Here is a 43312-nt window from a genome sequence, read left to right as displayed (position 1 = left end):
TTAATTTAAACCTTTAAATTCTGTCAAACAAAATGGAAAAATGGAAATTAAAGCTTAGATCACTCCCCTACAAGTTGCAGTGCCAAATTTCAAGCTTCAATTGGCTTCAAACTTTTCTGAAAAGTACTGACAAAGTAATTCCTAAATCCAAATCGCATAAGAATAGAATTCAATCACCTTAAACCTTAATTTATTTTAAATGGACTATTTGTTTTGACTCCCGAATCGATTACTTTTGGCTTTCTTAATTCATTATACATCAGACTGACATAATATATCAATGAATACAATAATTCAACTTTTTGAAGAAAGCGTAAAAAAATATGGCTCCAATCCTTATTTGTGGGAACATACAGGAAAGAAATATGAATCGTTAAGCTACAAGGAACTGCATAAACAAGTTAAACTTTTAGCCTATGGTTTATACGCTTCTGGTATTGATAAAGGAGATAGAATTGGTCTTTTATCGGAAGGAAGAAATGCCTGGGTTCTTTCAGAACTGGGGATTTTGTTTTCTGGTGCAGTAAATGTGCCTTTATCCGTGAAACTGGATGCTCAAAATGAATTAAAATTCAGACTTGTTCACTCCGAAGCAAAATATGTGATTGTCTCGAAAAATCATCTCGAAAAAATTCGTTTGATTAAGGATGATATCAAAACGCTAAAACAAATCATTGTAATTGATGAAGATGTTGAAGTGGACGGCATTGAAGTTTACCTTTCGGATATTATGAGCTTGGGCGAAATGCTTGCCGAAGAGGAGAAAAAGGATTTAGATAAGATTCAACAAGAAATTCAAGCTGATGACAATGCAAACATTTCTTACACTTCGGGTACAACCGCTGATCCTAAAGGAATTATTTTAACACACAACAATTACACTAGCAATGTAATTCAATCGTCGAGCTTAATGCATATTCCTGAGCATTACAAAACACTATTGATTTTACCTTGGGATCATTCTTTTGCCCATACAGCCGGAATCTATAGCTTTATGCTTAAAGGAGCATCTATTGCTGCCGTGCAACAAGGTAAATCGCCAATGGAAGCTTTGAAAAACATTCCTAAAAACATCAAGGAAATTAAGCCTCACATTTTAATGAGTGTTCCTGCTTTGGCAAAAAACTTCAGAAAAAATATTGAGAAAGGAATAAAAGCCAAAGGTCCTAAAGTTGAGAAATTATTCAACAAAGCCTTAAACCTGGCCTACAAATACAATGATCATGGATGGAACAAAGGCAAAGGGAGCAGAATGTTCCTGAAACCAATGTACATGTTCTACGATAAAATATTGTTCTCGAAAATCAGAGAGAACTTTGGCGGCAACTTAAAATTCTTTGTTGGAGGTGGTGCATTGCTTGATATCGAATTGCAGAAGTTCTTTTATGCCATCGGCATTCCAATGTATCAAGGCTACGGATTATCAGAGGCCTCTCCTATTATTTCATCCAATGCTCATCACAAGCATAAATTGGGTTCATCGGGATTTTTGGTTAGAAATATGGACCTAAACATTTGCGATGATGATGGCAATGCCCTGCCGATTGGTGAGAAAGGTGAGATTGTAATAAAAGGCGGTAACGTAATGAAAGGTTACTGGAAAAATGAGAAGGCCTCAGCAGAAACACTTCGAGATGGATGGTTGCATACCGGTGATATGGGTTATATGGACAAAGATGGTTTCTTGCATGTGCTTGGACGATTCAAGTCTTTACTAATTGCAAATGACGGAGAAAAATTCAGTCCTGAAGGAATCGAAGAAGCATTTGTTGATCAATCACCATTGATGGAACAGTGTATCTTGTACAACAATCAGGATCCTTATACCATAGCTCTTGTAGTTCCTAATAAAGCAGCTCTTGTAGCCAAACTGAAAGAGCAAAATCTCACTCCTGATTCGGAAGAAGGTCAGAAAGCTGCCTTGGAGTTATTGCAATCCGAATTGAACGAATATCGTCCGAGTGGAAAATATGAGGAAATGTTCCCGCATCGCTGGTTGCCTACAGCAGTTGCCATTTTGCCTGAAGGATTTACCGAAGAGAATAAATTGCTGAACTCTACAATGAAAGTGGTTCGCGATAAGGTGATTGAATATTTCAAAGAATATGTAGACTATTTGTATTCTCCGGAAGGCAAAAACTTCTTTAACGAGAAGAACAAACAAAGCATTGAACGCATGAAATAAAATCTAATATAGATTTAACTTTCTTTTACTATTTAAAACCATTACAGATTAATGTTTTTTTATAGTTTTGAAAAAATTTTAAACCAAAAACATGACACGATTAAAACCAATCACAATTTACCTGATTCTTGCTTTTACATTCTGCATTAGCAATGTTTTTGCACAACCTAGCGAAAGAGACAATTATCAGGGGGAATCTCCAAAGTACATTTTCTACTTTATTGGAGATGGTATGGGCTTATCACAAACCAACACGGCCGAAGCTATTTGGGAGCCATTAACAATACCAATGGTATCAAAAAATTAAAATTAAATACCTTGCCTAAACAAGGTTTTTATACCACCTATGCTACCGACAGATTCATTACAGGATCTGCAGCAGCAGGAACTGCACTCGCTACAGGAGAAAAAACATCGATTAATACAATAGGGATGGATGCAAAAAGGCAAAAACCTTTGCAGACAATTGCTGAAATGGCCAGAGATAATGGATATAAAGTAGGAATTGTATCTTCTGTTTCGATTGATCATGCAACCCCTGCTTCCTTCTATGCTCACCAACCTTCCAGAAGCATGTACTATAACATCAGTCTTGATTTAAGTAAAAGTGGATTTAACTACTTTGCTGGAGGAGGAATTAACCATCCTGAAGGTGATGGCAAAGTTGATGAAAAGAACATCATGTCCAATTTTGGCATGGGAGGATCAGTTGAATTGGAAAAAAAAGAAACCAACTCTATAAAAATTGCAGAAGCCAGAGGTTACAGATTTACAAATACGGTGAACGAATTCAAGGCTTTGAAGAAAGGTGATGATAAAATCATTAGTATTGCTCCAAAATTAGTTGGCGGAAAATCTCTTCCTTATTTCATCGATCAAAATGGAAAATCAGATATCTCTCTTGCAGAATTCACTGCAAAAGGAATTGAGTTACTAAATAACAAAAATGGATTCTTCATGATGGTTGAAGGAGGCAAAATTGACTGGGCTTGTCATGCCAACGATGCTGCAACCGTAATTCAGGAAGTAATTCAGTTCGATAACGCTGTTGCTGTTGCTTTGGATTTTTACAAAAAACATCCAAACGAAACTTTAATTTTGGTTGCCGGCGATCATGAAACCGGGGGAATGGCTTTGGGCTTTTCCGGTAGTCATTACCATTCAGACTTTGCTATACTTCAGCATCAAAACTTATCATACGAAAGTTTTTCAAACTTAATTTCTGATTACAAAAAGAACAACAAAGGAAATTACAAAGTAGAAGATGGTTTAGCATTGGCGAAAAAACATTTTGGACTAGGCGATACCCAAAAAGGTCTTGACTTAAGTGAATTCGAGATGCAGCAGCTAAAAACTGCATTTGAAAAAAGCATGAACTACAACCAGGAAATGAAGAAAGATGATCAGTTTTATTTGCTGTATGGTAGTTACGACCCATTTACAACAACTACCTGTCATATTTTATCACAAAAAGCTGGTATTGGTTGGACCTCTTTTTCTCACACAGCTGCACCAATTCCAATTCGTTCCATTGGTGTTGGAGCCGATTTGTTTACCGGATTCTTCGACAATACCGACGTTCCAAAGAACTTAATGAAATTAATAGAGAACAGATAATTCATGAGCCTCGCAATTGCGGGGCTTTTTTTTGCTTTGACGTAGATTATCATGATTATTTATGATTTGAAATCCTAAATTTTCATCGCTCTTGAATGTATTCAACCCATCAGATCATAAACAATCATACAAAGTCGTAATGATCTGCGTCTCCTACATTTTTCTTTTCTAAATTTGCCATATGTTTAAATTCAGCATTCCTCAAAAATCCGATTTAATTCTGATTGTACTTTTAATCGTGTTAAGCTTGATAATTGTACTACTCCCGAATGGTTTTGAAACCCAAGCAGACAAAAACACGACTCGTGTGAGAGCATTGGTTTTAGAAACCGATAACAGTTTAATTGTTGAAACGGGTATTATTAAGACAGGCACACAAAGCTTAAAAATCAAGATTCTAAACGGTAAGTTTAAAGGAGAAGAGTTAACTGCATTTAATCAGCTGGTAGGAAGAATGGAGTTCGATAAATTCTTTTTACCGAAAGACAAAACGCTTACCGTGCTTAATTTAAACGAGGATAACTCGCAAATAATTAGTGCCACCGTAGTGGATCATTATCGCATTCGGTTGGAAGCATTTCTTTTGACTTTATTTGTAATCATCTTGGTGGCTTTTGCAGGATGGACAGGTGTTAAAGCTATGTTATCCTTTATGTTTGCGGGCATTGCCATATGGAAATTACTGTTGCCAGGATTGCTAAAAGGTTTTCCTCCTATCCCACTTTCATTGGCTATTGTAGCCTTACTAACATCGGTAATTATATTTTTGGTAGCAGGTACCAATAAAAAAGGTCTAAGCGCTTTTTTAGGTGCAATGAGTGGAGTTGCTGTCACTTGTATTATGGCCATATTGTTTGGTACGCTTTTTAATATTCATGGTGCCATTAAACCTTTTTCGGAAACCTTGCTTTACTCGGGATACAATTACCTGAACCTTACTGAAATTTTCCTAGCAGGAATTTTCATTTCCTCTTCGGGTGCGGTAATGGACATTGCCATGGATATTTCAGCTTCTCAGGCAGAAGTATACCAGGCAAACAAAGAGATCAGCAGAAAAGAATTGCGCCGTTCGGGATTCGAAGTTGGGAAAGCTGTTGTGGGAACCATGACAACTACTCTTCTTCTTGCCTATTCAGGAGGTTTCTCTGCTCTTTTGATGGTATTTATTGCACAGGGAACTCCAATGATTAACATCCTAAATCTGAACTATGTTTCCGGAGAAATCCTTCATACCTTGGTTGGCAGTTTCGGATTGGTATTGGTTGCACCATTTACTGCAATCATTGGCTCTTGGATCTTTACCAGAAGAACCAAAAATCATTAATGATTTATCATTCATCTGGCTAAAGGATATTACAAAAGGTTGTGAATAGAATATAAGGACTGAACTTAGACTAAAATATAAAAGAGACAAAAGGAAGAATTGACTTCTTTTTGTCTCTTGATTTTATTTCGCATTTAGTAGTTTACACTTAATATTTACTTTTGCCTGTGTTGGAGTTACATTAAAATTCCGCTCCTCCTCATCTTGCACATACTTAAAAAATTTACAAGTCAAGCAGGTAAGAAATTTCTCCGCAAAAGTTCCACCAGGCTTGCCATGACATAAAGTTCCTGTTATCGTCCAACAAAATCGCCCCCCGGCATGTCCATTGTGAACTCCATCAAATTCGTTGGGAAGCGCGGCTGGGCAAACACCCATCTCCTTCACATTCTCACCATTCTCTTCTCGTCCACACTGCATTATCTCCCAACAATTCTTCATACACATATTTTGGTAGCAGTAAGCTAGGGTGTGTTACGCAGACATTAAAACTTAGATTCACATCATTAGCCCACTCTTGACAAAAAGTGGCTTTATGGGGATGAAGGCATTTTTTTACTACTTCTTAGGATTTATCATTATAAGTAGCAGTGACAAAAAGAGTTATTTATTCTTTAAGATTTCATCGAGCAGAGCACGCACCTGAAAGTCGCCGAAACCATAGACTTCTTCTCTTTTGCAAAACTCCTGAAATACGGGAGCAAATTCGGTAGTTTCTAAATCGCTAATTATTTTTCGTAAACTTTCCTTTGGTCGGCCTTCATACTTTCCCTTTGACAAACGATCAATTTGTGCATTTACAGCTGGAAGTAAAAAAGGGAATTGTTCTTTCAATTGTTCAGCAATTTCATGCATCCCCATCCAATTCTCATGCTGATACATCCTCCACAATTTGGCCAACAGTTCCAATGATTTGCCATCGATTAACATTTTGTGTTCATAAGCCACTGATAGGTCCTGCTGATTCATTCTGCCAAAGTTGTATTCATTCCCTTGATTGGGTCGAACCAGAAAAATGTTCTGTTTCTTATCGTTCTCGAACAGAAGATTCAAGCAAAACCAAAAATTCACCTGGCAAAACAGATCATCTTCGAACCATAGATTCACCTCATCCTTCTCATTTATCTCCAGTATCTTTTTCAGTTCTGCTGAAGTTCCCTGATGATATTCCTCTTCGCTACCTACAGGATACTTGCTACAAATAAACTTTGCCCTAAGCTGCAATAACTCATCCAAACTGTCACCAGATACATCACCATCCACCAAACATTCGCGTGCTACAATTATTTCGCCCTCGATGTTTTTGGGAAACATCTCTTTTAAACAATCTCCGTTTACAATGTGGTAGGTTCTATGCATATGCTTCAAATATTACAAATCCTTGTTTTCCTGAATGCCCAATTCTTTTCTCAGTCTGCTTATGGTTACTGGTGAAACGCCCAAATAGGAAGCGATATCCTTTAAAGGAACCCTTTCCTTCACATCCTGATTGTTCTCAATAAGCTTCATGTATTTTTCTTTGGTGGCCAGCGATTTAAATTCATCCAACTCATGAATGGTATTTATAAAAACACTTTCCATAAAGCATCGTCCCCAATTTGCCCAATCACAATGATCTTTAAACAATGCTTTTACATGATTTATTTTCACCCTGTAAAACAAGCTGTCTTCCAGCAATTCAGTTGTTTCATGTATGTAATTAATATTGATGTATGAGTTCATTGAAAAACAGATATTGCCTTCAAATCCGAACCAAACCACCTTCTTGTTTCCCTTCTCATCGATATAATGATTCTTTACTGCTCCTTCTTCAATAAAATACAGGTAAGGCGAGCGAATGTTCTCATGAATTAACACCTCTCCTTTCTTCATGCGAACTTCTTCGAATTCATGAATGATTAAATTTTTGCTTTGTTTCGACAGTTTGTAATACCTATCGATAGCGGAAATCGCATTTCTCATAAAAACATTTTTTGATTCTGACTTAACAAATGTAAAGCAATTTGCCTTTTGACCGAAATATATTTGCAGCCGGAAAATCAGAAAACTGAATTTCAATACTGAGCAATCAGTATCGAAACACAAATCAATTATATACTTACTATGAAATTTTGGAAGCAACATTCCACCGAATATAAAAAAACACTATCTCTTAGCATTCCGGTTATTATCGCTCAGGCAGGACAAATTACAGTTGGTTTAATCGATAATGTAATGATTGGTCAATTGGGAACCACTCCCTTTGCTGCGGCATCATTTACCAACACCCTGTTTAGCCTGGTTTTGATATTTGGAATGGGTTATTCCTTTGCATTAACTCCATTAATCGGAAAAAACTATGGAGAGAAAGACTATGCTTCCATCGGATCATGGATTAAGAATGGTTTAATGGCCAATGCATTTATGGGCGTAGCTTTGGCTGCCGTGTTGCTAATTCTGTATTTTCTGATTCCACATATGGGACAACCAGAATCTATATTGCAAGCCTCGCAAGATTATTTGGCCATTCTTATGATATCGGTAGTACCCATGATGATATTTTATGGTTTTAAGCAGTTTGCCGAGGGGGTTGGCGACACCAAAACAGCAATGAAGATTATGCTTTGGGCCAACTTAATCAATGTAGTGGGAAACTACCTGTTTATGTATGGAAAAATGGGCTTACCCGAGTTGGGTCTTATTGGTGCCGGAGTAGGAACCTTAATGGCTAGAACATTTATGGCCATTGCTTTTATCGTGCTCTTCCATAAAAATGAGAAGTTCAAATTCTTTGTAAAACTTTACCAACAAAGCAGATTTTGTTGGGACAAATGCATACAAATTGTGAAGCTTGGTCTTCCTTTGGGAGGTCAATTGGTAATGGAAGCCAGTGCTTTCGGCTTATGTGCATCATGATGGGATGGGTTAGCGAAACAGGTTTGGCTGCCCACCAGGTTGCCATTACCCTTTCTACTCTTGGTTTCATGATCTATCAAGGATTGGGAGCTGGAACCACCATTCGTGTGAGTCATTACAAAGGAGAGAACAATAGTCTTGGCATTAAAAGAGCAACCAAAACCGCTATGCATCTGATGTACCTGTATTGTGCACTTTTAATGCTTGTATTTATAGGTGCTCGCAACATTTTGCCACTGATGTTTACCAACAACCACACGGTAATCAACCTGGCAGCACAAATGCTTGTTGTTTGTAGTATTTTTCAGTTGGTTGATGGCATTCAGATTGTACTGGCAGGAACACTCAGAGGATTTGCCGATGCTCGCATTCCCGTAATGATCACCTTTGTATCTTACTTTGTAATTTCCTTGCCCTTTAGCTATCTATCGGCATTTGTATGGGGTTTTGGCGCAGTAGGAATATGGTTTGGCTTTCCGGTTGGTTTATCCATTTGCTGTACACTATTCCAATTGCGATACAAATATTTACTGAAGAGATTTTAAAAGAAAAGCGAAGCATTTAGCTTCGCTTAATATTTTATTTTACCGTTAAGCGCTTTTTGCTTTCGCAATACACGAGCTACAAGCTAGTGCTAACCGTTGAGATTCTTCAAAAAATATGAACTCTCCCAATGCGCCCTACTATTTTTGTTGATTTAGATGTAAGAGAAATTGAATTTGAATTCACATTCAGGTCATAACTACCATCATAAATGTAGTTTAATGTGTCCGAATCAAATATTACGAGCTTATTATTTTCCAACTTCCATTTTGCCTCAATTGAAGGCGTATTAAAACCAGGCATCCGAACCGTTCCATCCTCATAGAATTTAATATTTTCAGAGTATCCATTTGACAATACCAATTTTAATTCATTTGTCTGTGGTTTATAGTATTTCCCATTGTATCTAATTATATTCAGATACCAAGTTTCACCAGTAATTAATTCTGTTTTGCTGGGCAAAGATAAAAGTACAATAGGAACTAATACAGCAATCACTAAAACTGCCAATATTACAAGTATTCTTATCTCAAAACCTAATCTTCCAATTAGTGGTATTCTAGATGTTAGCTTAGATAAATTAGATTCGTAAAGATCAGATTCAATATTCTTAGGTTTAAGAAATCCAGCTTCCACCAGAATCTCATTTGATTTTATAACATCTCTCTCAAAAACTTGTAATTTGACTCCACCAACGGCATTAGAAATAAAATTATCCACCTGCACGGTAAGTTCATCTTTTAAAAAGACTTTTATTCCTTCAGATTCTAATTTCGCTTTGGCAAAATGAGCTTCATACGGCAAATCAAAACTGGCTATTGTTTTAAGTTTCTCCATTTATTTTGTCCTTCTAGTGTTGCACATTAGTATGGGTTTTATTTCTTTTCTTTAGATTCATAAATAGTTCGAATTCCGCCTCCATGCCACGCTTCTTCTTGTTTCAAAGTAATGTCATTCTTTATTGAAAAACTTTTTATTTCTTCTTCAGAAATTTGATCACCTTCAATCTTTAATTTATGCCGATCGGTAATTATATAGTAAGCAATAAACTTACCTTGAATAGTTGATATAATTATTTCATCAATTGATTCTCTATCTAATGAAATTCTATTCAATTTCCATGTAAATTCAATTTCTTCATCTGTGATTCCGAGAAACACAGCTTTTCGGTATTGAAAAATGCAGCCTAGAATGGCAGCAAATCCTACTATTATTATGACGAAATCAATTACAGACATTTTCAATAATTTCTTTTGATATTCTGTCAGTTAATTCTATAATGTCTAATTCCCCTCACTACCGCACCAATTCTCTCATGTGCTCCTATCTTAACAATGAAACACGATAGAATCACACAGTAACATTTTTTACAACTCTTCCACCAATTGAATATGATTGCCACAGGTGTCATTAAAGACTGCAAGTTTTACATTTCCCATTTCAGTAGGTTTCATACTGAATTCAACGCCAAGTTTCGTCAATCGCTCATATTCGAAAGATACATCCTCAACGTCAAATTGCGTCCAGGGAATCCCTGCTTCCATTAATGCATCCTGATATACCTTGGAAGGTTCAAAATGATTAGGAGCTGGTTCCAATAAGAGTTCTGGTCCATCCTGCCAATCCTTAGAAACCAAGGTCAGCCATCGATTACCACCTCCTAATGGCTCATCTTTCTTTTTTAGGAAGCCTAATTTCTCTGTATAGAATTGTAAGGCTTTTTCTTGATCTTGCACCGGAATGCTTATTAGTGTTACTTTCATGATCTGTGATTTTTATATTGCTTCCAACTTGTATATAAAATGTATTCCCCAAGGCTACCGCACAAGTCCTCTCGTGTGGTTTTGTTCAAAAAAAGGAACGCGATTGAATCTCGAACCAGCAAGGGTGTTAGCTTTAGTTATTTCCTTCCTTCAATATTCTATAAGTTTCAAGTTCTCCATATGTTTTGAAGCCCAATTTTGTATAGATTGGCTCTCCCATTTTTGAAGCATGAAGAACACAAATTTTCGCATTATTTTCTTTCGCTTCCATTAATAAATGCTCTGTCATATTTTTCCCAACTCCTTTTCCTCTGCCTTTCGGAAGTGTTCCAATCATGTGTAATCCTGCATTATTACGAGAATCAAAAAATACAATTCCACAGCCCAAACTCTCATTATTTTCTTGATATGTAAATAATCTAATGTTCTTAGAGTTTTTAAGGATTTCATTGATTACTCGATCGTCCACTTTATATCCAAAAGATTTTGATGCTGTTTCCGCAAAGCTTATGGCATTCTCTTCTGTTACTACTTGTTTGATGTTAGGATTTGTAGTTGTAGTACTTGAGAATAATTTTAAATCAAGAGCCATGTTTTTTTGCGCCATCACAAATTCCAGATTGGGATTTCCACTTAAGTCATTTGGTTTTGGAATTGTTATCATCTCAGGGGCGTTTTCTTTCCTACTTAATTGTACAATTTTGCTTAAAGTTTCAGCATTATTTTCCAAATTAAAAATTCTGTTCGGCCAATCCGAATCACCCATCGAAACTACGGTATAACTGTTTGTTTTTGAAATCCTGTTGGTGATATTGCCAATTTGTTCCCAAAGTTCGTATAAGTTATTTATTACCTGATTATTCATTTGTTGTAGTCTGTTTATCTCAATTAAGCCAACTTGTATATAAAATGCATTCCCTAATGCTACCGCACGAGTCCTCTCGTGTGATTCTGTTCAAAAAATAGAACCCGATTGAATCTCGCACCTAATGTCATTAAGATAGCAGATTTAGCCCCCCTCACCCTTTTATTCCCTAAAGGGAACAGCGCGTTGGGCAAGCCCCTTTAGGGGTTTGGGGTAATTTTGGCAATGTTTATCGAAAGGATTCACCCTTAACCGAATGACATTAATCGCACACCTGCAAGATCATTTATAAAGCATCGGCTTTAAACGCTTAATTTTAGCTCTGTGATATTAACCACCACAAATTTACTTTGCTGCAAAGCTTTAAGTGTATTATTTAAGGATGGTGATTCTACAATGAGCAAATCACCTTCGCACAGTCCGGCCCCGTTAATTTCAATTAATCCTTTATAAAGAAAAATGAAATTCATTTTACCATCCATATCAATTTTTTGTTCGGTATTTTCCAGAACATTAAAACCTTTTACTTGGCCTTTGGTGTCCGATTTACACATCAGATTAAAGTCGGTACATTTTCCTTTCGAAAAGCTTGTCCATTCACCCTGAAAATGATCCGTATCCAAAGGTGCTAAAAGCTTGCTGTGATGATGTTCATGCTCCAGTTGTATTTGGCCATCAAGTACCATAAGGATTCGTTCAACTCCCTGCAATGGTGTAAAGGTTGATTCTTCGATTTCTACCGTCGCGCTTGATATCCTGAAAAGGAAATCTCCATTTTTATATTGAGAGTCTTCAGGAAAAATATACAATTCGGTAGTTGTTCCACCAGCCCACTTACTGGTCAGATGCTCTTTTTTAATTCGGTAATTCACATTAAGTTCCTTTAATTCTTCACTACTATCCTCAGGGAAATTTTTATTTATTTTATCTAAGTTCGTCATATAGTGTTTTTGATCTTTTATAGTTGTTTCTGTCTCTTTTCATTACTGCCAGCGGTCTTGCTAAAATTTGAGCACGATATACATCCACCACCTTATTAAACACTTCTTTCGTTAATTGTTTTTGAAATTATCAATTTGAGCGTTACCCCCCCTTGAACCTTAGCTTTTGTTAGCGCGTTGTAAGCTTCTATTCATTATTCCCAAAAATTACAGGAATGGTCCACCTCATATTAAATATTTTCCCTCGTCTGTATAAAACGTCCCAATCAGGAATACTTTTGACAACTCGTAATGCTTCTTTATTTCTTTGCGAGTCAGATCCTCTTAAAATACTCACACTGTCAATTTTACCTATTTCATTAACTTTTATAATCTGAACGAAAACCTTGGTTTTTTTTTGGGGGTGAGCAATATTTGAATAATCAATATTTTTTGCAATATGTTCTTTCAATAATTTGGGATTCTTTGTAAACTCTGATTTTCTTGATCTTGTATTATCATACGTTTTAATTTGAGATAGTATGCCTTGTCTAAAAACGAATTCTCTTTCATATTCAAAAAAAGAAATATAACCAAACAAGTTTTTTCCATATTGATTAAAAGCGGATTGATTATACCAGTCTGCGAATACTTCTTTTCCAACCTCTCTGTCTGTAAATATTAATGACAATTTGATATCGATAGTATCACCTTCCAACCTATTTAAAAATAAGCTGTCATTTCTAAGTTCCCAATAAGCAATATAGCCTCTTCCACAAGCTGTTGAATGTATTCCAAGTTCTTCAAATACACTTTCAGGTCGAATATGATTTTCAAAATATTCCTCTAATGGACTTGATTGAATTTGCAGAGTATCACCCTTATAAATTAAATAGTCAGGAATCTGAATAGTTCCAAAAACACTTTTACTATTTAACAACAAGAAGAATAAAATAAATATGTATTGTTTTGCCTTCATTGAGTATGCACGCTAACGGTTTTGTTAAATTTTGAAGGCGATATAAAACCTCCGCTTTATCAAAACCTCATTATCTTTATTATTTTTGTTAGATTCTCTTGTTGGGTATCACCACCCTAAGTTTTAGCTTTTGTATAGGGCACTTTCAATTTTCATATCTTCACTTTGAAGTGTTTCAATGGTTGTTTTCAATTCTCGATATAACATAAGAAGCTCATAAAAATCATTACTCCATGCTTCTAATGTTGTGTTCTTTATTGGGACTCCTAATTGACCTATAGTTAAAGCTAATGTGCATTTCCGAATTCTAAATGATAATTCATACGCTTGCGGATGAATGTATGTGGTTGCATAATTTATTTCATCTAACTTTTCGGCAAGAATTTTCCAGTCATTTAATATTGATTCTCTAACCGTAATATCTCCAAGTTTTAGTGGGGAATAGCTTAAGATTTTTTTAGTTCCAGTCACACTATTAATATTGCAATTTGTACAATAATTTCTCATCAATTTATTGTCAACATTATCTAAATCTATTTTTTCAAGCTTGGAACATTTTATTATTGTATTGAAAAGAGGATTGATTCTATCTTTAATTTGTTCTAATAATTTTACAGAAATTTTATTGTTCCATTGTTTAAGGTTATTTATTTCTTGATCCTTTTCCTCAATTTTACTAATCAAGCTATCAATTTTATCATTTTTTTTCTTAATGTCATCTGAAAGTGATTTTGTAGTCATTTTATCGCTTTCATTTGTTCCCAAAAATGAAAATAATGTACCTGCTAAAAAGAGAATTAATCCTAATATTGACATCCAATGCATATTTTTCATTTTCTAATGATTAGTTTGTTTATATATGTCCTACAAAGGCTCGAATATGCGTAGTGCAGGATTTCAAGGCAATTCACTATCAAGCCACTACGTATTTTAAAATGCACTAATTTGTTTTCCGCCAATGAAAATACAAAACAATAATCCCTCAACAAAGAATTCCTATGGTTAATTTACAGGCATTAATAGCTTAACGAAATAAAAGATAAATTCCTCTTTTAATCTTACTACTACAGCAAGTAATCGTTCTTTTTTCGATTTTCATACTGCATTACATATTGTCGAGAGTTCATTTTTGTGCCAAAACTGGCTTTACAAATCATCGAGAGCTCATTTTTGTCTCAAATTCTGCTTTACAGGTCGTCGAGAGTTCTTTTTTGTGGCAAATTTGGCTTTACATTTCTTCGAGAGCATTTTTTTACGCCAAAACTGCTTTTACATTTTGTCGAGAGCTCTTTTTTGTCTCAAATTCAGGTTTACAAATCGTCGTGAGATCTTTTTTGACTCGAATTAAACTTTACATATCATCTTGAGCATATTTGCAAAACCAGCTTCTACTTATAAAATATCGGGAGTCCGTCCACTGAAAACCCCTGCCGTTACTCGCTTTAATTGATTTACATTCGTGCAAATATTATTGTTACACCATAAAATCATACTATTTTGTTTTTCAACAAATAAAACCAACTAAATTAATATTTAAGTACAAAAGCATCAAGAAATATCGATTTTAGTTTATTAATATAAATTTTTAACATTTTTCTTGCATATACTTCACAAACATTTTTCTAAATTCAACATCGTAATAAACAATAAACCAAATCACAAAACAATGGAAGAAAAAATTTTAAGTTCTTATTCGGCAAAACAAGTGGATAACATGGCCGAAAACATTCTATTCGAAATTGACAAAACCGACTGGAGTGCTGATGTATACTTTACTGAGATTATAGCGAAGTTGCGAAAAGACAAAGAGGTTCTGCAAAATTCTCTAGGTTTGATCCGAAGTGGTGATTATACAGAGGAGTTATCGGAACGAGATGCCATTTTCGATAGGGACATCATCTGTTTTAAAAACTTTGTTGAATCGAACAAGTACATGCGTGAAGAATCAAAAGCAGTTGCCGCAAAAATAGTTTGGAAACATATTGCTGCCAATGACTTACAGATGTACCGTTTGGGTTATGAGGAACAAATTGCCTCGGCCAATTCCTTATTTGTTGAACTCGATAAACCTGAAAACAAAGCTTTAATTGATTTGTTAATAGGTGCAAAAGAGGCTTTAGATTTGGCAAAGGAATCGAATGCCAATTTGTTGGAAACCTATCGCAAAAGCAAAGAAGCCAAGTCGGACAAAGAGGCAAGCATTGCTGCATCGCTTCAACAAAAAAAGGTTCGCGAAACCATTAACGAAGAGCTTGTACCTTATTTAAGTATAATGGCAAAGGCAAAACCTGATACTTATGCTGGCACTTACAAGATTATTGCTACGTACATTGATGATGTGAATACCAAAGCCCGTGCAAGATCAACCAGAAATACAGCTGAAGAGCCTGTTACTGAAGAACAGGAATAAATAGAATTATATGTTTGGAATAAGTCTTCATTTTATTTCTATTACAATTAGAGCCGCAAAATGTTGCGGCTCTTTACTTTTAACATGCCAAGCATCTTAAAGAAACCAGACATGTGCATGCATTTTATTATTTTCAAGTTCGTTGATGCTTGGCTTAACACCTCCTTAAATCCCCCCTGAAAGGGGGGACTTTGGCCGCTGCATAATTGCTGAACGCTCCTTCTATTTCAAATCAAATCGATCCAGGTTCATTACCTTATTCCAGGCTGAAGCGAAATCGCAAACAAACTTTTCATGAGCATCGGCACTGCCATACACCTCGGCGATTGCCCTTAGCTCCGAGTTCGATCCAAACACCAAATCGGCACGTGTAGCCGTATATTTTACTGCTCCACTTTTGCGATCGAGAGCCTCAAAGTGCTCATTCTTTGCTGTCCATGCCAAATTCATATCCAATAAATTCACAAAGAAATCATTGCTTAACACCTCCTGTCTATCGGTAAACACACCGTGTTTCTCCCCATTGTAATTGACATTGAGCACACGCAAACCACCCACAAGCACGGTCATTTCGGGTGCTGTTAATGTAAGCAGCTGGGCCCGGTCAATCAACAAGTCTTCGGTAGATACGGCATATTTCTTTTTCTGGTAATTTCGGAAAGCATCGGCAATGGGTTCCAAAACGGCAAAGGATTCAACATCGGTTTGTTCCTGCGAAGCATCCATACGTCCAGGAGCAAAGGGAACCACAAGATCAACTCCGGCATTTTTTGCCGCTTTCTCCACTCCTGCACAACCTGCCAACACAATAAGGTCGGCCATCGAGAGCTTATTATTTCCCGATTGTGAGGCATTGAATTCTTCCTGAATTGTCTCATAAGTTTTCAGCACTTTTTGCAATTGCTTGGGCTGATTGACTTCCCAATCTTTTTGCGGTGCCAAACGAATGCGGGCACCATTGGCTCCCCCTCTTTTATCGGAACCTCGGAAAGTAGAAGCCGAAGCCCAGGCTGTTGAAACCATTTGCGAAACACTTAAACCCGATGCCAGGACCTTTGATTTTAAGTCTGCAATATCATTCTCATCAATCAGCTCATGATTTAAAGCTGGAATCGGATCTTGCCAAATCAGATCTTCGGCAGGCACTTCGGGCCCCATATAAAGGCTTTTCGGTCCCATATCGCGATGGGTCAACTTGAACCATGCCCGTGCAAAGGCATCGGCAAATTCGAGCGGACGCTCATAAAAACGTCGTGATATTTTTTCGTAAGCAGGATCGAAACGCAAGGACAAATCGGTAGTCAACATGGTAGGCTTGCGTTTCTTTGAAGGATCATGAGGATCTGGCATTTCTTCCTTGGCATTTTTTGCCACCCATTGATGTGCTCCGGCTGGACTTTTACTAAGCTCCCATTCATACTCAAACAAATTCTTAAAGAAATAATAGCTCCATTTTGCCGGGGTTTGTGTCCATATTACTTCCAGGCCTGAGGTTATGGTGTCGCCTCCTTTTCCGCTTGCATAAGAGCTTTTCCATCCCAAACCCTGTTCCTCCATCGAGGCAGCCTCGGGTTCTGGCCCTACGTGCTCAGCATCTGCCGCTCCATGGCACTTCCCAAAGGTATGTCCACCTGCAATTAAGGCTACTGTTTCTTCATCGTTCATGGCCATTCGAGCGAATGTTTCACGAATGTCTTTTGCCGCAGCAAGAGGATCGGGATTTCCATCCGGACCTTCTGGATTTACATAGATCAGTCCCATTTGAATTGCCGCAAGCGGATTATCCAGTTTTTCCAGGTCTAAATCGCGCTTGTCATTTTCCAACCATTCAGATTCCGATCCCCAATACACATCCTCTTCGGGTTCCCAAACATCGGCACGACCACCTCCAAATCCAAAAGTTTTAAAGCCCATGGATTCCAATGCTACATTTCCTGCCAGAATCATCAAATCGGCCCATGATATTTTATTGCCATACTTTTGCTTCACAGGCCAAAGCAATCGACGGGCCTTATCGAGATTGGCATTGTCTGGCCAACTGTTTAAAGGCGCAAATCGTTGTTGTCCGGCGCCAGCACCTCCCCTTCCATCGCCAATGCGATAGGTTCCTGCACTGTGCCATGCCATGCGGATAAACAAAGGTCCGTAATGTCCAAAATCGGCAGGCCACCACTCTTGCGAATCCGTCATCAATTCATAAAGATCATTTTTAAGCGCTTTGTAATCCAAACTTTTAAAGGCTTCGGCATAATCGAACTTCTCGCCCATAGGATTCGACAAGGATGAATGTTGACGAAGAATGTTGAGCTTTAATTGATTGGGCCACCAATCTCGATTTTTGGGTCCTCCTCCTGCATGACTGTGCTTCCCTACAGCTCCGGTTACCGGACATTTGCCTGTGTTTCCTGTATGATTTTCCATGATATTTTATTTTAAAGTGATTTTTCGAATCTATAATTTACGAAAGAAGTAAGCTTGATCAAAACCTTCTCACTTTTTAATTTACAGATATTTACCGCTTTAAATCAAAACACCATTAAGCGCATATTGTTTTCTTATGTCACAAACATGTCAAGCATCTTCGAGATGCTTGACATGCAAATGCAGTTTACAATTCCATTGAAAGTAAGCCAATCATTCAATAATAAAAAAAGCCGCAACATTATGCGGCTCTATATTTTCACGAACATGTAGCATCTCGAAGATGCCAGACATGTCAATAAGGTTCATCAGCAATCCTTTAATTGCATGTAGGTAAGGTTGGGTAACAAACCAAGTTCTTTGTAAAAGGCAATTGTATTCTCGTTGCACGAAGCAACATACAAGCCTATTTCTTTACACTTCTTTGATTTTAGCCACTCCAAGTGCATCTGGGTTAGTTTTTTTCCGATTCCATTTCCTCTTTCACTTTCCAACACATGCAGAGATTCTATTTCTCCCTTGCAATTTTCAATACTCGAGATACAATATGCGCAAATGCGATTGTTCTTTTTTGCAATGCTTATTTTCAAGTTCTTTCCACTCTCAACAATGGCATTCATTCGTGTCTCAAAATCCAAACTTGCATACTGAGAGGTAAAGTTCTCATCAATCTCTTCATGAAATTCTTTATTGCATATCCAAACTTCTTTAATCAAAGAGATTTCTTGTGGTTCAATGTCTATATAGTCAATCATATTGGCTTAGTTTAGGCTTACCCCCCTAAAAGGGGGACTTTGGCTGCTGCAAATAAATGCTGATTGGTGGAAGCTTTTCCTACCTTGTTACTTGTCCCTTTTTCCTTGGCTCTAGGCCTTTTAATATTGTAAAGAGATCCCTCGTTTCCTCGGGATGACTGCAACTTTATCCTTTATCCTTTATCCTTTACTCCTCTACCCGCTTCAAATTCAAATCCTGAAAGTCGAAACTGAAATCGATATTGGGAGAGATTCCTTTCATTTTAAGAGCTTGCGCCTTTCCTTCCTCATCCAGGGCAAACATGGCAAAAGCATCGCAATTCATATCGCGATAAGCCCATTTTACCGCAAAGCTATTGGCCTTGTAATAATGCATCTTACCAGTTAATTTTGGCGATCGCAAGGAGCGCATCCACAATTCACCATCCTTCTCGTACACTTCCATTTTCCCAAACCACTTGTCACAATACGAACCAATGTAGTCTTCCTTATTTATCTCTATTTCATTTGCAAGATCAACGGTATTCCAAACTGCATTCACAACTGAATCTACCTTGTTTTGCGTTCCTTTAAGACGCTCTGCTGCAAAGGCATTCCAGTCGGTTGGTTTGGCTTCGATATACGAATCGATAATGGCTTGCGGCATCATGTAGTAGGCATACCCACCAGGCAGGGTGTTGGTTAAAACCGCAATCCCCACATTCAGTTCAGGAATCAATACGGTTTTAGAAAGCATGCCTGGCAATCCCCCGGTATGACTGATGATGGTATACCCTTTATAATCCTCGATCACCCAACCTAAACCATAGGCTTTGTAATGGTTCTCGTATTTGCCATTTCCTTTCGCCGAAAACTGAAGCATGGTGTGAGCTCTCCACATGTTATTTTGATTCTGCTGCGAGAACAAGTGTTCATCCTCGCCATACTTTCCGCCATTCAAATGCATCATCAACCATTTATTCAAATCACTCACACTAGCGTAAATGCCACCTGCAGCATCCATTAATGGATTGGTGTAGGCATCCACAATTTCCAACTCACCATACTCCGATGAATGTGGCAATGCTACATTATCCTTGTTCTTAATTCTCTTGAACGATCCTGCAGAAGCATTCATTTGCAGTGGTTTCATAATTTTCTCCTCTACAAATTCTGCCCAGCTCATGCCACTCAATCTATGGATGATTTCTCCCGCTACGATGTACAACAAATTGTCGTAATCGTACTTGGTACGAAAGTCCGAAACTGGTGTTTGATGCTGAAAACTATTCAGGATATCATCAATGGTGAAATCGCTGCCATCAGGGAAAATCATCAAGTCACCCGCGCCCAATCCCAGTCCGCTACGGTGGCACAACAAGTCTTCCACAGTAAAATTATCTCGCACATAGGAGTTGTACATGGTAAACTCAGGAATGTGTTTCACCACCTTATCCTTCCATGACAATTTCCCCTCATCAACCAATATGGCCAAAGCAGCAGCCGTAAAGGATTTGCTGTTGGAAGCTATAGCAAACAAAGTATTTTCATCCACAGCTTGTTTACTTTCAATGGATCTTAGGCCATAACCTTTGGCGTGAACTACTTGCCCATTGTGCACCACCGATACGGCAAATCCAGCCATTGGAAAGGATTCTAATGTTTTATTGGCAAGGGAATCAATTTGAGATGAGCTTAATCCTTGGGCTTTAACCAAGATACTGCTAAGGCAAAATACCAATAACAGAAGGCAGCTTAATCGTTTTGTTTTAAACATGACAATTTAGTTTAAGGTTCAATTTAGTGGTGTGGTGTTTTGGAATTTTTGGGATAATCAATTGCTTTCCTTTCAAATATAGCTTAGTTGACAGTAATATTCAAATCATAAAAAAGCGAGACGAAATTGCCTCGTTCTTATTTTATGCTTCTTTCTTCTTGCCAAACCTGGTCCATATGCTTTCTATCAAAAATCCAATTCCTATTCCTAAAAAGAAGCCTGCCAAAAAGTTCATAATTTCCTCTTCAATGAGGATGTATCCCTCTTTTACTAATAGTTTCGACAAAATCCCCAATGCTATAAATAAGGGTGAGATGATTAGTTTGTTTTTCATGATACCGTATGTTTATTTTCTATTGTTAATTGATCTAGACTTTTTGAAATGGCAATTGCTTCATCTATAACATCGTCAGGGTATTCATTAATCTCAAGTATTCGAATTGCATTTCTATTCTTCAGTTTTCCGGGTTTCAACTTGTAATCAAAGTCTACCTTATTCTCGTTTACAACTTCACTAAAGTGATACAATTCATATTCATCCGACAAAAGATCTGTAAGTTCAATATCATGAGTAGAAACAAATACAAAATTCTTGTTTTTACCCAGAGCTGAAAGAACAGCTTTTCCAGCTGATATTCTTTCAACAGTATTGGTTCCTTTGAAAATTTCATCTAACAAAAACAAATTTACTTTGCCATTAGAAGCATTGTCAATCATCTCCTTAATGGTCAAAACTTCTTCAAAATAATAACTCCTGTCATTTATTAGGTCATCATTGATTCTGATGGCAGAGTAAATTCGCAAACGCGGAAAAGTCATCGATTCTGCAAAACAAGTGTTAATGGTCAGTCCACAAATCATATTCAAGCCAATGGTTCTTATGAATGATGTTTTGCCAGACATATTTGAACCTGTCAATAAAATGGATTTCTCATTCACCTCAATGGTATTGGAAATGCAATTGGGTATTAATGGATGATAAACCTTTTCGGCTCTGATTTTAGACTTGTCAATTGTAGGTGTACAATAAAGATCTGATCCTTTACGCAATGAGGCAATAGAAATCAGAGCATCTATTTCTCCGATAAAACAGTATACACTTTCAATTTCCTTTCTCTTGGTATCTAATCTTTTTAAGATACCAAACAGTAACAATGGTTCAAGAAGAAAAGCGATTTTAAACAGTTCGAGGATTCCCCAAAATATGGCTTCAAATTCACTTTGCAGGTTGGCTTCTAATCGAAAGAAGGACATTCTGTTTCGAACCTGCTTTATAATTTGGATTGAACTGTTAAGATCAGGATTAATTGGTTTGAATTCCGCTACTTTAAACAAGTTAGCAGCAATACCATTCATTTTTAAGAGTTGCGGAATAGAACCCAGATATTTGTATAAATTCCTTTTGTTCCAATAATGAAATCCTATGTTGACAATGAAAGTTCCAAAAAACACAAAGAACATTTTCGCATTAATAGGAAGCAATAATAAGGATAACAAACTCGTAAATGACAACAAACGAATAACAAAAAACCACTTGGGCGCCTTCTCATATTCTCCTTGAAATAAAGATGCAATATAATAGGCATCCTCCTTGTTGAGTTTATCAAGTTGCAACTGAGTATTAAGTCTAAGCTTTTCATCTTGCAAAAGCTTTTCAATCAAATTCTCTTTAAACTCAACGCCTTCCGATTTTGCAGGAATTGTTCTTAATTTATTGTACAAATACTGTTGCCCAACTTTCGAATTTGTCCGATCCAGAAACATGAATAGCTCTTCAAAATCCAGATCATTACAGGTCTTATCAGATAAAATATGAAACGAGTCAGTATTACTCTTATTTTTAAAATAACTTTTAATCGAATCAAAATAGAATGGATCATTTTTCAACTCTCCAAATGACTCTTTTAATATTTCTATTTTTTTCTTTTTTCGCATTATTACAGCACTTATCCTCCTTAATGGAACATACAGAATATCGACAATTTAAAATACTGTCCGGTTAAGTTTTAGTCCCTGAATCTACAAAACAATAAAATATAAACAAAGAAATACATTGCGTAATTTATTTTCTGTACTTCTATATAATTCTACCAGCTATATACAATTAGAGGCAGCATAAATGCCGCCTCTACAAAAATTATTAACAGATTCTAAAATTCTCCTTCCCACTCTCTATAAAACTGATCTAAATATTGCTCCATAAACTGATGGCGTTGTTCCGCCATGGTTTTACCGGCTTTGGTGTTCATTCTGTCTTTTAAAAGCAACAGTTTTTCGTAGAAGTGATTGATGGTTGGAGCCGTTGAATTTTTGTACTCCTCCTTTGTCATATTTAGATTAGGTTCAATTTCCGGATTGTAAATTTCCCTGTTTTTGTGGCCGCCATAATTAAAGGTGCGTGCAATGCCTATTGCTCCGATTGCATCCATACGATCTGCATCTTGTATCACATCCAACTCTGGTGATTTGAACTTTTGAGCCTCTTTTCCTCCTTTAAATGAAATATTGCTGATGATCTGCTCCACATGTACAATTACATCCTCATCAACCTGCTGAGAAACTAAAAATTCTCTTGCCTTTTTCGGTCCAACGCTCTCATCGCCATTGTGGAATTTTGAATCAGCAATATCATGCAGCAATGCACCCAATTCAACCACAAACAGATCAACTTTTTCGTCTTGCGCCAAATGCTTAGCCGTTTTCCATACCCTGTAAATGTGCCACCAATCGTGGCCTCCTTCGGCATTGGCCAATGTTTGCTTAACAAACTCTACGGTTTGATTTATGATCTGATCTTTATTCATATTTCATTTTTAATTTGAATTGTGAAGATAGGAAGAGGAACGTAATTATTAAAAAATGCTAGCTTAAACAAACTTATTTATCCCACACTTTTCTAGTAGCTAAAATTTCCTGACAAATGAATCTGGCTACATTTTCATCACGATACATTTCATGCGATGCATTGGGAATGATTTTATTTTTCAGTTCTAATTGTTCAAACCAATCTGAATCCGGTTGATATCTATCCTTCTCTCCATAAAACAATCGAATATAACAATTGGGTTTTTGAATTTCATTACGGAGTCTGGTTGAAGAAAGTGCAAAAAACGCACGAACATTCATTTCATTTAAAGCAGCCTTCCAACCAATAACTCCTCCAACACTAAAAGCAAGTATATCTACAGTTTTATGGCCTTCAGTCTTTAAATTCTCAACTGCTCTGGAAATTCCACCATTCACAAACTGTTCATGAAGCTTACTTTCCTGATAAGCACTTTTATCTACTCCTCCCAATTCACATGAATCGTAGAATTTTACTGTATAAATTGAAGATAACGGTTTGGTATAAAATTGAATCCAATCCGACTTTTCCCTACCCCACAAGTCAGACAATACAATGAGTACTGGTTTCATGAACTGTTTTTATAAGCGAAGATAATTGAATTATAATTGTTTGAAATCATTAAGTATGATATTGAAAAGTAAAACCAGTATGAAATGTACAATGTTTTATGATGTTGTGGTAGTAGTAATAACGGTACTGGCCATTATGATCACCATTACTGCCATTAATGTTTCATGTATTTCTTTTACTGCCTTTCCTATTGAAGAGCTAAACTGTCCTTTTTCTATAATTCCTTTTATTTTTTTCTTGAGCTCTTTGGCTCTCTCCTTGCCATAAACCTCATTGTTTAACTCACACATGTCAATCAGACTGATCAACATGATTTCATTCATATCAACCTCACAATCGTTGATAAGGATATCATTCAAGCGTTTTCTGAGCAAATTTTCAGGTTTTGCATTTTCAGTTGGAAATTTATCTACAGAAAAAATCCATAAAATCTTTTTTTCTTCTCTTCTTAGAATGCCTTCCTTTATTAATTTCTCAACTGTTTCTTCTTTGGTGTAAGTATATTTCTCTCCAATGGTTTCAACCCAAGTTTGAATGGATCTCTCCTTTTTGGAACTACTAATCTTATCCAGGAAATGATCCAGCAAGGCATCTCCACAATTCACTTCTGACCTAACCTTTAGTTTCTTCCCTTCCACGATGATTCTTTCCTGTAAAGAAAGTTCCAGAATAATCGCTCCAGCCAAACCATATGCAAAAGAAAAACTGTCTGCAATAAAGCTACCTTTCTCATCATCCAATGCCAATAATGTAAGTTGATCAACTAAATTAAGGTTCATTTTTTTTAGAATTATTTGTGAATAATGAGACCTAAATTACAAATTTATTTGGCACAAAAAATCCCAACAAGAAATTCTGTTGGGTCAAATCCACCACGGGATAAAACCCGTGGGAATATAGTTCTCCATAAATATTAATAACCTATACCGGCAGCCATAATGTTATTAGGATCAAAAGCATGACAAGGTGTTACACCATGTACCATATCGCATTTAGGGCAATGTCCTTCGAATTCTTCCATGGTAAAAGTTTCCTTACAACCATGACATTCAATATCCATAGGCATTGGCATCAATTGCTGTGCAAAACCCATCATTCTAATTTTATCAACTACCTGTTTTCCGTTCTCAAAGCTTCCTGCGCATCCGTCATGCATAATTATTTCCTCCTGATTAGTTAGTTCCTAGTCAATGGTCATTCGTATGCAATGCCAAAAACCAGTATAATTATTTTCTATTGTTAATTCTTAATTGATAATTACTAATTGTTAAAAACCTATGTCCTCCTGGCGAATAATTTCACCGTGACGAAGACGAGTTCTCATGTTCTGAATTACATTATCCATACGTTCTAATTCTGAAAGTAGATTTTGCTCATCGCCACTGGTTTCTATCACCTTATGGATCCCACCGTTCTTGATTACAATTCTTCTATCTCCCATTAGTGCCAAAATAGGATCGTGAGTCGCCATTAGTACAATTTTCTCTTCGCCTACCAACAGTTCCAATGCTTTCTTGCGATCGATACCTGCATTTTCAATCTCATCAATCAAAATAATTGGTGACTTACTTAGAATGGCGGTATCTGCAATCATTAAGGCTCTCGATTGTCCTCCACTTAAACTGGTTATTGGAGTATCCAAACTAAATTTCTCTCCTGCCAAGTTATTAGCTTGTTCAAATATCTTGTTGATTATACCTTCAACATCTTCAACCAAACGGCTCTGTGCATGTAACTCTATAAACTCATAAACCGAAAGGTCCATTACAAAGTTCATGTTCTGAGATAATTGAGCAACCAATTTATGCCCTGAAGTCACACGCCATTTTTTATCGCCTTTTTCACCATTTACCAAAATGGTTCTGGATGTTGGCGTATCATTTTGTGCTACCCATTCAATATCGGCCAACAATCGACTTTTACCCGCACCTGTTGGACCTACAATACAAACAATCTCACTTTTATTAATGGTCAACTCTTCAAATTGTTCCTTCTCACCTGATTTATTGGTTCCAGGCAAAAGTGTAATGCTATTCACTCCCTCATCCTCATCTTCGCCAAGGAAAGCCAACATTTGTGTAATGTATTCGACCATAGATTCCATTACCTGAATCTTATCCATTGCACGGTTTTCTTTTTCCTCCTCATCATCAAGAAAGTTCAGAAAATCACCCAATTTTTCATTGATTTGTCCATCAACATCCAAGGTATTTTCTTCAAAAAATCCAGGAAGAAAAGGATACTGCTCAAATAACTCGGCAATTGTTTGTTGTTGTATATCTTGTGTTGTAATCATTGTGTCTGTTTTTATCCATCAGCTAAAGCTGATGGCAATTGATTTGATCTGGTTTCTTTCTCCTTTTACTTTTTTCCTTTTTTGTCTTCCATGTCGATTTTTCGAACATTACCCATTTGGTAACTCTCACCAATTCTGGTTTCACCCAAACAGTATGAACAAAGAGCCGAAGGCATTGAGAATCGAAGTTTTTCACCAACCAATGTTTTCACCTCCACTTTTTCGTCATATAACAAAGTACTTAATTCGTATGCTCCCTGGCCAGTTAATCCGTTTACGTGCATAATGCTTGCTCCTGGATTTACAGTATTAACTCTCGATGCAAAAACTCACGTTCGGCCTGCGAAACAATATCACCCTTTGTAATAATAACGATATCGGCAGATTTCAACATTGGTCCAATTTTCTTTGGCGTATTGATACCACTCAAATTATCGATTACACAAACTGCAGTCACACTTTTCACATAAGGCGAACAACGGTTACACAAACCAGCACTTTCGGTAATTAAAATATCCAAACATTCTTTAATTCCCCACTGGGTAACTTCCTCGATATTACTTACGAAATAATGATCAGGGCAAAGAGATCCAGACAATCCTTTCTTTACTTTAACACCTGCCTTCTCATATAAAATATCATCATCGGTATAAAGGCAATCGAATTTTACTACTCCTACTTCCAAACCACGTTTCTGGAAAGAGTCAATGGTTTTAAGAATCACTGCTGTTTTTCCTGATGAAGGAGGTCCTGATACTGTAACTAAGTTCATATGTTGTGTTGTTTAAAGTCTGAATGATAAATTAAAATTTCTATTTAGTTGCTAGGTGTATAAGACAATGGCCCCAAATTCTTAAACGATTCATCTCGAATAGAGTTGTTGAAAATCGTTTCACACTTCTTAATTAAAAATCCAATGTCATTGTTATTGATGTAATCCCAACCCAACCACATAAATTTGTTTTCTTCCGGTAGTCTATTGTCAACATTTGGATTGATACTTGGGAACAATCCCTGGTGAGAAAGAATCTCTCCAACACCCTCCGAAGCAAAGAAGTCAATAACTGGTTGAGTTTTTTCCAAACGATTTTTCTTCGTTAGCATGAATATTGGGCTAATAATGGCACCATCTTCAGGCCAAACTGCAATCATTGGACCACCTTGTTTTACCATCTTGGTAAAGAAATATGGCATAATGGTTACCGCAGGTTTTTCGCTCTTTTTGGTATGTGATTTTACCATTTGTGATGGGTGCATACTCTCCAGTAAACAAGCTCCAAGACCTCGTACACCTTCTTCGCCATAAGCCTTGTAGATATGCAACAACATCGAGTTGAACAAATCGAAATCACTAATTGGTAAACTTACACTTCTTTTGAATTCTGGCTTAAAGATATCTGCCCAAGTGCGAGGTACAGGTCTGTCACCCAATTCTGCTGTGTTCACCAAAAATACTGCAGGCACAACTCCAATCATTGAGTAGTGTCCTTCCGGATCTTTCAAGCAAATCTCTTCATTGTCGAAATCTTTATTCAATCGTTCAAAACCAGTACTATCTTTAAATACACCTTGTTTTTTAAATTTACCCATCAATTTCTCATCGAAGAATAAATCAAATCCTGCCGAAATAAAGATATCTGCTAAATTATCGGTATTCTCCTTGTTGATTACATCATCAATTAACCAATCCAATCCCATTGAAGCAGCCTTTAAATCATACACAATTTCATTCTTGTATTTCTTCTCGTAATCAGTAATAAAAGAATCGATGCCTTCTACTAAAGGAACTCGAACCGGACAAGGCAACAAACCTTGAACATGAACCGAATCTTCTTTTTTCTCTTTTGTCTTCTGGTTTAAATCACCATCAACCTGCCCACGAACAGAATCAATACCTTCCACTAGCAAAGCAGAAAAAGTATCCACATTCAGTTTTTTCATCTTCAAAGCCATCTCCAAAGAAAGAGATTTTCCTAAAAGAGCTCTTTTCTTTTCATCCTCTAATTGCTTGAATCCGTTCGAAACAAAAATTTTCACTGTTTCAGGATATTTGGTACAAATATCAAGCAAACTATCTGTGGTATTAAAATATTGATTCTCCATTGTGAAACCGATTTTTATTGATTTTCTATTGCAAATGTAGATGCTCCAACAAAAATAAATTGTAACCGATGTTACACATTGTATTTTTTTGCAATCAACCATTGACTTCTATTTAACTCACCTCAATATTCTTTACGGACTAAGACTTTATTTTTACTGACGAATAAGTTGAAATTATTGATTAAAATTCATAGATTGATAATTTTGAAGTATATTTATATCGAAAAACTTAAAGAAAACTTTTCTTGATTTTGAGAAAAATTTATTGCCTATGGCAAATTTACGCCACATATTATTCTATTTCTCTTCTAAGATTTCGATCATCTTTGTTGCGTTAATTTTGCCATTTTTTGTACTTGCCCAGAACAGTGGTAATAACGAAACCCTTGATGCGGTTAGAATTATAGCTAACTATGAAGCCTTGTACTGCTCAGCAACCAATGGAAAAGTTCTGCCTACACAAGAAATAAATCTTTCAATTGAAGGACCTAAGGCTAAAAAGTGGTTTGCCAGTTACTCAATAAACAATAGTCCTGCAATAATTCTTAATGGTAACAAAGCAATTGAGTTTTCTGAATATGATTTTTCCCTATCGCTAAGAAACTTAAGTGGTACGATTCAAGATTACACTATAGAATTAAGAGAAGCCTGGTTAGAAGATTTAACCCCTCTGAATATTCCTGAAGATTCCCGCTCTGCCACAATTCAAATATTACCTTTACCAGGCCCAGAATTCAATGATTACTTTCCAAAAGTAAAAACTGGTTCAACCTTGAATTATAGCGCACGGATTGGTAAAAACTCTGCATACCAAGTTATATTACCCGAAGGAGCAATATTACAAGAGAATAACACTAACGTTAAAACCGATTCAAAAGATATTAATTTAAGAATAGAATGGCCTAAAAATGAAGGCACAGGCATTCTCAAATTAATTGAAACAGATATTATGGGTTGTAACAGCGACACTGTTTATGCAGGCATTGAATTTGTAAGCAGTTTTAAGGTTGATTTGGGTGAAACCAAAAACATTTGTCTAGGAGAATCCTGCGAATTGAATCCAGAAATGGATTTACCTTCTAATTATTCTTTTCAATGGGACAATGGAGAAACAAGTAAATCCATCCATGTTAGCGAACCGGGCATATATAAATTGATTGTTACCGATTTAACTGACCAACAAAAAATAAGTGCATCGGTAGAAGTTAAAGTTCAAAACTCTCCCCAAATACTTATTGATGATTTGGTGGTACTTCAAAATCAAGAGCATAAAATTGATATTTATGAAGAAAATTGCACTTACCTATGGTCCGATGGTTCCACCAATAGTTCAATTGTCCTTTCTGAAAGTGGGAAATATTCGGTTACCAAAACCTCAGAATATGGCTGTTCTAGTACTAAAGAGTTTACAGCTAAACTTCAAGATGAGATTTTTACGATTGAATTACCTGAAATTATTCACCTGTGTGGCAATGAAAAGATGTTGCTTAGTCCAAGCTTGTCTATGGAGCAGGAATATCGATACAAATGGAGTACGGGAGCTAATAAATCTGAAATAACAATTGAAACGAGTGGAAATTATTCAGTTACTGTAACAGATCCTGATGGTTTTGAAAAAACAGCAAGTACTTTTATTCAATATCACCCTAACCCAATTGTAGATTTAGGTCCTGATTTGGTTCTTTGGGAAGCGAAACTGCCACTTTGGATGCAAAAAATCCTGGATCCAGTTATATATGGAGCAATGGAGAAACAGGCCAAACAATAGTAGCCAACACAGGAGGAATATTTGTTGTAGAGGTTTCTAATCAGTATGGATGTTCAAATAAAGATACATTATTTATCGATTATAAACATGGCCAAAAGTTTGGTGTTTTTCTTGGCGAAGACCAAAGCATTTGCGAAGGCGATTCAACATTTGTCACTGTAAATCTTGAAGGAAATCCAGCTCCCCCTCTAACTTATCGTTGGAGTGGAATAAATTGTGACGCACCTGAAACTTACCTAAAGAAGCAGGGGCAATTTTGTCTGGAAGTTACTGATGCGAATGGCAATACAGAATCTGATTGTATCGAAATAACAACTAAGGAAGTTCCTGTAGTGGATTTGGGACAGGATTTGATTTCATATCCTGATAAAGGAATAGATTTGGATGCTGGCATACCAAATTGCTTTTACACATGGTCAACTGGTGAGATTACACAAAAAATATCGATTAACAAACCAGGAGAATACTGGGTAGAAGTTAGAAATGAACACAACTGTGCAGCACAAGATACAATAGCTATAGAATTTCTGGAAGATTATCCATTTGTAGGTCTACCAAAAGCATTCTCGCCAAATGGCGATGGTCATAATGATAAGTTATTCATTTACGGCAAAGATATCAAAGAGGCAACCCTGGTAATATACAATCGTTTGGGACAAAAAATATTCGAAACCAATAGTGTTAATATAGGTTGGGATGGATCATACAAAGGGGAGTTACAAGATATTGACGTATACATTTATGTGTTAGAAGTAACTTATCTTGATGGTAAAAAAATGCTAAAGAAAGGCAATGTTGCTTTGCTTCGTTAATTTCCTAAGAATGATTTTATAATTCTAATTAAGTTGTGTAAATTAGGTCATCTCTAACCTTACACAAACTTTATGCTTGTTGCAAAAAATCTATCAAAATCTTACAAAGAAATTAAGGCCCTTACCAATATAAACCTTACCATTCAAAAGGGTGAATTATATGGTATGCTTGGACCCAATGGTGCGGGTAAAACCACTACAATTAGTATTTTAAGTTCACTACTTAAACCTGATGAAGGCGAAATCTTCTACGAAGAAAAATCATTATATCAAAACCTAGCGGAATGCAAAAAATTGATTGGTGTTGTCCCTCAAGAAATTGCTTTATACGAAGATTTAACAGCCTCTGAGAATCTTAATTTCTGGGGTACCATGTACGGAATCAAAGGCAAGCAGCTCCAAAATAAATGTGATGAGTTATTAGAATTCCTTGGACTTTCCGATAGAAAAAATCACAAGGTTAAAACCTATTCCGGAGGCATGAAGCGAAGAATTAATATTGCCGCAGCTTTACTTCACGATCCAAAAATCGTATTTATGGATGAACCTACTGTAGGTATCGACCCACAAAGTAGAAATTTGATTTTTGAAGTCATTGAAGAACTCCATTCTCGTGGTTTAACCATGATCTATACCACTCATTATATGGAAGAAGCAGAGCGTTTGTGCGATAGAATTGGAATTATAGATGAAGGAAGAATCATTGCAGAAGGAAGTTTGGATGAGTTGAAGACCAATTCTTCCATAAAAGAAGAAATTCATTTAAAATATTCCAATCCCAATAAAAATGGATTGAATCAATTAATTGATCGATACAAGGGACAACTTCTAGTGAATAAGGATCATATAATTCTATCCTCATCACAGGCTAATGCAGAATTGCCAGAGTTAATTCATCTGTGTTCTCAATCAGAACTTCTGCTTGATAAGATAGACATCAGAAGTCTGAGCTTAGAAAGTATTTTTCTTGAGTTAACTGGTAAATCATTACGCGACTAATCTCTTTCCATTCTAAAACCTAGCAAAATGTTTACAATCGCAATAAAAGATATCAAGCAATATTTTAAAGATAAAACTGCAGTATTTCTATCCCTTCTCTTACCTATCGCATTAATTACAATTTTCGCATTGATGTATGGTGGCATAGGAAAATCGGAGAAATCGAGACCTGTTAATTTACTATTTACAGACCAAGACAAAACTGATCTTTCACAAGAAGTTTTCTCAACCTTAGATGCAGAAGAAGGTCTCAAGTTAGAGTCTAAAACCTATCAAGAAGCCGAAACCTTAATTAAAAAAGGAAAAAGAACTGCTGTTTTGGTATTGTACAAAGGATTTCAGGATTCTGTTGAAGCCGGTAAAAAAATACCCATGGAATTGTTTTATGATGAAGCCAAAGAGATAGAAATGGGATTATTACAGCAAGCTTTATGGTCGAATCTTTTTGGAATAACCATGAAGAAAGGTATAAAAGGCAAAGTAAATACATGGATTAAAGATAAAAATCCAGACTTATCGGATTCTGAACTAGAAGATATACAAGCCCAGGTAGCAGAACAGTTTGACGGCTTCAATAATTCGGAGGAACAGTCTGAAATTGAAGAGAATTCGGAACTTCCAATGACAGCACTTGTTGGTGAAAAGAAAAATAGAAACCTTGGATTGGTGCAAGCCATTGCAGGTATAGCAATCATGATGCTGCTATTTAGTGTATCCGCCAGTGGAGCCTCCTTGTTAAAAGAAAAGGAAGATGGTACATTTCGTCGTTTATTAATTGCTCCTATTAGTCCTTCTGGAATTTTGTATGGGAAAATGCTGTCAACCCTTTTCATGGCAGTATTGCAACTAACCGTAATGTTTCTTTATTCCTGGTTGGCATTAGGTTTAGATATTTTCATTAACCTGCCAGCTCTTATTCTAATGATTCTTTGTGCAGCCATCGCTTGCTCGAGTTTCGGAATATTTATGGCATCGGTATGTAAAAGTCGAAAACAAGTAGAAAGTTTATCAACTCTTATTATTCTTGTGATTTCAGCTATAGGCGGAAGTATGATGCCTCTTTTCTTTATGCCAGCAATCATGAAAAACTGGCGGTAATTTCAGTAAACTACTGGGCCATGGAAGGTTTTTTTGATATCTTCTGGAGGCAACTACCTCTTATCGACATTTTGCCAAAGATGATTGTTCTACTGGGAATTGGTGCCCTCCTTACCACCATTTCGGTAATCAGTTTTAGAAGAAATTTATTGAAAATGGTATAAAAGTTAATGAGTAATGGAGATTTTCGTGACTAAGTATATCTTATTATAGACAATTCAGAGCTTGGTCCTCATTCACCAGAAAAGGACAAAATCCTCTTTTATTTTTTGAAGATTGCTTGGAAACCCGTATCATTGAGAAAATAATAATTGGAACAACAAAATGCTATTTCAACAACTCTCTCAATCACCAGTTTTTAGAGGAATTACTCCGGAAGAAATGGAATCTCTGTTGCTGGGTACTCAGTATAAAATCAGGAAATATTCAAAAGGTGACATGGTTGCCTTTCGTGAAGATCGTTGTGAACATTTAATGATCGTAATGAAAGGCAGTGTGAAAGGAGAAATGCTTGATCCATCGGGAAAGAGCATAAAAATTGAGGATATTATGGCGCCCTATCCCATTGCTTCCGCCTTTTTATTCGGACAAAGAAATCAGTTTCCAGTGAATGTAACAGCGAATGAGGATGTGGAAATCTTCACTTTGGCAAAAGAGTCGGTTGTTGATCTGTTTCAAAAGAATAAAGTATTCCTTATCAACTATCTGAATCTAATTTCAAATCGAAGTCAGTTTCTGGCCAACAAACTGATGTTTTTGAATTTTAAAACCATAAAAGGTAAATTGGCCAATTACATTTTAAAATTGGCTGCCCCTGACAAGGTACAGGTTACCTTGCCGAAATCTCAATCAGAAATGGCACAGTTTTTTGGGGTAACCCGACCATCCTTTGCCAGGAGTTTAAAAGAAATGGAACAAGAAGGATTAATAGAAACTCATAGAAGAGATATCAAAATCCTAAATAGGCAGCAACTAATCCGACTTCTTCAACAATAGGTCATTTTTTTTCAAGAACATGTTCTTTTCTGATTTAAGAAAAAAATTAATTCTTAATTTTGTGCCCTGAAAACAAGGCTTCTCTTTATTTGTTTTTAACTAAGAGGATTGCTTCGTCTTTCAACCTTTTTGATTCTCGAAACAATACGATTATCAAAAAGATTTTAAAGTCTGAAAATGCAAAATATTTCAAAACAATAAGAAATGCACAATAAGAACAACATTACTGAGAAAATTTATTGGGTAGGAACAAATGACCGTAGAACCCACATTTTTGAGAACTACTGGCCATTGCCAAAGGGTGTTGCTTATAACTCATATGTAATTGTAGATGAGAAGGTAGCCATTGTTGACACTGTTGAAAAAGGTACAATGGATGAATACCTTGACAATATTGAGGAAGTACTTGATGGTCGAAAAGCGGATTACCTAATTGTGAATCACATGGAACCTGATCACTCTGGTTCTATTCGTTCTTTGGTGGAGCGCTATCCAGAAATGAAAATTGTAGGAAACAAAAAAACCTTCCCTATGTTGGAACGTTTTTATGGTGTTAAAGACAATTTAATGGAAGTTCGCGAAGGTGATAGTATCGATTTGGGTGAACACAAATTAAACTTCTACATGGTTCCAATGTTACACTGGCCAGAAACTATGGTAACATTCGAATCGAACAATGGAATCCTTTTCTCTGGTGATGCTTTTGGTGCTTTCGGTACTCTTGATGGTGGCATTTTCGACGATGAGCTTGATTTGGATTACCTGGAAGAAGAAATTAGCCGTTACTATTCAAATATTGTTGGTAAATACGGTCGTCCAACTCAAAATGCACTACAGAAATTAGGTGGCTTGGAAATCAAAATGATCTGTGCAACTCACGGTCCAATCTGGAGAACTCACATTGCTGATATTGTTGCCAAATACGACAAGTGGAGCCAGTACAAAACGGATGAAGGATGTGTAATCGTTTATTCTTCAATGTACGGTAATACTGAAAAAATGGCTGATAACATTGCTCGTCATTTGGTAAGAAAAGGAATCAAGAAAATCCGTATTCACGATTCATCTAAAACTCACCCTTCTTACATCATCAATGATATTTTCAGATATCGTGGAGTAATTTTGGGTAGTTGCGCATACAATGGTGATGTGTTCCCAACAATGGAAACTTTGATCAACGAATTAGAGCACATGGGAGTTAAAGATCATGTACTTGGTGTATTCGGTTCTAAATCGTGGGGAGGCGGTGGCCTTAAACGTCTAAATAAATTTGCTGAAAACATTAAATGGGAAACCATCGAAGTTACTCCTGAAGCATTATGTGCTCCCGGACAAGAAGATTTCGACCAATGTGAAGCTCTTGCAGATGGTATGGCAAAACGATTGAAAGAATTATATTCGTAAGTAAATCAATACCAGATATATAAAACTCCTCCAACTTTTTGGGGGAGTTTTTTTGTATTATAACTGTGGTTGATAAATAAAACCTACTTGCAGTCGCATTGAATTGTAATTGTCAGAAATATCAATCGTTGAACTTATTTCTGCAAACATGTACCTTCTTATTTTAAATCGAACACCAAGCGTTGGTACAAACCATGCATTATAATTGAGAAACTTTTGTTTTTCATCATTTCTATAATCAACATATTCATCTTCCGAGGGGTTTAATGCTTGATCAATAAGTGACAACAAATCCGTTCCAACACCCAAGAAAGGCTGTACATCACCTTTTATCACATAATACTTCATATGTAACAACCAAAGGAATTGTTGATTATTAAAATCAACTCGATCGGCTTTGGAATCATTTAAAATTTCATCCCAAAACCTTAAATTAAATTCTGTTCCAAAGTAAAACTTCCCATCATTCCACCCCATATTCAGACTGTAAACCTGACCAAACCTGGCTATTTTTCTTGTATTCCCTATTGTCCAGTTCGGTCCTGCATGAAAGCCAATTTCAAACTCTGTTATCAAATCAAGATCTACTTTATTTTTACTCGTCCTTTTTGAATATTGATAGTATTTCTCTTGCGATTGAGATGTTAGCCAGCAAAATATTAATAGAACCAACAGAAGACTATTTTTTTGAAAAAACATGCTCTCAATGAATTAAAAAACAATACCGACTTGTAATCTTGTATAACTATAATTTCTGGACAAATCTGCACTTAAGCCTACATTACCACTTAAATCTTTGCCCATTTTCCATCGTAAACCGAAACTTGGAACAAACCATGTATTATAATTCTTTTCTTCCTCATAGTAACTGGAATAATAACCGTCTTCTTCCTCATCTTCCGCTGTTAATATGGCTTCACCAAAACTTATCAAATCTGTTCCACAACCGATATACGGCTGAACATTTCCTTCGCCTAAAAACAGCTTGGTTTGCACCAACCACAGAAAGTTAGTTTCATTAAAATTCAATTCTTTAGCTTCAGGCGTTGCCTGGTAATCTTTCCAACTGGTAATACTAAACTCCGTTCCAAAATATACCCTACCATTATTGGCCCCAAGATTCATACTAAAGGCATTTCCTTGTCTTGCAAAGTCCTTTGTATTTCCCGAAGTCCATGCAGGTCCATAGTGGAATCCTACTTCAAAATTATCTCCTTTTGATTCCACTTTTCCAGATTGATCAGTTAAATGTTTGGATGTTTTAGGTCTATCGTAGGAATGATAAACATGTTGTGCCATTAAAAAATTGCTTGCCAATAAGACAATCAATAAGGTTGATAAAATTTTGTTTTTCATGATGATAGTTTATTGTTAAACCAATTTAATCATGCAATCCCCCACCTATCATTTTTGTTTTTTATAATTTTTTAACAATTGATTATAAACACAAAAAAAGCCAGTACATTTTGTACTGGCTTCATCTTATATGCTTAAGATATTATTTCAATTTCTCAATAGCAGATTTAATTCTGCGAATTGCTTCTGCCATTTGCTCCTCGCTTGTTGCATAAGATAATCGCAAACATTCAGGAGCACCAAAAGCTTCTCCCGTTACGGTTGCTACATTCGCTGATTCCAACAAATACAAACTCAAATCGGTGGCGTTATTTATGGTAATATTGCCATTCGATTTTCCAAAAATCTGGTTTACCTGAGGAAATAGGTAAAAAGCACCTTTCGGCTCGCGAATTTCAAAACCTGGCACTTCTTTTAATTGTGTCAATGCCAAATCTCTTCTCTTCTTAAATGCCTTTCTCATGGATACAACACTAGATTGATCACCATCCAATGCTGATACAGAAGCCATTTGTGCAATCGAAGATGCACCTGACGTCATCTGTCCTTGTAACTTCCCACATGCTTTTGCAATCCATAATGGAGCCGCAATATAGCCAATCCTCCAACCTGTCATTGCATATCCTTTAGAAACACCATTGATCACAACAACACGGTCTTTCATGTCAGCAAATTGGGCCATGCTTTCATGTGCGCCAACATAGTTAATGTGCTCATAAATTTCATCAGATAATACTACAATATCTGGATGTTTTACGAAAACATCAGCTAAAGCTCTTAATTCTTCTTTTGAATAAAGACTACCTGTTGGATTACTTGGAGAACTGAACAAAAAAGCCTTTGTTTTGGATGTAATTGCCTTTTCTAACTGTTCTGGTGTAATTTTAAAGTCCTGATCAATGCTTGCCGGAATAAAAACACATTTGCCTTCGGCAAGTTTTACAATTTCGCTGTAGCTTACCCAAAATGGCGAAGGAATGATTACCTCATCTCCTTTGTTCACAATGCTCATCATGGCATTGACAATTGACTGTTTCGCTCCGTTTGATACTACAATCTGATCTACTGTATAATCTAATCCATTCTCACGTTTTAGTTTATTTACAACAGCCTGACGCAACTCAAGAAACCCAGGAACTGGCGAATAATGCGAATAATTATCATCAATTGCCTTCTGCGCTGCTTTCTTGATATGATCAGGGGTGTCAAAATCAGGTTCACCAACACTCAGGTTAATCACATCGATTCCCTGAGCTTTCATTTCTCTACTTTTCTGTGACATTGCCAGCGTTGGAGATAATTCCATCGCTGCAATACGGTCCGAAACTTTCAACATTCTAAATTTAATTTAGGGATTTAAAAATTTGGTTAATACTTTTGTTAAAATAATGTCCCCCTGTAAACAAAATATAGTGGTTTACAAAATTTTGCTTACTGCATGTAAAGATACTGTTTTTAAACATACAGGGGATGTACTAAAAACGAAAAATTAAACTAAAACCTAAAAAAATGACAGGTATTCTTGAGATAAGTAAATACATATTGCCATCCTTGGTCGTTTTTGCAACGGCATACTTTGTTATAAAAGCTTTTTTTAAAAGAGATGAACAAAAAAGAAAACAAGAAATCTTTTTAAACAATCAAAAAGAAATCACTCCCATTCGATTACAAGCCTATGAGAGGTTAATCATCTTTTTAGAACGTATTCATCCTGAATCATTAATTGTAAGAGAAAATGTTATTGGAATGAACAATCAGCAGTTGCAACAAAAGTTGGTTTCTGCAATTAGAACAGAATTCGAACACAATTTATCTCAACAAATGTATGTTTCTGGCGAGCTGTGGAAACAAATAAAAGCCGCAAAGGAAAACATCATTCAGCTTATCAATTCCGAGGCGTCGCAATTGATAACAACCGACTCCTCTCTTGGATTGAGTAAAGCCGTAATTGAATCACATATGCAGATTCAGAACGCGGAAATTGATAAAGCCATAGCCACCTTAAAAAACGAAGTGAGTACAATCTGGAAGTAAGTCATTGATATATAATGAATAATTCCTAGAGAACATTTCCACATTAACAAATTTAGGCATTCACTAAAAATTCCCTATTTTTGCGGAACTTTTTCTAAAAAATTTGAGCAATGATTTCATTTGACGATATCAAACTAAGTAAGCAAATTAGAATGGCTTTGGATGAAGCCGGATTTGAAAAACCTACAGAAATTCAACACCAAGTATTTTCTCCTGTTCGTTCAGGAAAAGATATCATTGGTATTGCGCAAACTGGTACAGGTAAAACTTTGGCTTACTTGATGCCAATATTGATGAAATTGAACTATGCAAAAGGAATGGATCCAAGAGCATTGATCGTTGTTCCTACCAGAGAGCTGGTATTACAGGTATGTGAAACTATTGAATTGTTGACTCCATACATGGATATTCGTACATTGGGCGTTTATGGTGGTGTAAATATCAATACTCAGAAAGAAAAGGTTTATGAAGGTGTAGATATTTTGGTTGCAACTCCTGGTCGTTTGATGGACATTTACATGACAAGAGTTTTGAAAATGTCTCAAGTTAGAACTTTGGTGATCGACGAAGCTGACAAAATGATGGATCTTGGATTTATGCCTCAATTGAATGCCATCTTTGATATCTTGCCAGAAAAACATCAAAATCTGTTGTTCTCTGCAACCTTTTCGGATACAGTTGCAAAAATGTCAGATGATTTCTTGTTCATGCCAGAAAGAATTGAAGTTGCTCCGCAGGCAACAACCGTAAAGAACATACAGCAAATTCAATATCATGTTCCTAATATTTTGAGTAAGGTAAACTTGTTAAAATACCTTTTAGAAGACAAAGAGGAGTTTAACAAGGTGATGGTTTTTACCGAAACCAAGAAAAATGCAGACAGAATTGTTGACAGATTGGAAGCTATTTTAGGAGAAGAGCTAAGTGTAATTCACTCCAACAAAGCTCAAAACACTCGTATTAATGCTTTGAATGCATTTAAAGAAGGTCGAGCAAGAGTAATGGTTTCTTCGGATGTGGCAGCCCGTGGTATTGATATCGAAAATGTGAGTCATGTAATCAATTTTGATATCCCTACCAATTATGTGGAGTATGTTCACCGTGTAGGTAGAACAGGTCGTGCAGAGAAAGAAGGAACCGCAATTAGCTTCGTAAACGAAGGTGAAGAGGAATTGATGGAAAAGATCGAAGATTTGATTCGCAAACCTGTTTCATTGGAATCCGTTCCTTTGGATGTTGAAATCACTTCACAACTTTTGGAAGATGAGAAAATTCAAACTCGCAATGTAAAGGTTAAGAATACCATAAGAAGAGATACCGGAGCTTTCCATCAGAAAAAAGCCAAAAACATGAAAACACCTTCGGGTTCGAAAGGCAGACAAAAGGCTATGGAAAACAAGAAGCGAAATCAGAAAAAAAGAAATAAATTAAAAAAGAAATAAAGAAAGCCCCGATTGGGGCTTTTATTTTATATATGATTCAGGTCATTACTTGATCATCTGAACGCTACGTTTCACGAATTTAGCGAGCTCCTCTCCTTTTAGCATGTTGTTGGCTAACAATGCAAGGTCGATCAATTGTTTAACCAATTGGTTGTCTTTACCAAACTCTTTCAACAAGCTTTCCTTTTCAGCATTTACCTCGGTAATTTGCTTCTGAACATCAGCCATTTTATCCTTTTCTTCCTGAGGAACTTCATCTTCTTTCTTGTCTTTCTTCAAAGCTTCCAAAGCATCTCTCTCTTCAAAAAGTGGAGTCAGTTTCGCTGAAACTTCCGTAAGCTTATCGCTTAACTTCGCATCTTTGTCTTTCAAAATGGTTCCTACCAATTCGTGATCAGTATTTACCACCAAATTATAAGAATCTGGCAATTCACCATAGAATCCCATTCCAGCATTCATGGCTGCCATATCTTTCATACGACGCATAAACTCTGCCTGAGTAATCATTAATGGTTGTGCTTCCTCACCTAAGGATTCGAAAGTTACCATATAGTTCACACCTTCGGTTGGCAATTGTGAGTTGAATACAGGAATCAAATCAGTTTTTTCTTCTTCTGATAATTTCGATTCTTTCACTTCATCTTTTTGAATCAACTTGTCCACAATATCAGAATCTACACGAACATATTTCTTGTTGGTATCTTTCTGCTCCAAGTGGTTGATGATGTGATTATCCAATTGGCTATCCATCAACAACACATCATATCCTTTTGCTTTGGCAGCCTCAATATATGAGAACTGAGCATCCTTATCGGTTGCATACAAATTGATGATATTGTTGTCTTTATCAGTTTGATTTTCCTTGATGATTGCTTCGTACTCTTCCAAAGTGAAATACTTTCCTTCGGTATTTTTGATTAGGAAGAATTTATTCGCTCTGTCGAAGAATTTCTCTTCAGTCAACATACCATACTGAACAAATAAACGAAGATCATCCCATTTGTTTTCAAACTCAGTACGATCTTTCTTGAAGATATCCATTAAGCTATCAGCAACTTTTTTGGTGATGTGATTCGAAATTTTCTTCACATTTCCATCCGACTGCAGGTATGAACGAGATACATTCAATGGAATATCTGGTGAATCAATTACACCATGTAATAAAGTCAAGAATTCAGGAACAATTCCTTCTACTGAATCAGTTACGAAAACCTGGTTGCAATACAACTGGATTTTGTTCTTCTGAATTTCTACACTATTCTTGATTTTTGGGAAGTAAAGAATACCGGTTAGGTTGAAAGGATAATCCACATTCAGGTGAATGTGGAACAATGGATCCTCGCCCATTGGGTACAACTGACGATAGAAACTGCTATAATCTTCATCTTTCAAATCAGCAGGCTTCTTGGTCCATGCAGGGTTTGTATCGTTAATTACGTTGTCCTCTTCAGTTTCTACCTGCTTGCCATCTTTCCAGTCTTTTTTCTTCCCAAAAGCAATCTCAATTGGTAAGAATTTACAGTACTTGTTCAGCAATTCCTGAATGCGGCTTTCTTCCAAGAAACCTTTCTCTTCTTCAGAAATATGCATTACAATGTCGGTACCTCTTTCTGCCTTCTCAACTTCTTCTAAAGTATACTCTGGATTCCCTTCACAACTCCATTTTACCGCTTTTGCTCCTTCTTTGTGTGAAAGAGTTACGATATCAACCTTATCTGATACCATAAATGAAGAATAGAACCCTAAACCAAAGTGACCAATGATTGCATTCGCCTGATCTTTGTATTTATCTAGGAATTCCTCAGCTCCAGAGAATGCAATTTGATTGATATATTTTTCGATCTCTTCTTGAGTCATACCAATACCACGGTCTGAAATGGTAATGGTTTTAGCTTCTTTATCAATGTTCACACGAACAGTTAGGTCACCCAATTCTCCTTTGAATTCACCAGTTGAAGCCAAAGTTTTCAACTTTTGTGTTGCATCAACTGCATTTGAAACAATCTCTCTCAAAAAGATATCGTGATCTGAATACAAGAATTTTTTAATAATCGGAAACAGATCGTTACTGGTAACTCCAATTTTTCCTGTTGACATAGTTATATTGTTTTTAAAGATTAATTTTCAATTTTACTCTTGCCTTTAGTCAAAGCTTGTGCCATTACAATAATTATGACATTAAGACAGAAAAGGTGAAAAAAATGCAGAATTCTGTCAGCTTCGTCTAATTAAAACGTGCAAAAACTTCATTTTTTCTAAGATCATCTAAAATTCATGATTGACTTTTATGAATTAAATAGCCAAACATATATTTCGGTGCGCTGTACCTCTTTCCATAATTTATTCTGATGGCTAAAAATATTTCCGATACTCTGCACCATACAAAAATTCAATTAAAAGAGATAAAATAAGCAGCAGATCTGCGCAATATTTGTAGTATTATTAAGCTAAAGTGTTTCTAGGTGCAGAGCACCGAAATCTATTATTTGTAGCAAGTTATTTCTTGTCATTACACACCAGCAAAGCTGTTAAAAAAACATAAAACTTCTTAAAGCGTTTAATAAAAAAACATACTTTTCATAAATTCACACTTTTCAATACAAATCCTATTGTTCACAATACAACAATTGAATATGTAACAAAAATAAATACAAAACCATCACACACTTATTAAACAAAGCCAAACATGACAAAAATTTACACTATCATTCTCTTCTTCCTGATTTCTTTATCGGGATATGCTCAGAAAATTAGCGGTAAGATCACAGATTTAGATGGAAAACCCATTCCATTTGCCAACATTTACATCAAGGAATTGGCAACCGGTACCACATCAAATATCGATGGGGAGTATTATATGGATCTTGCAAAAGGAACATGGAATTTACATTACAGGTACCTCGGATATCAGACCAAAGAAGTTGTTGTTAACATGACAGAAAATGACCTGAACATGGACGTTGCCCTGGCTCCTCAAACCTACCAGCTTAAAGAGGTTAAGGTGTTGGCCAGCGGCGAAGATCCTGCTTACTATGTAATGCGTAAAGCCATTGCAATGGGCGATTATTACACCAAGCAGGTTAGCGAATACAACAATATGGTTTACCTGAAAGGATCGGGAAAAGTAACCAGCGTACCCCGATTATTTAAAAA

General features: G+C 36.3%; 44 protein-coding genes (1 of these 44 running past the window's edge). 17 read left to right on the top strand and 27 right to left on the bottom strand.

From position 1 onward, the window contains the following. The first annotated feature begins 280 nt into the window (after positions 1-280). From JCM15579_RS07395 to JCM15579_RS07380, 4 genes are all read left to right on the top strand, one after another. A complete protein-coding gene (locus JCM15579_RS07395; RefSeq protein WP_054717956.1) occupies positions 281-2185 on the top strand; it encodes an AMP-dependent synthetase/ligase in 1905 nt (634 codons plus the stop codon). A gap of 91 nt (positions 2186-2276) precedes the next feature. Beyond that, on the top strand, positions 2277-2492 hold the full coding sequence (locus tag JCM15579_RS20425; protein ID WP_054717953.1) for a hypothetical protein: 216 nt from the start codon (positions 2277-2279) through the stop codon (positions 2490-2492). Positions 2493-2503: 11 nt separating this feature from the next. Then, on the top strand, positions 2504-3802 hold the full coding sequence (locus JCM15579_RS07385; protein ID WP_245625852.1) for an alkaline phosphatase: 1299 nt from the start codon (positions 2504-2506) through the stop codon (positions 3800-3802). Positions 3803-3983: 181 nt separating this feature from the next. Further along, the gene (locus tag JCM15579_RS07380; RefSeq protein ID WP_054717946.1) at positions 3984-5126 is read left to right on the top strand and encodes a YibE/F family protein; all 1143 of its coding nucleotides are present in this window, start codon (positions 3984-3986) and stop codon (positions 5124-5126) included. A 123-nt stretch (positions 5127-5249) separates the two neighbouring features. Here JCM15579_RS07380 and JCM15579_RS07375 read toward each other — a convergent pair whose 3' ends face one another. The 3 genes from JCM15579_RS07375 to JCM15579_RS07365 all read right to left on the bottom strand — a co-directional run bounded on the left by JCM15579_RS07375 (position 5250) and on the right by JCM15579_RS07365 (position 7088). Beyond that, the gene (locus JCM15579_RS07375; protein ID WP_174888099.1) at positions 5250-5567 is read right to left on the bottom strand and encodes a two-CW domain-containing protein; all 318 of its coding nucleotides are present in this window, start codon (positions 5565-5567) and stop codon (positions 5250-5252) included. A gap of 162 nt (positions 5568-5729) precedes the next feature. Further along, entirely contained in the window at positions 5730-6485 is a 756-nt protein-coding gene (locus JCM15579_RS07370; protein WP_054717941.1) for a DUF1835 domain-containing protein, read from the bottom strand. A 12-nt stretch (positions 6486-6497) separates the two neighbouring features. Beyond that, positions 6498-7088 carry a Crp/Fnr family transcriptional regulator gene (locus tag JCM15579_RS07365; RefSeq protein WP_054717939.1) on the bottom strand — a complete coding sequence of 197 codons (591 nt, stop codon included), beginning with the start codon at positions 7086-7088 and terminating at the stop codon, positions 6498-6500. 141 nt (positions 7089-7229) lie between these two features. Here JCM15579_RS07365 and JCM15579_RS07360 point away from each other — a divergent pair, with 141 nt between their 5' ends. Together JCM15579_RS07360 and JCM15579_RS07355 are read left to right on the top strand one after the other, a co-directional pair. Beyond that, a complete protein-coding gene (locus JCM15579_RS07360; RefSeq protein WP_054717936.1) occupies positions 7230-8021 on the top strand; it encodes an MATE family efflux transporter in 792 nt (263 codons plus the stop codon). Then, the gene (locus JCM15579_RS07355) at positions 8009-8566 is read left to right on the top strand and encodes an MATE family efflux transporter (RefSeq protein WP_172677390.1); all 558 of its coding nucleotides are present in this window, start codon (positions 8009-8011) and stop codon (positions 8564-8566) included. Before JCM15579_RS07360 ends, JCM15579_RS07355 begins: the two co-directional genes overlap by 13 nt. A gap of 106 nt (positions 8567-8672) precedes the next feature. Here the strand turns inward: JCM15579_RS07355 and JCM15579_RS07350 are convergent, their stop codons facing one another. From JCM15579_RS07350 to JCM15579_RS07320, 7 genes are all read right to left on the bottom strand, one after another. Then, positions 8673-9401 (bottom strand): putative signal transducing protein, encoded by a 729-nt coding sequence (locus JCM15579_RS07350; RefSeq protein ID WP_054717930.1) that lies wholly within the window; start codon positions 9399-9401, stop codon positions 8673-8675. 38 nt (positions 9402-9439) lie between these two features. Then, complete coding sequence (locus JCM15579_RS07345; protein ID WP_054717927.1) at positions 9440-9802, bottom strand: hypothetical protein; 363 nt, start codon at positions 9800-9802, stop codon at positions 9440-9442. A gap of 129 nt (positions 9803-9931) precedes the next feature. Further along, complete coding sequence (locus JCM15579_RS07340; protein WP_157471380.1) at positions 9932-10327, bottom strand: VOC family protein; 396 nt, start codon at positions 10325-10327, stop codon at positions 9932-9934. 133 nt (positions 10328-10460) lie between these two features. Continuing rightward, the gene (locus tag JCM15579_RS07335; protein WP_054717921.1) at positions 10461-11192 is read right to left on the bottom strand and encodes a GNAT family N-acetyltransferase; all 732 of its coding nucleotides are present in this window, start codon (positions 11190-11192) and stop codon (positions 10461-10463) included. A 302-nt stretch (positions 11193-11494) separates the two neighbouring features. Beyond that, entirely contained in the window at positions 11495-12133 is a 639-nt protein-coding gene (locus JCM15579_RS07330; RefSeq protein WP_054717918.1) for a HutD/Ves family protein, read from the bottom strand. Between the two features lie 187 nt (positions 12134-12320). Next, positions 12321-13091: an energy transducer TonB family protein gene (locus JCM15579_RS07325; RefSeq protein WP_054717915.1), complete on the bottom strand. Its 771-nt coding sequence runs from the start codon at positions 13089-13091 to the stop codon at positions 12321-12323. Positions 13092-13214: 123 nt separating this feature from the next. Further along, positions 13215-13907, bottom strand: a complete 693-nt coding sequence (locus JCM15579_RS07320) for a hypothetical protein (RefSeq protein ID WP_157471379.1) — start codon at positions 13905-13907, stop codon at positions 13215-13217. Positions 13908-14757: 850 nt separating this feature from the next. Between JCM15579_RS07320 and JCM15579_RS07315 the strand changes: the two genes are divergently transcribed. Continuing rightward, on the top strand, positions 14758-15501 hold the full coding sequence (locus JCM15579_RS07315) for a DUF6261 family protein (protein WP_054717908.1): 744 nt from the start codon (positions 14758-14760) through the stop codon (positions 15499-15501). Between the two features lie 222 nt (positions 15502-15723). Here the strand turns inward: JCM15579_RS07315 and katG are convergent, their stop codons facing one another. From katG to JCM15579_RS07255, 13 genes are all read right to left on the bottom strand, one after another. Beyond that, positions 15724-17922, bottom strand: coding sequence for a catalase/peroxidase HPI (gene katG / locus JCM15579_RS07310; protein ID WP_054717906.1), 2199 nt, complete (start codon positions 17920-17922; stop codon positions 15724-15726). A gap of 308 nt (positions 17923-18230) precedes the next feature. Further along, positions 18231-18677, bottom strand: a complete 447-nt coding sequence (locus JCM15579_RS07305; RefSeq protein ID WP_054717903.1) for a GNAT family N-acetyltransferase — start codon at positions 18675-18677, stop codon at positions 18231-18233. Between the two features lie 187 nt (positions 18678-18864). Continuing rightward, positions 18865-20433 (bottom strand): serine hydrolase, encoded by a 1569-nt coding sequence (locus tag JCM15579_RS07300; RefSeq protein ID WP_054717900.1) that lies wholly within the window; start codon positions 20431-20433, stop codon positions 18865-18867. A 142-nt stretch (positions 20434-20575) separates the two neighbouring features. Next, complete coding sequence (locus JCM15579_RS07295; protein WP_054717894.1) at positions 20576-20767, bottom strand: hypothetical protein; 192 nt, start codon at positions 20765-20767, stop codon at positions 20576-20578. Beyond that, the gene (locus JCM15579_RS07290) at positions 20764-22368 is read right to left on the bottom strand and encodes a MutS-related protein (RefSeq protein WP_054717891.1); all 1605 of its coding nucleotides are present in this window, start codon (positions 22366-22368) and stop codon (positions 20764-20766) included. The genes JCM15579_RS07295 and JCM15579_RS07290 overlap by 4 nt, the downstream gene beginning before the upstream one ends. Before the next feature lie 215 nt (positions 22369-22583). After that, the gene (locus tag JCM15579_RS07285) at positions 22584-23237 is read right to left on the bottom strand and encodes an HD domain-containing protein (protein ID WP_054717888.1); all 654 of its coding nucleotides are present in this window, start codon (positions 23235-23237) and stop codon (positions 22584-22586) included. Positions 23238-23310: 73 nt separating this feature from the next. After that, entirely contained in the window at positions 23311-23850 is a 540-nt protein-coding gene (locus JCM15579_RS07280; RefSeq protein WP_054717877.1) for an alpha/beta fold hydrolase, read from the bottom strand. Positions 23851-23946: 96 nt separating this feature from the next. Next, positions 23947-24630: a GOLPH3/VPS74 family protein gene (locus tag JCM15579_RS07275; RefSeq protein WP_054717876.1), complete on the bottom strand. Its 684-nt coding sequence runs from the start codon at positions 24628-24630 to the stop codon at positions 23947-23949. A 134-nt stretch (positions 24631-24764) separates the two neighbouring features. Continuing rightward, positions 24765-25007, bottom strand: coding sequence for a hypothetical protein (locus JCM15579_RS07270; protein WP_054717872.1), 243 nt, complete (start codon positions 25005-25007; stop codon positions 24765-24767). 111 nt (positions 25008-25118) lie between these two features. Continuing rightward, entirely contained in the window at positions 25119-26147 is a 1029-nt protein-coding gene (locus JCM15579_RS07265; protein WP_054717870.1) for an ATP-binding cassette domain-containing protein, read from the bottom strand. A gap of 65 nt (positions 26148-26212) precedes the next feature. After that, on the bottom strand, positions 26213-26431 hold the full coding sequence (locus JCM15579_RS20715; RefSeq protein WP_218186094.1) for a hypothetical protein: 219 nt from the start codon (positions 26429-26431) through the stop codon (positions 26213-26215). Positions 26432-26448: 17 nt separating this feature from the next. Beyond that, positions 26449-26919: a GTP-binding protein gene (locus tag JCM15579_RS07260; RefSeq protein ID WP_218186093.1), complete on the bottom strand. Its 471-nt coding sequence runs from the start codon at positions 26917-26919 to the stop codon at positions 26449-26451. 44 nt (positions 26920-26963) lie between these two features. Next, a complete protein-coding gene (locus tag JCM15579_RS07255; protein WP_054717976.1) occupies positions 26964-28250 on the bottom strand; it encodes an ABC transporter substrate-binding protein in 1287 nt (428 codons plus the stop codon). Between the two features lie 271 nt (positions 28251-28521). Here JCM15579_RS07255 and JCM15579_RS07250 point away from each other — a divergent pair, with 271 nt between their 5' ends. From JCM15579_RS07250 to JCM15579_RS07225, 7 genes are all read left to right on the top strand, one after another. Next, on the top strand, positions 28522-30018 hold the full coding sequence (locus JCM15579_RS07250) for a hypothetical protein (RefSeq protein WP_054717867.1): 1497 nt from the start codon (positions 28522-28524) through the stop codon (positions 30016-30018). Next, positions 29955-30830 (top strand): T9SS type B sorting domain-containing protein, encoded by an 876-nt coding sequence (locus JCM15579_RS07245; protein ID WP_054717864.1) that lies wholly within the window; start codon positions 29955-29957, stop codon positions 30828-30830. Before JCM15579_RS07250 ends, JCM15579_RS07245 begins: the two co-directional genes overlap by 64 nt. A gap of 72 nt (positions 30831-30902) precedes the next feature. Beyond that, positions 30903-31829: an ABC transporter ATP-binding protein gene (locus tag JCM15579_RS07240; protein ID WP_054717861.1), complete on the top strand. Its 927-nt coding sequence runs from the start codon at positions 30903-30905 to the stop codon at positions 31827-31829. Positions 31830-31856: 27 nt separating this feature from the next. Continuing rightward, a complete protein-coding gene (locus JCM15579_RS07235; protein WP_054717856.1) occupies positions 31857-32927 on the top strand; it encodes an ABC transporter permease in 1071 nt (356 codons plus the stop codon). 20 nt (positions 32928-32947) lie between these two features. Further along, a complete protein-coding gene (locus tag JCM15579_RS20175; protein WP_157471378.1) occupies positions 32948-33091 on the top strand; it encodes a hypothetical protein in 144 nt (47 codons plus the stop codon). Positions 33092-33251: 160 nt separating this feature from the next. After that, entirely contained in the window at positions 33252-33923 is a 672-nt protein-coding gene (locus tag JCM15579_RS07230; protein WP_054717854.1) for a Crp/Fnr family transcriptional regulator, read from the top strand. Positions 33924-34127: 204 nt separating this feature from the next. Next, positions 34128-35327: an FprA family A-type flavoprotein gene (locus JCM15579_RS07225; protein ID WP_054717851.1), complete on the top strand. Its 1200-nt coding sequence runs from the start codon at positions 34128-34130 to the stop codon at positions 35325-35327. A 57-nt stretch (positions 35328-35384) separates the two neighbouring features. On the opposite strand, the gene JCM15579_RS07220 is transcribed toward JCM15579_RS07225, so the two are convergent. The 3 genes from JCM15579_RS07220 to JCM15579_RS07210 form a co-directional block, all read right to left on the bottom strand. After that, positions 35385-36026 carry a hypothetical protein gene (locus tag JCM15579_RS07220; RefSeq protein ID WP_054717848.1) on the bottom strand — a complete coding sequence of 214 codons (642 nt, stop codon included), beginning with the start codon at positions 36024-36026 and terminating at the stop codon, positions 35385-35387. Positions 36027-36038: 12 nt separating this feature from the next. Then, the gene (locus JCM15579_RS07215) at positions 36039-36683 is read right to left on the bottom strand and encodes a hypothetical protein (protein ID WP_054717845.1); all 645 of its coding nucleotides are present in this window, start codon (positions 36681-36683) and stop codon (positions 36039-36041) included. 142 nt (positions 36684-36825) lie between these two features. Beyond that, positions 36826-38019: a pyridoxal phosphate-dependent aminotransferase gene (locus JCM15579_RS07210; protein WP_054717842.1), complete on the bottom strand. Its 1194-nt coding sequence runs from the start codon at positions 38017-38019 to the stop codon at positions 36826-36828. A 173-nt stretch (positions 38020-38192) separates the two neighbouring features. On the opposite strand from JCM15579_RS07210, the gene JCM15579_RS07205 reads away from it, so the two are divergent. Together JCM15579_RS07205 and JCM15579_RS07200 are read left to right on the top strand one after the other, a co-directional pair. Next, positions 38193-38717, top strand: coding sequence for a DUF7935 family protein (locus JCM15579_RS07205; protein ID WP_054717840.1), 525 nt, complete (start codon positions 38193-38195; stop codon positions 38715-38717). Between the two features lie 110 nt (positions 38718-38827). Further along, positions 38828-40159: a DEAD/DEAH box helicase gene (locus tag JCM15579_RS07200; protein ID WP_218186092.1), complete on the top strand. Its 1332-nt coding sequence runs from the start codon at positions 38828-38830 to the stop codon at positions 40157-40159. A 45-nt stretch (positions 40160-40204) separates the two neighbouring features. Here the strand turns inward: JCM15579_RS07200 and htpG are convergent, their stop codons facing one another. Beyond that, complete coding sequence (gene htpG, locus JCM15579_RS07195; protein ID WP_054717838.1) at positions 40205-42256, bottom strand: molecular chaperone HtpG; 2052 nt, start codon at positions 42254-42256, stop codon at positions 40205-40207. A gap of 589 nt (positions 42257-42845) precedes the next feature. Between htpG and JCM15579_RS07190 the strand changes: the two genes are divergently transcribed. Continuing rightward, positions 42846-43312, top strand: partial view of a DUF5686 and carboxypeptidase regulatory-like domain-containing protein gene (locus JCM15579_RS07190; protein ID WP_054717836.1) — the 5' portion only. 2164 nt of this gene lie beyond the right edge of the window; only the first 467 of its 2631 coding nucleotides appear in the window; it begins with the start codon at positions 42846-42848; its stop codon lies off the right edge, out of view.

The sequence above is a fragment of the Marinifilum fragile JCM 15579 genome, assembly GCF_001310955.1.
GTDB lineage: Bacteria > Bacteroidota > Bacteroidia > Bacteroidales > Marinifilaceae > Marinifilum > Marinifilum fragile.
The sequence above is the reverse complement of the archived record's forward strand: the minus strand, read 5'-3'. Positions and strand labels throughout refer to the sequence as shown.

Bases quoted from the DNA above. Each gene is read 5' to 3' on its own strand.
- JCM15579_RS07325 (WP_054717915.1), bottom strand. From the start codon at position 13,091: ATGAAGGCAAAACAATACATATTTATTTTATTCTTCTTGTTGTTAAAT.
- JCM15579_RS07270 (WP_054717872.1), bottom strand. From the start codon at position 25,007: ATGCATGACGGATGCGCAGGAAGCTTTGAGAACGGAAAACAGGTAGTT.
- JCM15579_RS07360 (WP_054717936.1), top strand. From the start codon at position 7,230: ATGAAATTTTGGAAGCAACATTCCACCGAATATAAAAAAACACTATCT.
- katG (WP_054717906.1), bottom strand. From the start codon at position 17,922: ATGGAAAATCATACAGGAAACACAGGCAAATGTCCGGTAACCGGAGCT.
- JCM15579_RS07220 (WP_054717848.1), bottom strand. From the start codon at position 36,026: ATGTTTTTTCAAAAAAATAGTCTTCTGTTGGTTCTATTAATATTTTGC.
- JCM15579_RS07265 (WP_054717870.1), bottom strand. From the start codon at position 26,147: ATGATTACAACACAAGATATACAACAACAAACAATTGCCGAGTTATTT.
- JCM15579_RS07345 (WP_054717927.1), bottom strand. From the start codon at position 9,802: ATGTCTGTAATTGATTTCGTCATAATAATAGTAGGATTTGCTGCCATT.
- JCM15579_RS07250 (WP_054717867.1), top strand. From the start codon at position 28,522: ATGGCAAATTTACGCCACATATTATTCTATTTCTCTTCTAAGATTTCG.
- JCM15579_RS07280 (WP_054717877.1), bottom strand. From the start codon at position 23,850: ATGAAACCAGTACTCATTGTATTGTCTGACTTGTGGGGTAGGGAAAAG.
- JCM15579_RS07315 (WP_054717908.1), top strand. From the start codon at position 14,758: ATGGAAGAAAAAATTTTAAGTTCTTATTCGGCAAAACAAGTGGATAAC.
- JCM15579_RS07395 (WP_054717956.1), top strand. From the start codon at position 281: ATGAATACAATAATTCAACTTTTTGAAGAAAGCGTAAAAAAATATGGC.
- JCM15579_RS07285 (WP_054717888.1), bottom strand. From the start codon at position 23,237: ATGAATAAAGATCAGATCATAAATCAAACCGTAGAGTTTGTTAAGCAA.
- JCM15579_RS07205 (WP_054717840.1), top strand. From the start codon at position 38,193: ATGACAGGTATTCTTGAGATAAGTAAATACATATTGCCATCCTTGGTC.
- JCM15579_RS07370 (WP_054717941.1), bottom strand. From the start codon at position 6,485: ATGCATAGAACCTACCACATTGTAAACGGAGATTGTTTAAAAGAGATG.
- JCM15579_RS07300 (WP_054717900.1), bottom strand. From the start codon at position 20,433: ATGTTTAAAACAAAACGATTAAGCTGCCTTCTGTTATTGGTATTTTGC.
- JCM15579_RS07295 (WP_054717894.1), bottom strand. From the start codon at position 20,767: ATGAAAAACAAACTAATCATCTCACCCTTATTTATAGCATTGGGGATT.
- JCM15579_RS07335 (WP_054717921.1), bottom strand. From the start codon at position 11,192: ATGAATAATCAGGTAATAAATAACTTATACGAACTTTGGGAACAAATT.
- JCM15579_RS07375 (WP_174888099.1), bottom strand. From the start codon at position 5,567: ATGAAGAATTGTTGGGAGATAATGCAGTGTGGACGAGAAGAGAATGGT.
- JCM15579_RS20425 (WP_054717953.1), top strand. From the start codon at position 2,277: ATGACACGATTAAAACCAATCACAATTTACCTGATTCTTGCTTTTACA.
- htpG (WP_054717838.1), bottom strand. From the start codon at position 42,256: ATGTCAACAGGAAAAATTGGAGTTACCAGTAACGATCTGTTTCCGATT.
- JCM15579_RS07210 (WP_054717842.1), bottom strand. From the start codon at position 38,019: ATGTTGAAAGTTTCGGACCGTATTGCAGCGATGGAATTATCTCCAACG.
- JCM15579_RS07215 (WP_054717845.1), bottom strand. From the start codon at position 36,683: ATGAAAAACAAAATTTTATCAACCTTATTGATTGTCTTATTGGCAAGC.
- JCM15579_RS07330 (WP_054717918.1), bottom strand. From the start codon at position 12,133: ATGACGAACTTAGATAAAATAAATAAAAATTTCCCTGAGGATAGTAGT.
- JCM15579_RS07230 (WP_054717854.1), top strand. From the start codon at position 33,252: ATGCTATTTCAACAACTCTCTCAATCACCAGTTTTTAGAGGAATTACT.
- JCM15579_RS07320 (WP_157471379.1), bottom strand. From the start codon at position 13,907: ATGTCAATATTAGGATTAATTCTCTTTTTAGCAGGTACATTATTTTCA.
- JCM15579_RS07350 (WP_054717930.1), bottom strand. From the start codon at position 9,401: ATGGAGAAACTTAAAACAATAGCCAGTTTTGATTTGCCGTATGAAGCT.
- JCM15579_RS07365 (WP_054717939.1), bottom strand. From the start codon at position 7,088: ATGAGAAATGCGATTTCCGCTATCGATAGGTATTACAAACTGTCGAAA.
- JCM15579_RS07380 (WP_054717946.1), top strand. From the start codon at position 3,984: ATGTTTAAATTCAGCATTCCTCAAAAATCCGATTTAATTCTGATTGTA.
- JCM15579_RS07235 (WP_054717856.1), top strand. From the start codon at position 31,857: ATGTTTACAATCGCAATAAAAGATATCAAGCAATATTTTAAAGATAAA.
- JCM15579_RS07225 (WP_054717851.1), top strand. From the start codon at position 34,128: ATGCACAATAAGAACAACATTACTGAGAAAATTTATTGGGTAGGAACA.
- JCM15579_RS07275 (WP_054717876.1), bottom strand. From the start codon at position 24,630: ATGAACCTTAATTTAGTTGATCAACTTACATTATTGGCATTGGATGAT.
- JCM15579_RS07355 (WP_172677390.1), top strand. From the start codon at position 8,009: ATGTGCATCATGATGGGATGGGTTAGCGAAACAGGTTTGGCTGCCCAC.
- JCM15579_RS20175 (WP_157471378.1), top strand. From the start codon at position 32,948: ATGGAAGGTTTTTTTGATATCTTCTGGAGGCAACTACCTCTTATCGAC.
- JCM15579_RS20715 (WP_218186094.1), bottom strand. From the start codon at position 26,431: ATGCACGTAAACGGATTAACTGGCCAGGGAGCATACGAATTAAGTACT.
- JCM15579_RS07240 (WP_054717861.1), top strand. From the start codon at position 30,903: ATGCTTGTTGCAAAAAATCTATCAAAATCTTACAAAGAAATTAAGGCC.
- JCM15579_RS07290 (WP_054717891.1), bottom strand. From the start codon at position 22,368: ATGCGAAAAAAGAAAAAAATAGAAATATTAAAAGAGTCATTTGGAGAG.
- JCM15579_RS07255 (WP_054717976.1), bottom strand. From the start codon at position 28,250: ATGGAGAATCAATATTTTAATACCACAGATAGTTTGCTTGATATTTGT.
- JCM15579_RS07200 (WP_218186092.1), top strand. From the start codon at position 38,828: ATGATTTCATTTGACGATATCAAACTAAGTAAGCAAATTAGAATGGCT.
- JCM15579_RS07305 (WP_054717903.1), bottom strand. From the start codon at position 18,677: ATGATTGACTATATAGACATTGAACCACAAGAAATCTCTTTGATTAAA.
- JCM15579_RS07340 (WP_157471380.1), bottom strand. From the start codon at position 10,327: ATGAAAGTAACACTAATAAGCATTCCGGTGCAAGATCAAGAAAAAGCC.
- JCM15579_RS07260 (WP_218186093.1), bottom strand. From the start codon at position 26,919: ATGAACTTAGTTACAGTATCAGGACCTCCTTCATCAGGAAAAACAGCA.